The organism is Staphylococcus sp. HMSC057A08, assembly GCF_001812925.1.
GTDB lineage: Bacteria > Bacillota > Bacilli > Staphylococcales > Staphylococcaceae > Staphylococcus > Staphylococcus hominis.
This window is the reverse complement of the sequence record NZ_KV810857.1, coordinates 288,139-345,809: the sequence shown is the minus strand read 5'-3', so window position 1 is coordinate 345,809 and position 57,671 is coordinate 288,139. Positions and strand designations below refer to the sequence as shown.

Genomic DNA, 57,671 nt, shown 5'->3' with positions numbered 1-57,671 from the left:
AATTCAGTAAGCAATTTGAAAAATAGAATACTAATCATAAACAACTGTAAATAGTAAAATTTGCCTCTTAAAAAATGAGTAAATGTCGTAGCAATGTAAATGATAATAATAAAGAGTAATATTAACAATGTAATCCATTCAATCACGTATTGAGTTTGTGATAATTCCCATTCTCCAGATACAAATAGAGCATTTCTGTTATTAAATTCTATAAATGTAAATAAGAATAAGATAAACCCACAGAAAATTTCCACATATGCTGGTTTAATCCATTTAGGACGTCTCATCCACTTAGGAATATCATCTTCTTCTATATCTACAATATTTTTAAATTTACTTTTAAATTTATCGCGTTTAGATCTAATTTTATCTAAATCTACACTTCTTCTTGTCTTATGTGCATATTCTGATGTTTTATCTTGAAGTTGTTTAAAATGAACTTTTGATTGAGTCGAAACGTTTCCTTTTTGAGTTCTTGATAATTCAGGCTCTTCTTCCCCTAATTCTTCTTTTGTTAAAGGTAACGCACGGCGTAAGAATAAGAAATTCCAAATTGCCGCTTGAGCTAATAACCACATAATGATGAAGAATGTATTTACACTTAAAATATCAATAGGCTCAATCTCATTTGCATCGATTTTGCCATACAATGACATTTGAGTAATCAAGTAACTTATTCCATATGAAATAATAATCCATAAATAATGAACTTTTCTATTTTCTTGATACAATTCATCTTTATAAACGATATATCCTGTATGAATCACAAATGGAATAACGAATATAATTGCCCAAAAACCATATACTTGAGTCATCAATGTAATTGTAATGAGGAAGTATAAAATACCAATGACTAAAAAGAAAATTGAGATGTCGTAATCGTATTTGGTTGTTCTAAATAACGTATATCCAATCAATATGACTAGAATACCAAATAGAATAATTATGACTGCACTTACAACTGGAAAGTTGCCTATGAATCTACTCATCACTCTAATTATTTCACTAAAAAATGCATTAAGAAAGTCCCATATATTATGTATTTTTAAGTCAATTTTATCTTTATTTTTTAGTTTATGAATTAAAGGCAAATTGATCAAGATAATGAGACCTGTGAAGAGTGAAACGATACCGATCAAGTAACTATAGATAATCTCGGCGTGTTTCTTAAGAAAAGACATACAGTTCACCTCAAAATTAATTATATATGAACTTTCTATTCTTGTCTTTAATAAAAAATAAAATACTTCTCTAGACTGAGATTAAGTTTATCCTTTTATTAATTGGGTATATTAATTTTGTAAAGTAATTTATGAAAAAGGAGAGTTGTCCTATGACACATGAAGATGCAAAAAAAGCAAAAGAATATGAAGAAAAATTAAAAGAACAAAAAGAAGAAAAAACTGATGATATTGAACAAACTAAACAAGACGTTCAAAATACATTAGACTAATTTTCTTATTTATGTCATCATTAATAGTAATTAATGAATAAGCCTGAGACATACAAGTTGTCTCAGGTATTTTTAATATATTGGCTATCGATGACTGAGTTGGAAATAAATTGTCCTACTTTTATTCAATTATTTTTAGAACTAATTACATTTCACTTATTAAATATGTAAACTGTTTAATTATAATTTATTTTTAATTAAATATAGATTAAAAGCATCTTGACATCTACTATTAAAAGTCATACATTTAAAATAAATAAAATATAAATGCACTAGGGGTGTATAGCACTGAGATGAGGCTTAACCTCAAACCCTTTGAACCTGATCTAGTTAAATACTAGCGTAGGAAAGTGTTAACTTAAATAAATCATGTTTTTAATAATCAATAGCATTTTTATTTAAATTTACGCACAACTTTTCTACGAAGGGTTGTGCGTTTTTTTAGGAGGAACTATTTTATGTCTAAAGGTTTAAAGCTTTCAGAAATTCTAGTTACTGTGCTGATTGCTGTTATTTTTGCAATCATTTATAACTTATGGTGGTTGCCATATAATTTAGCTCAAGTAGCTGGTATACATCTAGAACAACTTACATACGGTATTTGGTTTATGGCTGCTATTGTAGCTTACTTAATTATTCCTAAACCAGGTATTGCATTAATTGCTGAATTTGCTGCTGGTGCAGGTGAAACTATTGTTATGGGGAAATTTGATATTCCTACTATAGTATATGCAATTTTACAAGGTCTAGCATGTGAAGTTGTGTTTGCTATCTTTAAATACAAATCACGTTCTTTAATGGTAGCAATGTTAGCTGGTTTAGTAACAGCATTAGTATCTTTCCCTGTAGATTATTTTTATGGCTATCTAAACGAAGTTGCGGGTTGGAACTTACTACTTTTCATCATTTTCCGTGCTATTAGTGGTATTGTACTGTCTGGTATACTCTCTTATTTAATTGTAAAAGCCTTAGATCAAACTGGAGTAACTAAATTATTCCGTCCTGCCTCTCAAAAAGATTACGACAACTTATAAGGGGAAATGATTGTGTTAAAAGTCAAAAATTTACGTCTAAAATATCCAAATGGTGATCGAAAAATTTTCGATAATCTAAATATAGAAATTAAAGATAAAGAAAAAGTGCTTTTACTAGGTCCTTCAGGATCTGGTAAAAGCACATTACTTAATGTACTGAGTGGTATTGTTCCTAATCTTATAGAATTACCGATGAAATATGATGAACTAGACATTGACCCTAATTCAGGGGTTATTTTTCAAGACCCAGATACACAATTTTGTATGCCAAAAGTTTACGAAGAATTAGCTTTCGTCTTAGAAAATCAACAAGTGCCAAGAGAAGACATGGATGAACAAATTAAAAAAGCACTTGCGTCAGTAGATTTAGATGTAGATAATTCAACTTTCGTAAATAATTTAAGTGGTGGCATGAAACAAAAACTTGCTATCGTCGAAACCATTTTACAGAAAGCTGATACACTCTTTTTAGATGAACCTACAGCTATGTTAGATGTACAAGCAACTGCTGACTTATGGCAACGACTCATTCAATTATGGACTGATCAAACGGTATTAATTGTAGAACATAAAGTGGAACATATTTGGCATCATGTAGATCGAGTCATATTAATGAACTATGATGGAGAAATTATAGCTGATAATACACCTGAATACATACTCAAACATTGTGAATCGTTACTTACTGAATTTGGCGTATGGCACCCTCATGCATGGGATTATGCACCTATACGAACAGATTTAACACCACAGACTTCTAAAACACTTTTTAAATTTCAAAACGGACAAATAATTCGCAGTAAAAATACACTATTTGAAGTTCCAGAACTAAATATTCATCCTGGAGAATGGATTACAATTACTGGAAAAAATGGAGCTGGCAAAACTACTTTACTTGAATCTATGATGCAATTAGTGAAATACAACGGTACAATGTTTTATGAGAACCGATTACTGAAGAAAATTAAAGATGCTGCTCAAAATATGTATCTTGTATACCAAAATCCTGAACTTCAGTTTATTACTAATTCAGTTTATGACGAAATTAATATTCATTATAATCATCTTGATAAAGCAAAATCGAAAGAAGAAACTGAACATCTTTTGAAACTTTTACATTTAGAAAAAGTTAAACATCATCATCCTTTTGAAATATCTACAGGTCAGAAACGCCGATTGAGCGTAGCAACTGCTTTAAGTTCAAAAGCTGAAATTGTTTTATTAGATGAGCCAACATTTGGACTTGATAGTCATAATACATTTCAATTGATTAAGCTGTTTGAAGAACGTGTAAAACAAGGACAAACTATCGTAATGGTGACGCATGACCCTGAAATTATTCATCGTTATCCAACACGTCGACTTGTCGTAGAAAATCATAAGCTTTTAGAAATGGCAGGTGAATCAAATGTTTGAACGTTGGAAAAAGCGTCATACACTTGTAGATGATGTAAACATTATTACGAAATTAATTCTTGGAGTTTTATTATTTATTTTTATCATTTTTGTGCATAATTTTGATTATATGATTTATATTACTTTATTGATGTTTATATTTTTATTATCTTTTAATGGTACAGCTTTTAAAGTCATTGCTGCATTTTTATCAGCAACCATTCTCTTTGCCTTGCTATCATCATTATTCATGATTTTATATGGTGATGGTACACATATGTTATTTGAATGGGGAATTATTCATATTAGTACTGAGAGCATTGTAAGAGGTCTTCACTTATCTTTAAGAACAATTACAGTTTCAATGTTTGGTGTGTTAATTGCATTAACATCACAAATTGTAATGATTTTCTATAGTTTAATGCAACATTTAAAAGTAAAACCTAAAATCGCTTATGCATTTATGGCTGCTATTCGTATGGTACCACTTATTTTCACATCATTTATCCAATTAAGACGTTCTTTAAAAATGCGTTACCAAATGATTGATGCTTCCAATTATCGTGGATTTAAACGTATAAAACACTTACTTATTCCAGTCTTAAGCCAAAACATACGTCGTGCACATCAATTATCAGTAGCTATGGAATCAAAAGGATTTAAAGATGGCCCACGTACCTATTATTATAAAGCACCTTTCTCATACAAAGATATTCTTTTTATTGGTATGACAATTGCTTTACTTATTATTGCTTTTTATTTATCTCAATATTTTCCAATCACTGGTATTAAAGATGCTCGTGTTTCAGAAATGTTAGAGTAATATATAACATGAGACAAACTAAAGTAAAGATTGAGTTCAAAGATAAAAGCAGTTTCAAAAACACAGTAAATTCATCTTGCTAGTATATTAAGCCCTAGCATTATAAAATACCCATAGATGAATGTCATCTATGGGCTATTATTTTTAGTTTATTTGAGCGCTTTATTTCCAATATCTTTACGATAAAATAGTTGATCACTCTTAATTTTTTCTACATTTCCATAAGCATCTTTTTGTGCTTGTTGAATAGTTTTTCCTTTTCCAATGGCTAATACAACTCGTCCGCCAGATGTAAGAAATGTATCATTTTCTTTTTTCAAACCACTAACGAAATAATGGTTATTTACTTCAAAGCCTGAAACCTCTGCACCTTTCTCATATGACCCAGGATAGCCTTTCGAAGCAAGCATTACCCCTACCACATAATCGTCAATCCATTGAAAACGAATAGGTTCTTTACGGTCTAGAGCTACGATTTGTGCCATCAAGTCACTTTCTAGACGACTTAACAATACTTGCGCTTCTGGATCACCAAATCGTGCATTAAATTCAATAACTTTAGGACCTTCTTTAGTTAAAATTGCACCTATATAAAGTAAACCAAAATAGTTATAACCCTCTTCTTTTAACGCTCTAGCAATTGGTTGAGCAATATCTTTGTTTGTACGCTCTAAAACGTCATTTGAAATATGGGGAACAGGACAATAAGCGCCCATCCCACCAGTATTAGGACCTTCATCATTATCATAGGCACGTTTATGATCTTGAGCAATACAGTCAAAAGGAACTGCATAATCCCCATTTATGAATGTCATTAATGAAAATTCTTCTCCTTCAAGAAATTGTTCAAAGACAACTTTTCCATCTTCTTGTGGATATAGCACTTCTACCGCTTCAATTGCTTCATCTCGTGTATTAGCAATAATTACGCCTTTACCAGCAGCTAACCCATCCTTTTTAACTACAATAGGTAATTCACATTCATTTACATAATTAAGTGCCTCAGTTTTATTGTCTATTTCTTTATAATCAGCAGTTGGAATATCATATTTTTCCATTAACCTTTTAGCAAAAGATTTAGAACCTTCAATTTGGGCTGCTTCTTTGTTAGGACCAAAAACTTTAACATCATTGTCTCTCAATTTATTAGATAAACCATCTATCAATGGTTGTTCTGGACCAATAATCACCCATTCTATGTGATGTTGTTGGACAAATTGTAAAATAGCCTCATGATCAGTTTCAGCAATTTCAGTGTGTACTTCGGCTAAATGAGTCATTGCATCATTTCCAGGAATAGCATAAAGTTTTTCAATAAGTGGCGACTGATGTAATTTTGATACTAATGCATGTTCACGACCGCCTGCACCTATAACTAAAACATTCATTTCTTTTCTCCCTCTATTCTCTCAATTATTTTAAATTAGTGTTTAAAATGACGCATACCAGTAGTAACCATAGCAATACCATGTTTGTTAGCCATATCAATCGAATCTTGGTCTTTAATTGAACCGCCTGGTTGAATAATAGCTTTAATACCATGTTTTGCAGCAAGTTCAACAGTATCATCCATTGGGAAGAATCCATCAGAAATCATTACTACATTGTCATTTATTTCAATTGCGCGCTCTAAAGCAATCTTAGCTGCACCTACTCTATTCATTTGTCCTGCACCAATTCCAACTGTCTGTTTATTATTACTTAAAATGATCGCATTACTTTTCACTGATGGAATAACTTTCCATCCTAGAAGCATTGCCTCCCACTGAGCATCGGTAGGTTCAACGTCTGTAACAACTTTCATTTCCTCTTTAGACACTTCATAATTATCTTTATCTTGAACCAAATATCCACCTGAGACTGAAACAAATTCTTCTTCACGATTATCAATTGTCATATCAATTTCTAATAAGCGAATATTTTTCTTTTGAGTTAAAATATCTAAAGCTTCTTTATCAAATTTTGGTGCAATGACAACTTCTAAGAAAATAGAGTGTAACGTTTCGGCTAAATCTTTGGTAACAGTTCTATTTAGTGCAATAATCCCCCCAAAGATAGACTGATTATCTGCATCATACGCATTTTTAAATGCGATTTCAATATCAGTGCCAATACCTACACCACATGGATTCATATGTTTAACTGCAACGGCAGCTGGTTCTTTAAATTTTTTCACTAATGCTAATGCTGAATCTGCATCTTTAATATTATTAAAACTCAATGCCTTACCATGCAGTTGTTTAGCACCAGCAATAGTATGTTTACTATTAGAAGTACGAACAAAACGTGCTGATTGTTGAGGATTCTCACCATATCTTAATTCTTCACTATCTCCTTTGAAGAAACTTACAATTGCATGATCATATTCATTTGTATGTTCAAATACTTTAATCATTAATGACTTACGGTATGATTCATCTAGTCGATGTTCCTTAATTCGTTGAATGACTTCATTATAATCAGATGGATGGACAATAGTTGTTACATGTTTAAAATTTTTGGCTGCAGCACGTAACATGGTTGGACCACCAATATCGATATTTTCAATTGCATCATCTTCAGTTACATCTGGATTAGCTACAGTTTGTTGGAAAGGATATAAGTTGACCACAACCATATCAATTAAATCAATGTGTTGTTCTGATAATTGTTCTAAATGTTCAGGTTTATTACGATCTGCTAAAATACCACCGTGTACTGCTGGATGTAACGTTTTTACGCGACCATCCATAATTTCAGGGAATTGCGTCAACTCTGATACAGATTTAACAGTTACATTTGCTTCTTCTAAAGCACGTTTTGTACCGCCTGTTGAATACAATTCATAATCTAATTGCGTTAATGATTTAGCAAATTCCACAATTCCACTTTTATTTGAAACACTAATAATTGCTTTTTTCATGATTAACTATGCTCCTTATTTAATAACTTTAGCTATTACACTTGGATAAAGTTCATATTCTAATTGTTTCACACGTTCTTCTAACGTTTCTTTTGTATCGTCCGGGTTTATATCACATTTTCGTTGTTCAATTATTTCTCCCGTATCCATTCCACTATCTACATAGTGAACTGTTGAACCTGTTTCCTTATCGCCACTATTAAATGCTTGACCAATTGCATCTTTCCCCTTGTACTTTGGTAATAATGAAGGATGAATATTCAATATTTTACCTTCATAAGCATTTAATAAGTCTGGTCCCACTAATCTCATATAACCTGCTAAGATAATCCACTCCACTTCTTCACTATGAAGAAGTTGAATTAATTTTTGTTCATATTCTCCTTTGTTTTCAAAGTCTTTAGGTTCATTAATATGAACCATCACTTTCAACTGTTTTGCACGCTCAATGCAATAAGCATCGTGATGATCTGTATACAAAGAAGTAATTTCTATATTATTAAGCTGCCCCTTATCAACTTTAGATACAATATTTTCGAAGTTACTTCCTGATCCAGAGGCAAATATAGCCACCTTAGTCATATCTATACCCCCTCAAGATAAATCGGTGCATCATTACTTTTAACAATTTCCCCTATTTGATATGCAGCAATATCTTGTTCTTTTAAGACATCAAGTGTTTTATATACATCTTCTTTATTTACAATGACAGTATAGCCTATGCCCATATTAAAAACGTTATACATTTCACTCGTTTCAATGTCAGCTTGTTGTTGTAACCATTCAAATACTTTTGGTGTTGGGAAGGATTGTGTATCAATTTTAGCTGCTAAGCCTTTAGGTAAGCCTCTAGGTATATTTTCATAAAATCCACCACCAGTAATATGATTCATGCCTTTGATTTTAACTTTTTCTTTTAAAGTTAAAATAGGTTTCACATACAATTGAGTCGGAGCTAAAAATATATCAAGATAAGTACTTCCATCAAATGAATCATTCAAATTAATTCCAGATTCTTCAATTAACTTTCTCACTAAACTATATCCATTAGAATGAATACCATTAGAAGCTAAACCAATGATAATTTGTCCTTCTTCTACTTCAGATCCATCAATATATTCATCTTTTTCGACTGCTCCTACAGCAAAACCTGCTAAGTCATATTCTCCTTCGTGATACATTTCACCCATTTCGGCTGTTTCCCCACCAATAAGAGCAGTATGAGTAGCTTCACAACCATCACTAACACCTTTTACAATTTGCTCTATCACTTCCGGAACAACTTTATTTGTTGCTATATAATCTAAAAAATATAGTGGTTCTGCGCCCGTTGTAAGAATATCATTTACACACATGGCAACTGCATCAATACCAATCGTGTCATGCTTATTATGATCAATGGCAAGCTTTAATTTTGTTCCTACGCCATCTGTACCAGAGACTAATACTGGTGTTTTCATATTAAGCTGGGATAAATCAAAAGTCGCACCAAATCCACCTAATCCACCAAGTACTTCTTTACGCATTGTACGTTGAACATGACTAGACATTCTTTCTACCGCTTCATAACCTGCATGAATATCAACACCTGATTGTTCATAAGCTTTAGACATGTATATTTCCCTCTCTATCAAAATAATGTTTATGATTATCAATATATTCTTTTTGACGTGTACTTAAATTATTTAAATAGTTTTCTTCATAGTCAAATAGACCTGCTGGATAATCTCCTGTAAAACTTTCTACACATAACCCACTATAGGGTGCATCAAAATCTAATCCAATTGATTCTATAAGACCCTCAACACTTAAATATGCAAGAGAATCTGCGCCAATATACTCACAAATTTCTTCTGGAGATTTATTAGCAGAAATCAATTCAGCAGTCGTAGACACATCAATTCCATAAAAGCTAGGGAACATAAATTCTGGAGAAGCTATACGTACATGTATTTTATTTGCTCCAGCATCTTTAAGCATTCTGACAATACGTTTACTTGTTGTTCCTCTTACAATAGAATCATCAACTAAAATAATGTCTTTACCTTCTACAATATCTTTCACTGCCGATAGCTTAACGCGCACCCCTTGTTCACGTAATTCTTGTGTAGGTTGAATAAAAGTTCGTGCGACATATTGGTTTTTTACAAGCCCCATTTCATAAGGTAATTGAATCTCTTCAGCATAGCCACTAGCTGCAGATAATGATGAATTTGGAACACCGATAACCATATCTGCTTGAGCCGGACTTTCTTGAGCTAATTTTTTACCAGAAACTTTACGAACTGCATGCACATTTTTTCCAGCAATGGTTGAATCTGGACGCGCAAAGTAAATATATTCCATTGCTGAAATCGCTGTGTTAGTATGACTTGTATATGATTTTACTTCAATACCATTATGATTAATGACAACATACTCTCCAGCATGAATATCTTGAACATATTCTGCTCCTAGCACATCTATGGCACATGTTTCACTAGCCAAAATGTATGTTCCATCTTGCATCTTACCAACTACTAGAGGACGAATCGCATTTGGATCAACAGCACCATACAAAGCGTCTTTAGTCAATATTGCAAAAGTAAATCCGCCTTTAATTTGTCGTAAGCTTTCTTTTAGCGCCTCTTCAAATGTAGGAGCTTTACTACGACGAATTAAATGCATAATCACTTCAGTATCAGAAGATGAGTGAAAAATGGCGCCATGTTTTTCAAGGTATTGTCTTAAAGTTTGTGCATTAATTAAATTACCATTATGACAAATTGCGACACTCATATCGTAGAAATGATATAAAAATGGTTGAATGTTTTCGATACCTTTATTTCCTGATGTCGCATAACGAACATGTCCAATAGCATGGTTGCCATCTTTTAGTTTATTAAGTTGTGGTTCTTTAATGGCTTCAGTAAGTAAGCCTAAACCACGTTCACCCTTTAGAGTATCTTCATCAGAAACTACAATCCCTGCACCTTCTTGCCCTCTATGTTGTAAACTATGCAATCCCATATAAGTTAACTGAGCTGCTTCTGAATGATTCCAAATGCCAAAGACACCGCATTCTTCGTTTAATCCACTGTAGTTAAACATTCTGAAATAGCTCCTTCCCAAATTGCTTTAATATCTGAGACTTTTTCTGTAATTGTAGATGTAGTATTAGATACTTTAAATTCATCAACATCTGTTAATTCACCAATTTTAATAGCTCCATCGACATCAAGTGTTTGTCCTTCTTTGACTGCAACGACATAACGTCCTTGTGTTTCACTAAATAATTGTGCATCAGAGAGTTCTACTTTTGCTTCTAATCCTAAATTATAATAAGCACTTATTTTAGCAAGCGTAATAAGTAAACCGCCTTTACCTACAGTTTGTACATGAGAAGCAATTCCATTTCTAATAGATGTTTTTATTGCTTCGCCTTTTGCCACTTCATCACCTAAATCAATTTCTTCATACTCATGATTGACTTTACTATATAAAAGTTTTTCAATTTGACTTCCACCAAAGTCATTTCTTGTTTCCCCTACAAGATATAATGTATGTCCTGTTTCTGGATGAAAATCATTTAAATATTGAATATCTTCAATGAGTCCTACCATTCCTACTACTGGTGTAGGGAAAATAGAAGTTCCTCTAGTTTCGTTATATAAAGAAACGTTTCCTGATACTACTGGGGTTTTTAATACTTCACAAGCTTCTGCCATCCCTTTTGTAGAATCAATCAATTGTTGATAAATGTCTTTCTTTTCTGGAGAACCATAATTTAAACAGTCTGTCATAGCTAATGGTGTTGCGCCTACAGCAATTAAATTTCTATAAGCTTCTGCCACAACCATTTTTCCACCTTCGTAAGGTTGATTAAATACATATCGAGCTTCACCATCAATGGTTGAAGCAATAGCTTTATTTGTTCCTTCAACTCTTACTACAGATGATTGTAGTCCAGGTTTAATAATGGTATTAGCACCTACTTGTTGATCGTATTGCTCATATAAATAATGTTTTGAAGCAATTGTTGGATGCTTTAATAATTTCTTAAATACATCTTGTACATTGATCTCACTATAATCATTTTTTGAGGTATTATATTCTTTTTCTTCACCTTCTAAAATATAGACAGGTGCTTCATCAGCTAGTGCATCAACAGGAATATCTGCATATACTTCATCTTCGTATTTAAGAACGAAGCGGTCAGTATTCGTTACTTCACCAATTACTGCACTATCAAGTTCATGTTTATCAAATAAGTCCAAGAATTTTTGTTCTGTTCCCTTTTCAACAACAAGTAACATTCTTTCTTGGGTTTCAGATAACATCATTTCATATGGTGAGATTCCTGGTTCACGTGTTGGGACTTGATCTAAGTGCAGTACTAATCCACTACCGCCTTTAGCAGCCATTTCTGATGAAGAAGAGGTAAGACCTGCTGCTCCCATATCTTGGATACCTACAAGTTCATCAAAAGTGATTGCTTCAAGTGTGGCTTCCATTAATTTTTTACCTACAAAAGGGTCACCAATTTGTACTGAAGGTCGTTTACTTTCACTTTCTTCAGTTAATTCTTCAGATGCAAATGTGGCACCATGAATACCATCGCGTCCAGTTTTAAGGCCTACATAAATGACTGAATTTCCTTCACCTTTAGCAGTACCTTTTTGTACCATATCATGATCGATAACACCTACACACATTGCATTGACAAGTGGATTTCCATCGTAACGTTCATCGAATTCGATTTCTCCTGCTGTAGTTGGTATACCAATACAATTACCGTAACCACCAATACCACGGACAACGCCTTTTAATAAACGTTGATTTTGTTTTACTGATAATTCACCGAATCGCAAACTATTTAGTAGGTTAATGGGTCTTGCTCCAATCGATACAATATCTCTGATGATACCTCCTACACCAGTAGCTGCACCTTGATAAGGTTCGATTGCTGAAGGATGATTGTGAGATTCTACTTTGAAAACCACCGCTTGATTATCACCAATATCTACAACTCCAGCACCTTCGCCTGGTCCCATAAGAACATGCTCACCAGTTGTCGGGAATTGCTTTAAGAAAGGTTTAGAATGTTTATAAGAGCAATGTTCACTCCACATGACTGAGAAAATACCTACTTCTGTAAAGTTAGGCTCTCTTCCTAAAATTTCACGTACCTTATTATATTCTTCATCACTTAAACCCATGTCTTGATATAGTTTTTCAAGTTTAATTTCTTCAATACTAGGTTCGATAAACTTAGACATTTTGTTCCCTCCAACTATTTACCATTGCTTCGAATAATTTAACACCACTGTCTGTACCAAGAAGTGTTTCAAGTGCTCTTTCAGGATGAGGCATCATTCCACATACATTGCCTGCTTTATTTACAATACCTGCAATATGTTCATGAGACCCATTCGGGTTATCTTCATATGTTAAAATAATTTGATTATTTTCAACTAATTCATTGTACATATCATCTGTACAATAATAATGTCCTTCTCCATGTGCTACAGGATAAACAACAATTTCATTTTCTCCATATAAATTAGTAAAAGGAGTTTGATTATTAACAACTTTCAGTTTTTCATTTCTACTAATAAATAGATGTGAATCATTATGTAATAAGGCGCCGGGTAATAGTCCTATCTCAGTTAAAATCTGGAATCCATTACATACACCTAAAACGGGCTTACCTTCACTGGCAAAACGTTTCACTTCGCTAATAATTGGAGCGACACTTGCCATAGCCCCCGAACGTAAATAGTCACCAAATGAAAAACCACCTGGAATTAATACCCCGTCAAAACCATTTAAAGATGTTTCACGATAATCTACATATTCAGCTTCTGCACCTGTTTTAATAGCTGCATTATACATATCTCTATCACAGTTAGATCCTGGAAAAACGAGAACTGCAAATTTCATACTATGCATTCTCCTTTTCATCAACAATTTTATAACTATATTCTTCAATAACCGTATTAGCAAATAACTTTTCGCTTAATGTCGTAATAATATTATTTACTGCTTCATCTGTAGCTTCATCAACAGTCATGTATAATACTTTACCTACTCTAATGTCATTAACTTGTTTATAACCTAAGTCATGCACAGCGCGATTTAATGCTTGACCTTGTGTATCTAATACCTGTGGTTGTAATGTAATGTGAAGTTCAATTGTTTTCATTATTTTAGTTCCTCCAATTTATCCAAAAATGTTTGATACGTATCTATTAAAGAACCAGTATCGTTTCTATATACATCTTTATCGAAATTCGTATCTGAGTATTTATCCCAAATACGACAAGTATCTGGTGAAATTTCATCCGCTAATAAAATATCACCATTTTCTGTTTTTCCAAATTCAACTTTAAAATCTACTAATCTTAAATCCATTTCATTCATTAATTGAATTAATACTTTATTAATATTTTTAGCCATATCTTTTAATGTTTTAATTTCCTCATCATTAGCAATATGAAGTAATTTGACATGATCATCAGTAATCAAAGGATCATTTAAATCGTCATTTTTATAAAAGAACTCTACAAGTGGTTCATCAAATACGTGGCCTTTTTCAAAACCTAAACGTTTCGTAATAGAACCTGTTGCGATATTTCTTACAACTACTTCTAATGGTATAATCTTTACTTCTTTAACTAATTGCTCAGTTTCAGAAAGCTGTTTAATAAAATGACTTTCAATACCATGTTTATTTAAATATTCAAAAATAATTGAAGTAATTCGATTATTTAAACGTCCCTTCCCTTGCATCTTATCCTTTTTAGCGCCGTTACCTGCTGTGACTTCATCTTTGTATTCAACTCTCAACTGATGTACTGTTTCTGTTGAAAATACTCTTTTCGCTTTACCTTCATAACGTAATGACATTGATTATTCTCTCCCTTTAAATTGTTTCAACATTTCATTTTCAGTTTCATTAACATTATTTGTAAGAATGGTCATATGTCCCATTTTTCTATCTGGTTTTCGTTCTGTTTTTCCATAGATGTGGACATGCCATTCAGGATGATCTCCAAATTTATCTTCTAATAAGTCTAAATCGCGTCCTAATAAATTCATCATCACTGCTGGTTTTAAAATTTCTATCTCTTGAGGTAAATCTTGACCAGTTACTGCTAAAATGTGTGTATCAAATTGAGAATAATCACATGCTTCAATCGTATAATGTCCAGAGTTATGTGGTCTCGGTGCAATCTCATTTACATATAAGTGATTTGATTTATCAATAAAGAATTCCACGGTAAAAGTACCAACAAAGTGAACTTTTTCAATTATTTTATTTACTTCTTTTCTCGCTTCTTGTTCTTTATCGCATCTAGCTGGAATAATAGTTTTAAATAGTATTTGATTACGATGCTCATTTTCTTGTAGTGGGAAATAAGCAATTTGATTTTGATTACCAATCGTTACAGTTAAAGATACTTCTCGATCGAGATCTAAAAATTTTTCTGCCACACATTCATGTTTTGAAACAAGCGCTTTAGCTTCTTCAATATTGGAATCATTTTTCACTAAAATTTGCCCTTTACCATCATATCCACCAAAACGTGTTTTTACGATAAATGGATAACTTAATGTTTCAATTGCTTGATTCAAATCTTTTTCATCTTTTAAAGATACATAAGGAACAATTTTTGTACCTGCAGATTCTAATGTTTGTTTTTCAGTTAAACGATCTTGTAATAATTCAATTGCTTGATAACTTTGGGGAATGTTAAATTGTTGAGTTAGTTGCTTAAGCTGTTGAGCAGATATATTTTCAAATTCATAAGTAATCACATCTGATTGTTGACCCAATTTATTTAAGGCTTCTTCATCATCATACTCTGCTGTGATAAAAACATCTGCTACTGATTTACATGGACTATCTGGATTAGGATCTAAACACGCTACATTAAAACCCATTTTTTGGGCAGATTGTGCCATCATCTTACCTAATTGTCCTCCACCAATAATACCAATCGTTGCTCCGAACTTTAATCTATTGAAGTTCATCTTGCATTTCGCCTACCTTATCTACTAAAGATTGTTCATATTGTTCAAGATGTTTACGAACTGAGTCATTTCCAATACTTAAAATTCTCGCTGCTAAAATACCAGCATTTTTAGCTCCAGATTTACCGATTGCCGTTGTAGCAACAGGAATTCCACCGGGCATTTGAACAATAGATAATAGTGAATCTAGTCCTTTTAAACTTTTAGATTCAATAGGTACACCGATAACAGGTAACGTTGTCATTGAAGCAACCATTCCAGGTAAATGTGCTGCACCACCAGCGCCAGCAATAATAACGTCATAACCATTTGTACGTGCTTCACTTGCAAAATCAAACATTAATTTTGGCGTACGATGTGCTGACACTACTTTCTTTTCATATGGTATTTCAAATTGTTCTAACATTGCACAACTTTCTTGCATAATCTTCCAGTCTGAGGAACTACCCATAATGACTGCTACTTTCACTTTGTACACCCTTTCAAAGTTTAAAATATAAATCTTATTAGTTGTATATTACACGTATAGCATACCAAGTATAAAATTTAATTTCAATCAAAAATCGAACTTTATTCGTGTTTTTTAACTTAATTTACGTTTTCTAGTTAAAATTTGACGTTTTTATACCTTTAAAGTTAATCTATAGACAGATATTTAATAAACAAGGAGGAATTTTTTGTGGTTGCAAAAATTTTAGATGGGAAACATATTGCAAAAGATTATAGACAAGGGTTGCAAGACCAAGTTCAAACTTTAAAAGCAAAGGGATATACACCAAAATTATCCGTTATTTTAGTTGGGAATGATGGCGCAAGTCAAAGCTATGTTAATTCTAAAAAGAAAGCTGCTGAAAAAATAGGGATGATATCTGAAATTATCCATTTAGCTGAAGACACTTCTGAAGAAGATGTATTAAAAGAACTAGATCGTTTAAATAATGATGATTCGGTAAGTGGCATTTTAGTCCAAGTACCTCTACCTAAACAGGTTAGCGAACAAAAAATTTTAGAGGCAATTAATCCAGAAAAAGACGTTGATGGTTTCCATCCATCAAACATTGGTAAATTATACATTGATGAACAGACGTTTGTCCCTTGTACGCCATTAGGAATTATGGAAATTTTAAAACATGCAGATATTGATCTAGAAGGTAAAAATGCTGTCGTAATTGGCCGAAGTCATATTGTAGGTCAACCCGTATCTAAGTTATTATTACAAGCAAATGCGACAGTAACGATCTTACATTCACGTACTAAAGATATGCATAGTCATTTAAAAAATGCAGATGTAATCGTCAGTGCAGTAGGTAAACCTGGATTAGTTACTAAAGACGATGTAAAAGAAGGCGCAGTAATTGTAGATGTAGGTAATACTCCTGATGAAAATGGTAAACTAAAAGGTGATGTGGAATTTGAAGAAGTAAAAGAAATTGCGGGTGCTATTACTCCAGTACCAGGCGGTGTAGGTCCTTTAACCATTACTATGGTTTTAAATAATACATTATTAGCTGAAAAAATGCGTAGAGGCATTGAATAATTTAAATTCAAGCGTTTATTATAAAAAAAGAGAGCGACATAATTTCACATTAATTATGCCGCTCTCTTTTTTCAATAATATATTACATTTATACTGACACACTTAATTTTGGAACAAATGTTTCATAATGAATATGTTCTTGGCTTATGCCTATTTCTTTTAATACTTCAATCACTGATTGAATAAATTTAGCACTTCCACAAACATATACTTCACTATCATTATTCACATAATTTTCAAGCGTTTCTTTAGTTAAATAACCTTTAGCTTGTCTATCATATAACTCATATTTCGCTTTGTCGTAGCGTTTTGAAATATCTCTTAAATGAGAAGTGAATGGTGTATCATTAACGTCTCCAGTTACTTGAATAAACTGTGCATGACTTCCATTTTCAGCTACTTCATCAAACATTGAAACAAGTGGTGTGACACCAATACCCGCACCAATAAACAATTGTGGTTGTTCTTGATTAACCACACCAAATGGACCTACTGGAGCTGATAAGTTAATATCATTTCCTTCTTTTAATTCATCATGTAAAATAGTTGAAACTTCACCTTCATGGTCTGTAGATACATCACGTTTGACAGCAAAAGTTAAATGATTGTTATCACCACTAACAATTGAATAGTGACGTTTTGCACGATAAGGCATTTTTTCACTGCTTACATCAACTGTAATATATTCTCCTGGTGTAAATTGACTTAAATCATATTGATCTGATACTACCGTAAAGGCTTTAATATCAGATGAAAGTTGTTCAATTTTTTCAATTTTAAATGGTTGGAAACCTTCCCATAACATTTTACTATAAATATCTTTTTCAACTTGAATAAATACATCAGCAATTTCTTGATATGCTTTTTTCCAAGTTTGAATAATAGGATGACTATCTTCTAATCCTAAAACGGCTTTAATTGCTTCAATTAAGTTTTCACCTACGATATCGTATCCAGCTGGTGGTACTTGTAACGCACAATGTTTATATGCAATTTCTTTAACAACTGGCAAAATATTTTCTAAATGCTCAATATTAACTGCAGCTGCTAATACACTTTGAGCTAAAGCAGTAGATTGGAATCCTTTTTGTTGGTTAGTTTGGTTAAACATATTTTTTAACTCTGGATGTTGTTGGAACATTCTATTGTAAAAATAAGAAGTAATCTCTGTTCCTCTTTCTTGTAATACTGGAACAGTTTCTTTTACAATTCCTTTTTCTTGTTCTGTTAACATGCAAATCCACTCCTACTTAAAATAATATGTGTAAAATATAGTTATTTCCCACAAATATATTTTAGTACGATACTTATTATAATGTAATATAGTTTTTTTAAATTCACAGAACTTTCATTTTACATAAATTTAATATTTATTTATCTTAAGTTCATTTAAATTTAATCTTGAATAAGCTATATTAAGACTATAGTATGATGTTAAAAATCAGAAATTAAAGTATAGTTAAGTTATTCAAATGACTTATTACATTCGGAGGTTAACGTAATGAATAAACTCATACAATCTCTTTCAGCTCTCGGTGTCTCTGCTACTCTTGTGACCCCAAATTTAAGTGCAGAAGCTACTACAAATCATACTCCACAGCTTAAAGGAGTAAATGATATTGTTATTGAAAAAGGTCAAGATTATAATGTATTAAATGGAATTAGCGCCTACGATAAAGAAGATGGCGATTTAACACATAAAATTACAGTTGATGGTCACTTAGATACTTCAAAAGTAGGTACATATAAAGTAAGATATAATGTCATCGATTCAGAGGGAGCCGAAGAATCATCAACACGTTACATAAAAGTTAAATAAATGTGTCAATTTTCTGAAAAAGACGAGATAAATATCTTGTCTTTTTTATTTAATTTCTATTGTAAACGCTAGAATTGATAATGTTTCTCAAATGTAACGACTGATTTTCTATTTTTGACATTTTTCACAGAATAGACACATAATTTTAACAAACCTTACATTCCCCGTCATTCCTATTGTTACTAGTTTTTTCCTATTTATTATTGTAATTTTTTTCTAATAAGGTCTTGTAAATATCGCGTAATAAACTAAAATTAATGGTAAGCCCTACATTTGTAGTATTAGGAGGTCAAAAAAGTGTCAAAATTTAAGTCGTTGCTTCTTATGTTTGGCACACTAATTTTACTTAGTGGTTGTTCAAACTTAGAAGTGTTTAATGCAAAAGGGCCAGTAGCAAGTAGTCAGAAGTTCTTGATTATTTACTCAATCATCTTCATGCTTGTTATTGTTGCTGTTGTACTTACTATGTTCGCTGTTTTTATTTTCAAGTATAGTTACAATAAAAATGACGAATCTGGTAAGATGCACCACAATTCTTTAATTGAAACAATTTGGTTTGTGGTACCAATCTTAATCGTAATTGCTTTAGCTATTCCAACAGTTAAAACATTATACGATTACGAGAAACCACCTGAAAGTAAAGAAGACCCACTAGTTGTCTATGCAGTTAGTGCCGGATATAAATGGTTCTTTGCTTATCCAGAACAAAAGGTTGAAACAGTGAATACATTAACTATTCCTAAAAACCGTCCAGTTGTATTTAAATTACAATCTATGGATACAATGACTAGTTTCTGGATTCCTCAATTAGGTGGTCAAAAATATGCCATGACTGGCATGACAATGAATTGGACTTTAAAAGCCGATCAAACTGGTACATTCAGAGGACGTAACTCTAACTTTAATGGTGAAGGTTTCTCTCGCCAAACATTTAAAGTTCACTCTGTAGACCAAAAAGATTTCGATGCTTGGGTTAAAGATGCTAAAAGTAAAAAAACTATTAGCCAAGATGAGTTTGATAAACAACTCTTACCAAGTACTCCAAATAAAGAATTAACATTTAATGGTACTCACATGGCATTCGTCGATCCTGCAGCTGATCCAGAGTATATCTTCTATGCATATAAACGTTACAACTATACTCAAAAAGATCCTAACTTCGTTGCTGAAAAAGATCTTTATAAAGATGTAACAGATAAACCTCAAAAACCAGCTCGTAAGGTAACAGTTACTAATGTCAACTATCCTCGTCATGGTATGAAGCCAATGATTTTAGGCAACAATGACCCTTACGATAGTGAGTTTAAAGATGAAGAAACTCACAACGCTAAGGAAATGGAAAAAATCAATAAAGGAGCTAAAGACGAGAATGCGTCTAAAGCAGATAATGATCATGGAGGTGAACATTAATGAATTTTCCATGGGATCAATTACTCGTTAAAGGTAACTGGATGATTACAATGGCACAAATCGGCGCGCCATTCCTAATTATTGGTTTAATTGCGGTAATTACTTATTTCAAGTTATGGAAATATCTATACAAAGAATGGTTCACATCCGTAGACCATAAAAAAATCGGTTTAATGTACTTAATTAGTGCAGTATTAATGTTCGTTCGTGGTGGTATTGATGCGTTATTACTTCGTACTCAATTAGCTATTCCTGATAATACTTTCTTGGAATCAAATCACTATAATGAAATTTTTAGTACGCACGGCGTTATTATGATTATCTTTATGGCTATGCCATTCATTTTTGGATTATGGAATGTTGTTGTTCCATTACAAATTGGGGCTCGTGATGTGGCATTCCCTGTAATGAACAACATCAGTTTCTGGTTATTCTTTGTTGGTATGATTTTATTTAACCTATCATTTATCGTAGGTGGATCACCAGCAGCTGGTTGGACAAACTATGCTCCACTAGCAGGAGAATTTAGTCCTGGTCCAGGAGTTAACTACTACTTAGTAGCAATTCAAATTTCAGGTATCGGTACTTTAATGACAGGTATTAACTTCTTTGTAACAATACTTAGATGTAAAACGCCTACTATGAAATTTATGCAAATGCCTATGTTTACTGTAACTACTTTTATTACGACATTAATCATAATTTTAGCATTCCCAGTATTCACAGTTGTTCTTGCTTTAATGACAGCTGATAGAGTATTCGGAACTCATTTCTTTACAGTAGCAGATGGCGGTATGCCAATGTTATGGGCAAACTTCTTCTGGGTATGGGGGCACCCTGAAGTTTATATTGTTATCTTGCCTGCATTTGGTATTTATTCAGAAATTATTCCAACATTTGCTCGTAAACGTTTATTCGGTCACCAAAGTATGGTGTGGGCAACTGCTGGTATCGCGTTCTTAAGTTTCTTAGTTTGGGTTCACCATTTCTTCACAATGGGTAATGGTGCTTTAATTAACTCATTCTTCTCAATCTCAACGATGTTAATCGGTGTACCTACCGGAGTTAAATTATTTAACTGGTTATTAACATTATATAAAGGACGTATTACTTTTGAATCACCAATGTTATTCTCATTAGCCTTTATCCCTAACTTCTTATTAGGTGGGGTTACTGGTGTAATGTTAGCAATGGCATCAGCTGACTATCAATATCACAACACTTATTTCTTAATAGCTCATTTCCACTATACATTGGTTACCGGTGTAGTATTTGCCTGCCTAGCTGGTTTAATCTTCTGGTATCCTAAGATGATGGGTTATAAATTAAATGAAAAATTAAATAAATGGGCATTCTGGTTATTCATGATTGGATTTAATGTATGTTTCTTACCACAATTCATTCTTGGATTAGACGGTATGCCACGTCGTTTATACACTTATATGCCATCTGATGGTTGGTGGTTATTAAACTTCATTTCAACTATCGGTGCATTAATGATGGCAGTCGGCTTCCTATTCTTAGTAGTAAGCATTATCTACAGCCACATTAAATCTCCACGTGAAGCAACTGGAGATAACTGGGATGGTTTAGGTCGTACTTTAGAGTGGTCAACAGCTTCAGCTATTCCACCTAAATACAACTTCGCAATCACTCCAGATTGGAATGACTATGATACATTTGTTGATATGAAAGAACATGGTCGTCATTTCTTAGACAACCATAACTACAAAGACATTCATATGCCTAATAACACGCATACTGGTGTATTTATGGGTATATTCATGTTAGTTGGTGGTTTCTTCTTAATCTTCCAATCTATCATTCCATTCCTAATTTGTGTAGCTGGTATCTTCGGAACTATGATTTATCAAAGTTTTGTACAAGATCACGGTTATCATATTCCAGCTTCTGAAGTTGCTGAAAACGAAGCACGTTTAAGAGAAGCACGTATTAAAGAAAGGGAGGCTGTAGGTCATGAGTCATGATACAAACACTATTGATTCACGTACGCATGAAGGTCAATTGAATAAGCTTGGCTTCTGGATTTTCCTTACAGCCGAATTTGCATTATTCGGTACCCTATTTGCAACGTTATTAACGTTGCAACATGGGGGCAGTTACGGTGGTAAAATGACAACTGAATTGTTTGAATTACCACTTGTCCTAATTATGACATTTGCCTTATTAATCAGTTCTTATACTTGTGGTATTGCAATTTACTACTTACGTAAAGAAGAAAAAGGCAAAATGATGTTTTGGATGATTTTAACAGTAATCCTTGGCTTAATATTTGTCGGATTCGAAATTTATGAATTTGCACATTATGCTTCTGAAGGTGTAACACCTAAAGTTGGCTCTTATTGGTCAAGTTTCTTCATCTTATTAGGTACACATGGTGCCCATGTTTCGTTAGGTATCGTTTGGATTATTTGTTTATTAATCCAAGTTGCAACACGTGGATTAAATAAATTTAATGCTCCAAAATTATTTATAGTAAGTTTATACTGGCACTTCTTAGATGTTGTATGGATCTTCATCTTTACTGCCGTATATATGATAGGGATGGTGTATAGCGGATGAATACAATCGTAAAACATACAGTTGGCTTTATTGCTTCAATCGTTTTAACGTTATTAGCAGTTTTTGTAACTCTATACACAAACATGACATTCCATGCTAAAACAACAATTATCTTTGGTTTTGCTTTCATTCAAGCTGCATTACAATTATTAATGTTCATGCACTTAACTGAAGGTAAAGATGGACGTTTACAATCTGCCAAAGTTATCTTTGCGATTATTATTACTTTAATCACAGTTATTGGTACTTATTGGGTTATGCAAGGTGGCCATTCTAGTCACTTATAATTCAATTTCTACCTTACTTAAACAAAAAGCCTGTACGAGTTTTTTAACTTGTACAGGCTTTTTGTTTTGTTTATATTAATGACTTCTTTGTGTATGATAGATATAAGAAAAAGTAAAAATCTTTGGAGGGGTATTCATGTCATTACCTATTATTATTGATACTGATCCAGGTATAGATGATGCAGCAGCAATCGCTCTTGCATTATCTCATACAAAGTTTGATGTCAAAATGATTTCTACTGTAAATGGAAATGTAGGTGTTGAGAAAACCACAGCGAATGCTTTAAAATTAAAGTCCTTTTTCAATAGTGAGGTCCCTATACATAGAGGAGCTTCTCAACCATTAATAAGTGAAATACAAGATGCTAGTCATATTCATGGAGAAAGTGGTATGGATGGCTATCAATTCCCTACAATTTCTACTTCAGATTTAGCATCTTCTCATGCTGTAGAAGCTATGAATGAGATATTAAGTCATTCTAATGAACCTATTACTCTTGTAACTTTAGGCCCTTTAACAAATATAGCTCTACTTTTTAATACGTATCCTGAATGCAAAAACTATGTTAAAGAAATTATTATAATGGGGGGTAGTACTGGAAGAGGTAATGTTACTCCCCTAGCTGAATTTAATATTTATTGTGATCCTGAAGCAGCCCATATCGTTTTTAATGCTGGTTTACCTTTAACGATGATTGGATTAGATTTAGCGCGCCAATCATTATTTACTCATTCTTATTTAGACACTCTTAAAGATGAAAACAAAACGACACAAATGTTGTATCATATTTTCCAACACTATCGTGGTGAAGATTTTAAAGAAGGAATAAAATTATATGATGCATTTACGATTCTTTATTTACTTGATCCTAAGAGTTACGAAATTAAAGAAGCAGATGTGCAAATTGAATTACAAGGGGCACTGACTCGTGGTGCTACTGTAGTTGATTTTGAATCTTCCTATCCTAATTGTTCCGTAGTCGTATCAAGCATAAATGAACATTATAAAACAATATTTTTAAATACTTTAAAAAATTAAAGGTCGAAACAATTAATGTTCCGACCTTTAATTTTACTCTTATTGATAATAAGAGTGTTGATTTAGTATTTTATGATAAATATATGAGATTCGCTTTTCATTTGTTACTTTAGAATTATCACCTATATTTGAAGCAAGTACGATGACATAATGTTGATTGAAATAGACAGTAAATATTTGTCCATAGAACACACCATTAATTCTGTTATATTGCGGTGTAACATAAAATCCATATCGATAAGATTCAGGATATGCTGTTGTTCCTAATTGCTGAGTCAGTGGTATTGACACTGATTCACTAAAAATATTATTATTTTTAAAATTATTTACTAAATGAGCCATATCATATGTTGTCATATATAAGTTACCCGCTCCATAATATTGATCTAATATATTTGGTTTCATAGCAGTTAATTTACCGTCAATCATTTTATATCCAGTAGCCATATGTTTTTTATATGGTTTTTCATTAAAGAAAGCACTATGTTGTAAACTAAATGGTTGTGCTAAATCATCATAATAATTTGCAGCATAGGATTTATGTGTAACTACTTCTATTACTTGAGCAAGCACTAAGTAATTAGCATCATTATATAAGTGTTTATGATAAAATTTTTCATCAATTCCCCTTGCTTGTATTGCATGTACTGCACCATCAAGACTTTTAGTTTTAGGAGAAGCTTCAAATTTATATAGTCCACTTCTATGTAACATTAGATCTTTTAAAGTTATATTTTTTGTCGTTTTAAACCAAGGTAAATATTTAGTGAGAGGATCATTTATATTCACTTTATTTTCATTTTCTAATTTTTTTAGAATTAATCCAGTTGTAAATTTCTGTGCGGAACCAATTAAATACATTGTATTTGGTGAGTTTTTAGTTTTATGCTGAAAATTTTGATAACCGTATCCTTTATTCAACTTTAATTTACCATTTTCAAGAACTGTAACTGCCCCATTAAAATGAATTGCTTTTAAATATTCATCAATATTTTTGATATGTGGTTCTTCGACTTCAATTGTCTTTAAATGTGGCACTTTCGATACATGATAATCTCTTTTTTGTAAATACGTTTTATTATCATTTACTTTGTTATATTCTGTATCTTTATGATTTGTTTTATATACTTTCATTAAGAATATGATGAATAATGTTACTAAGATGATTAAAACTATGGTTAATGTTATTATTTCTATTCTTTTTTTCATTTGCTGCCTCATTACAATTTAATAAAAATAATTAACTCTACGCTATTTTATTAAATTATTATTCTTTCAATAAATTATATTATATATTATTTTCACTAAAATATCATCTTTAATATATCTTACTCCGACTATTTTTTCCATCATTCTTTAGCCCGATAAAGTAAGTTTTCAAGCCTGCTTCATTGTAAATAAAAGTTTTTAAACATTATCTTTTTATATTAAAATTAAGTTGTAATTTTAGCCAATTAGTAATACAATTTATGGCTATGGGAGTAATAATTATTATTCTTTTATATTAAAATGGTATGATTAAATTATTAACTTATTTTTTTAATAAATACGTATAGGAGCACATAATTATGAATCGTTTTTTAAAATATTTTATGATGCTATTAACATTATTACTTATTGTTGTTCCTGTCATTTTTATTGTCAATTTATATCATCATTCTGAGAATGCTTTGCAATCTTCATATAATAAATCTGATGCAAAACGTCATTCTACTTTAAGAAATAGCAAAATGAATCCTTCTAAAAACGCTATCTCAATATTATTTCTTGGGATAGACGATAATGAAGGTAGACGTAAAAATGGTCAAACAACTGAACATTCAAGAACTGATTCAATGATTTTAGCAACACTTAATCCCAATAAACAGCAAATCCGTTTATTAAGTATTCCTCGTGATACAATCAGTTATATTCCTAAAGTAGGTTATTACGATAAAATCACACACGCACATGCCTATGGAGGTCCTATTGCTGCTATGGATACTGTTGAAGCCACACTTAATATCCCTGTCGACTATTATGTTCGAATTAATATGGATGCCTTTGTTCAAGCGGTAGATAAATTAGGTGGTATTTATTACGATGTACCTTATGATTTAGATGAACCTAACACAGATGATACTGGAAGAATCAAGGTTAAAAAAGGGTATCACAAATTAAATGGTGATGAAGCTTTGGCTGTAGCACGCACGCGTCATCACGATTCAGATTTAAAACGTGGCGAGAGACAAATGGATTTAATCAAAATTTTATTTCAGAAAGCAAAAAATTTAGATTCATATGACAGACTAGATGAACTCGTTCAAATAGTAGGTAAAAATGCTAAACATAACCTAACAACAGAAGAAATTAAATCTATAGCTTCAATTTATTTATCTGATAATATAGACTTTAAAAAGTCTCAACTTAAAGGTGACAATGATTATTTAAATGGTATCTACTATTATAACCCTAGCATTAAGAGTATATTAAAATATTCAAATTTATTGCGTTCTGATTTAGGACTATCTAAAATAACAGATAAGAATGATTTATTGGATGAAAGAGTCATTAATTATTATGGCAATCTAGTACCGTTAACACCTATTGATTCGTTTCTTTTAGAAAATAATCAAAAAGATACCACAACAGATGAAAACTCTATTCAGAGTAATGGTACTAACCCTTCTACGCAATCACAATCAGAACAAAATCCATCTGATAGTACTATGGATCAACAAAATCAAATGAGTAATCAAGTCAATAGCAACAATTCAGACAACTCAAACGACTTCAACAATCAAAATGAAATAAATCAATTATATTAATTTGAGAGGAGTACGTAGAATGTCACGCAAAACATATGAAAAAATTGCTAATATTAACGGCATGTTTAACGTATTAGAACAACAAATTATTCATAGTCAAGACATGGCTTTATTCAGAAGTGAATTCTTTTATGTTAATCATGAACATCGTGAAAACTATGAGGCACTATTAGTATACTATGGTGAGAATTCAGTGAATCCAATTGTAAATGGCGCTTGTTACATTGTTGCTTTACCTGAAATTTTTAATAAAGTAGATGTATTTGAATCTGATTTACCCTTTTCTTGGGTATATGATGAAAATGGAATTACGGAAACAATGCAAAGCATTAGTATTCCTTTGCAATATTTAATTGCAGCCGCTTTAGAGGTTACAGACGTTAATCTTTTTAGGCCTTCAGGTTTCACTATGGGGATGAATAACTGGAACATCGCACAATTAAGGATCTTTTGGCAATATTGCGCAATTGTTCGCCAAGAAGCATTATAATTTATTACTCCTTTTTACTTTTTAGTAAAAGGAGTTTTTCTTTTTCTATATCTAAATAATATAAAATGATTGAATTTATTTAATTTAAGAAAGTAGGTAAATGCCACATGTTTAAAGAAGTAATTAATCAATCTATGCTTTCTGATTGTTTTGAAATTAGAAAGTCAGTTTTTGTAGAAGAGCAAGGGGTTCCATTAGAAAGCGAATTAGATATATTTGAAAATACTTCTACTCATATTATTGGATATTACAACAATCATCCATTTGCTTGTGCACGATTTCGTCCATATGAAGATGGTATAAAAGTAGAACGTGTAGCAATTTTAAAACCTTATCGCAATAAAGGGTTCGGTAAAACATTAATGAACACGATTGAAAGTATTGGAAAACAAAAACATCATCATAAACTTATTTTAAACGCACAACTACAAGCTAAACCATTCTATGAAAAACTAGGTTATATTAGTATTGGTCTTCCTTTTCAAGAAGAAAATATTGCTCATATTAAAATGTATAAAATAATTTAAATGATATTTTTCGATACTTGAATTTCAATGACAACAGCTAGATATTTATAAGAACAAAATTAAATTTAGTTTACAAATGAGTAAAAAATAATTACTCTTACTTTTCTTGACGTTATAATAAAAAAGTAAATTAAAAAAGGAGCAACTATTATGTCGAAAAAATTTAGCTTTAAATTCCCATCAATGATCGCCCTTACTTTATTTGGTGCAGCATTTACTACACATCATGCTGAAGCCTCTGAAAACAAACAAAACGCTGCTAATAATGTAATCGATGATCAACAAAATATTGAAAATGCCAATGTAGCTAAACATCAAGTCAGTAATGCAGCACAAAATATTTCTGGAGTGCAAACTTACCAAGACCCTACATTAGTAAAATCAAATACTACTAATAATACATATAATACATACACATATGATGCAAAATTAGATAACTTAAATCAATCAGCGTCATCTCAAAATAACTCAACGCGTTCTAATACTAATGATACAGTTAAAAACAGTGATACAATATCAAATTATCAATCTGATAATACAAAACATAATAATAATGAAGTAGCTACTACCTCTACTACTTCAACTGATTCAACTAAATTAGTTACATCAGAAGATTCTAATCATAAATTAAATTCAAATCGTATAACTACTGAAACACCATCAACTCATAATGAAAGCGCTCAAGTTTCAAATACACATAAGTTAAATACAGATGAGCCTAAAACAACATTAAATAACGTAGAAAATCAAAACAATAGCATATCAAAAGCGCAATTAAGCACTACTGTCGTTAATAATAAACAACAAAAAGTAGAAGATAATGCTACAACGACAAATAATGACAATAATAAAGCATCATTATCTTCTACTACAGAAAGTGACAGTACGTCTAAAAATTTATCAAATACATCAGATAACACTACAGTTAACAATGAAGATACTACGCTTAAAAAGAATAATACTCAAACTTCACCAATGCATAATACTTTAAAAGTACGTGCATACAGTACAGCTTTAAATAACACTCATGTTAATAATAAAGCTACAACTTCAACTCAATCAAATGATGCATCTGTCTCTGACTCTACATCATCAGTTCATAAAGGTATTGGTGGAAAAGGTGGTCCAGCTACAGTAAGTACATATTCAACTACGTCTTCACTACCAAAATATGTACCGCAAGTTAAATCTTCAATTAATAATTATATTCGCACAAATAATTTGAAAGCTCCTTCGATTGAAGAACATTATACATCTTACTTCCCTAAATATGGATATCGAAATGGAGTAGGAAAACCTGAAGGCATCGTCGTGCATGATACTGCAAATGACAATTCAACGATTGAAGGCGAAATTAATTATATGAGAAATAATTATACAAATGCGTTTGTACATGCATTTGTAGATGGAAACCGTATTATTGAAACTGCTCCTACTGATTATTTATCTTGGGGAGCTGGACCATATGGGAATAATCGTTTTATTAATGTTGAAATAGTTCATACACATGATTATGCTTCATTTGCACGTTCAATGAATAACTATGCAGATTACGCTGCTACACAATTACAATATTATGGATTAAAACCAGATAGTGCTGAATATGATGCTAAAGGAACAGTATGGACTCATTATGCTATTAGTCGTTATCTTGGAGGTACAGATCACGCTGATCCACATGCCTACTTGAGTAATCATAATTATAGTTATGATGAATTATATGATTTAATTAACGAAAAATATTTAATTAAAATGGGCAAAGTTGCACCATGGGGTACAACATCTACAAATAATTCAACTCCTACTACTAAACCAAGTATAAATAATAAAAAATTAACAGTAACATCTAATAATGGCTTAGCTCAAATTAAATCAGATAATAGCGGTCTTTATACTACTGTATATGATTCTAAGGGGAAAACGACGAATCAGGTTCATAATACTTTAGCAGTTACAAAATCTGCACAGCTTGATAAAGACAAATATTACCTAGTATCCGATTATAATAGTGGAAAATTATATGGATGGGTTAAACAAAATGAAACGATTTATAATACTATTACTCCTAAAGCGAAAGTAAATAAATCTTATACTATTAAACCTGGAACGACACTATACACTGTTCCATGGGGTAATTATAATCAAATTGCTGGAACAGTATCTAAATCAAATCAATCTCCATTTAAAGCGAGTGCATCACAACAAGTAGGTAAATCAACATATGTATATGGTTCAGTAAATGGTTTAACTGGTTGGGTAAGTAAATATTATTTAAATGATGTTCAAAACAAAGCGGATACAACTAATATACTTAATGTTTCTCAATTAAATAACACTTTAGGACAAGTAGCTAAAAAAAATAATGGTGCTTACACAACAGTATATGACTCATCTGGAAAAATAAATCCTTCTATTAACGGTAATACTTATCGTGTAACTAAAAAAGCGACATTAAATAACAAAAACTTTTATTTGATTTCTGACTTTAATGGTAATCAATCACACGGTTGGATTCCTTCATCAGAAATTAATATTCAAACTACAACACCTATAAATGATGGTATTAAAAAATACAATATCAAAGGGAATAGTAATATATATGAAACACCTTGGGGCAGTTCGTCTCAAATTAAAGCAACAGTTCCTTCAAAGGGAGATGTTCTAAAATCGATAGACGCTTTAAAAGTAGGCTCAAATACGTATCTTCACGGTGTTATTAATAATGTTTGGGGCTGGATTTTATCAGACGATGTTCAAACTGTAAAAACGAGTCAAAAAACAAGTAGTATTCAAACTGTTTCAAAAATTGCTCAAGTAAATTCAACCAATGATGGTATACGTTCAAGTATTTACGATGCAAGTGGTAAGCATGCAAAACAATATGCTAACAAAACATATGTTGTAACTAAAGAAAAAAAATTAGATGATCATACATATGTTTTATTATCTAGTACTTCTGGAAATACTCCATTAGGTTGGTATAATGTTAAAGACTTAAATATTAAAAATTTAGATGAAGAACAAAAAGTGAAAGGTACTTATACTGTCAACCAAAATAATAATGGCTTATATACGATTGCTTGGGGCACTAATCAACAACGATTAGATAAAAACAACATTGCTAATCAAACTTTCAAGGCTTCTAAATCGACAATTGTTGATGGTAAAACGTATTTATACGGTACAGTTAATAATCAAACAGGTTGGATTGCATTAAAAGATTTAACAAACGCTTCATCTTTCGATACAGCAGAAGACTATAACGATGATTTAGTTATAACTAATGGTAATAGTTTTTACTATGACGACCCTACTTCAGCTAAAGCGTACTCACTCAAGCCATTTAATGAACAAATTTTTCAAATTACAAAACGAAAAGTAGTAAATGGTATCACTTGGTATTATGGTAAATTAAGTAATGGTAAATCAGTATGGATTAAGAAAAGCGATTTACAACAACAATTAGTTAAACTATCTAAAAACTATAGAACACTTGATGAGGTCACTAAAATTCAACACAATGTTTACGGTGCACCACCACAAGTTCAACGTAATAATAGCGGTTGGTCAAATGCAACGTATAGTGAAATTAAAAATGCGATGAACGCGAAAACACTTGCAAAAAATCCAGCTTTAAAATATCAATTTTTACGTTTAGATCGTCCACAATTATTATCTGTAGATCGTTTAAATCGACTACTTAAAGGTAAGGGAATGTTAGAAAACCAAGGTCAAGCATTTGCTAATGCTGCAAAATTGACAGGTGTTAATGAAATTTACTTAATTGCTCATGCCTTACTTGAAACGGGTAATGGCCAATCTAAACTTGCTAAAGGTGCAAATTTGGTTAATAATCAAGTCGTTTCTAATTCCCCTATTAAATATTATAATGTATATGGTATTGGAGCTTATGATTATGCACCACTTGTAAATGGAATTAATTACGCAAAACAATCTGGCTGGAATAGTATTTCTAAAGCTATTATTGATGGAGCTAAATTTATTGCTCAAGATTATATTAAATCTGGTCAAAATACACTTTATAAAATGCGTTGGAACCCTGATCAACCTGGTACACATCAATATGCTACTGATATTAATTGGGCAAATTTGAATGCTAAAAGTTTAAAATACTTATATGATCAAATTAATTCAGTTGGTAAATATTTTGAAATACCAGTATTTAATCAATAATAATACTTGGGAGTTAGACTGAATTCAGTTTCAATTCAGTTATCGCCTGCCCATATGTAAAAGAATCTGAGACACTTATTTCTGTCTCAGATTCTTTTTTGCTCTAAATTTTATATTTAATACAAACACCCATCTTATTGTGCTATGTTATAAAGAACAATAAGATGGGTGCTATGTTAGATATAAAGATGACGACTATTAAGTTTATTTAAAAGATGATTCAAATTATTGATTTCCTCTTCTGTTAAACATTGACATCTCGCTTCGATTAATTCACATCTTGCTATATTGATTTGTTTAATTAAATCTCTAGCTTCAGTTGTTAAACATAAATCCTTACAACGTAAATCTTCATGTGACTGTTGACTTGTAATATAACCTTTATGAACTAATTTCTTTATCCAACGAGATACAATGGATTGCTCTCTACTAATTTTCATTGTTAAATCATATTGTGATAATCGATCATAGTTATAAAGAATTCTTAATAATTCCAGTTGGTCATTTGTTATATCAGTCCGTTGGCCAAAGCGTCTATTTACTAAATTAAGATCATTATTTGTTAGGGTAATAAGTTTTTCTAGTTGATTATACATAGCTGTTCTACTCCACTCTAGTAATTGTTTATATTATAAAGTTAATTTTATAATTAGACAATACTATTCAATAAATTGACTAAATTCATTTTAATAATATGGTATTATCTATTCATTATACACGATTTCTAATTTTTCTATTTAAATTAAGAGAAAGTGAGATTTTATTAATTAAATATTATAAATAAAAATATGATATGATAATTATATTCTATTTCAAAGTAATGAAGTCATAATACTTTGAATGATTATATTTAGAGGTGTAAATATGAAATTAACTTTAAATTCAAATTCTAAGTTTTTAAGAGCGCCAAGTATCCGACAGTTTTCAAGTCGAATAAAAAATATTGACGACTGCGTTAATTTAACTATTGGCCAACCTGATTTTCCAATGCCTGATGTGGTTAAGCAAGTATATATTAATGCAATAAGCGAAGATAAAACAAGTTATTCACATAACAAAGGCCTTACTGAAACGCGTCAAGCGATTAGTCAATATTTTAAACGTAGATATGGATTTCTTTATAGCGAAGAAGAAATTATTGTTACAAACGGTGCAAGTGAAGCGTTAGATACATCGCTAAGAAGTATAATCGAACCTGGAGATGAAATTTTAATCCCTGGTCCTATTTATGCTGGATATATCCCATTAGTTGAAACTTTAGGTGGTAAACCTATTTATATTGATACCACACATTCTGACTTTAAGGTAACACCTGAGCTAATTGAAGCTTACTTTACTGATCAAACTAAAGCAATTTTATTAAATTATCCTACTAATCCAACTGGTGTTATATTAGAGCGCTCAGAAGTTGAAGCCCTTGTACATTATTTAAAAACTAAAGAAATATTTATTATCAGTGATGAAATCTACGCTGAAAATACGTTTACAGGAACACATACTTCTTTTGCAGAATATGAAGAGATACGTGATCAACTATTACTCATTGGTGGCTTAAGTAAATCGCATTCAGCTACAGGCATCCGTATCGGTTTTTTAATCGGTCCTGAATATTTAATTGAAAAATTAACTTTCATGCATGCATATAACTGTATTTGTGCTAATGTTCCTGCTCAAATTGCTTGTATCACTGCATTAAATGAGGGCTTAGAAGCACCAAAATATATGAACGAAGCTTATATTGAACGACGTGATTATTTAAAAGCTAAATTGTTATCGCTAGGATTCGAACTTGAAGCTCAACCTGAAGGTGCATTTTATATTTTCCCAAGTATTAAACGATTTACTAATAATGATTTTGACTTTTGTGTCAATGTACTGGAAGAGGCACATGTTGCGATGGTACCAGGATCTTCTTTTACAGATATAGGAAAAGGCTATATTCGTATTTCTTATGCTTATGAAATGAACGTCTTAAAAGAAGGTATGCGCCGTTTAGAATTATATTTAAAAGAACACTATCCTAATGTGTTAGATAATTAAAAAAACGCAAGATTGACTAAGTCAATTTTGCGTTTTTTTATTACTATTGTTTATGGGAATTTAGGGAATTGATCAAAATCAGGATCGCGTTTTTCTTTAAATGCGTCACGACCTTCTTTTGCTTCATCAGTAGTGTAATACAGTAATGTAGCATCTCCAGCCATTTGTTGTAAACCAGCTAAACCATCTGTATCTGCATTCATTGCAGCTTTTAAGAAACGTAATGCTGTTGGTGAATGTTTCATAATATCTTTACACCAAGCAACTGTTTCATCTTCTACTTTATCTAAAGGTACTACAGTATTAACTAAGCCCATTTCTAATGCCTCTTGAGCATTGTATTGACGACATAAGTACCAAATTTCACGTGCTTTTTTGTGGCCTACGATACGAGCTAAGTATCCTGAACCATAACCAGCATCAAATGACCCTACTTTAGGTCCAGTTTGACCAAAGATTGCATTATCTGCAGCAATTGTTAAGTCACATACTACATTTAATACGTTACCTCCACCAATTGCATAACCTCTAACCATTGCAATAACTGGTTTAGGAATAACACGAATTAAACGTTGTAAATCCAATACATTTAAACGAGGAATTTGGTCTTCACCAACATAACCACCATGTCCACGTTTCTTTTGATCTCCGCCTGAACAAAACGCTTTATCGCCTTCACCTGTTAAGATAATAACAGAAACATTTTGATCATCACGTGCTCTAGTAAATGCATCAATCATTTCAGCTACTGTTTTAGGTGTAAATGCATTACGTACTTCTGGACGGTTAATTGTTACTTTTGCAATTCCTTCGAAGAATTCATATTTAATTTCATCATATTCTTTTAGTGTTTCCCACTGTCTAGTCATTTTGCTCCTCCTTTAAAAAACCTAATACTATTGTATCAAATTCTGCTTCATCTTCCACATGAATTGTGTGACCTACATTTTTAAAAATATGGATTTGATAGTTTTTAATTTCTTGTGCCATTTTTTTAGCAGTATTAACGAATTTTTCATCTAATTCTCCTGCTAAAATAAGACAATCACTTTTTATACGCTTAATATCTCCCCATAAATTAGGCATATGTCCAGTCCCATAATCTCTTAAAGCTTTCGCTAACTTATTAGGATTCTGCGCAAGTCGCATACGACGCATTGCCTGTTTTTTATTATCATCTAATAGATATTGTGTTTGAAATAAAGGAAGTTTTTCCCAATCATTTACAAATACTTCAATTCCAGCTATTTCTAATACACGTCCACGTGCTTGATCGATAGCCTGTCTTTCTTTACGTAAGGCTTCGTCAGCAATGCCTGGTGATGTACTTTCTAATATTAATTGTTTGATTTCATATTGACCATGTATTGCATAGTAGAGTGCTACGCGTCCACCCATTGAATAGCCTAATAAACTGAATTTATATTTCTCAAATTGAGTTAAAACTCGATTTATTTGTTCCGTTATATACGGAAAGTCCCATATTTGATCTGTAGGTGAGTCATCTTTGCCATGTCCAGGTAAATCAATAGTTAAAACATTACATTGAGTAAGAAACGCCTCTATATGATTCATATAAGTTTGACTGTCACTAATAAAACCATGAAGTAAAATTAATAATTGATTGCTTGGATGCTCAGATTTATAAAAATTATAATGTAACATTTAAGATCTCACTCAATTTCTTATATAAAAGTTGATGTTGTTCTAAGTTATCTTCACGATTTGTAAGAATTTCGTATATATATGAATTCATATTTGAAAAGGATACTTGAGAAAAATCGGTAATATTATTTAAACGTTTAAATGAAAAGTCATATAACATGGCAGTGTACTCAAAATTTAGTCCAGTTGGTGTACCAAATAGACGTTCAAAGTATTGCTCTGCTGCTGTTTTTTGAGGCAAATAAGAAAATATCCCTCCACCATCGTTGTTAAGTATAACAACATTAATATGAATATCGTTTAATTTAGCCATTAATAATCCATTCATATCATGATAAAAAGCTAAATCTCCAATCAGTAATGTCACTTTTTTATGTACTGCCATACCTAAAGCAGTAGAAATAACGCCATCAATACCATTTGCACCTCGATTAGCATACACTTCTACTTCACTATCAAATAATAAATTATCTACATCACGAATAGGCATACTATTACTTACAAATAATGCATCATCTTTAGTGAGTTTTTGAATCAGTGTACTTACAAATGCTGATTCATCTGTCGCTTGAGACATATGTTGAGTGATTGCTTTACGAGATTGTGCTTCTATTGACTGCCAACGTTCAATCCAATCCTTACGGTTTACTGTTGGTTCATTCACTAAACTTCTGAAGAAATCATTTGCTGATATTTCATATGAGATGTGTGGTGGTGTTGGAAATACATCAATTTTATCATTATTTTGAACTAATATTTGAAATGCATTTGTGCGTGTAAGCCATTGATTTAATTTTTTAGAAATAACTGGTTTACCTACACGTATAATAAAATCAGCATCAATATTTAAATGAGAACGGTATAATAAATCATATGTTGTAATGACATTAGGATGATTATACTTACGTAATTGACTAAGTGGATCTGCAAGAATTGGTAAGTCATGAATTGTAGCGTAAGTTAAAATTTGATCGACTGCTTGGTGCTGCATGTCCCCTACAATAATCAGGCCTTTCTTATCTTTTAATATATTTTTTATATCTTGTATATCTATATTTTTTTGATAATGAGGCAATATTTTATGTTCAGATTTTAAATTCTCAGTCATTTCAAGATCTGGTGTTAACGGTTCTCTAAATGGCAAATTAAAATGTATTGGACCACGGTGTGGGCCATATAAATATTGACTTGCAATTTGCATTTGATAATTAATAGTATTCAGCATTTCTTGACTGCCATCAGCTACAGGCATATCAAATTGGAAGTTAATATAATTTGCAAACATATTGACTTGGTTAATCGCTTGTGGTGCACCTACACTTCTAAGTTCATGTGGACGATCGCTAGTCAATACTATAAGCGGTATACGGCTGATTTGACTTTCAGCTATAGCTGGCGTGTAATTAGCAGCCGCTGTTCCAGAAGTACATAAAATCGCAACTGGGCGTTCGCTCCCTTTAATTAATCCTAAGGCAAAAAAAGCTGCGCTACGTTCATCAGGATGTATCCAAGTTTTAATATTTGGATGCGCTTCAAATGCAATCGCTAAAGGAGTCGAACGTGAGCCCGGACTAATAACGACTTCTCGCACACCATAGGCATATAACTCTGATGCAAATGTATAAACTTGTTTAGTTAAAGCTTCTTTATGATTCATTCTTATTCACTACTCCTAAAGCATTCATCATTGGTGAAAATTTCACCGACGTTTCTTCAACTTCACTTTCAGCATTAGAATCTTTTACAATACCACAACCTGCAAACAAAGTAGTTTGATTTTGTTTAATTAACATAGAACGAATAGCCACAATAAATTCACAATCATCATCTACGTCAATATATCCAACTGGAGACCCATATAATCCTCGTGTACCAAATTCATTTTTTTCAATATAGTCAACTGCTTCTTTCTTAGGATAACCCCCTAAGGCAGGTGTAGGATGCAACTCATCAATTAAACTAATATACGAATGATTCAATAATGTTCCTTTTATTTCAGTATACAAATGATACATATGATCATTTTTTAAAATATTAGGTTTTTGATTGTACTCTACATTTTCTACATAAGGCTTAATATCATTTAATATGCTTCTAACGACAAATTGATGTTCACCTAGATTTTTACTGTCTTGTAGAAATGCTTGAACATTTTTTTCATCTTTTTCAGCATCTTGTGTTCGAGGAATTGTTCCTGCTACAGCCTTCGTAGATAATACACCGTCCTCAACTTTTAATAATTGTTCTGGTGTTTGAGAAAAGAATACAGATTGGTTAGCCTCTAGGATAAATAAGTAACTATTTTTCTCATTGTTTAACGCACGATTAAGTACATAAGGAATACTAATTGGCTTATCAAACTTAATTAAGCGACGTCTCGCAAGTACTACTTTTTTATCTTTATCAAGTTGTTCAATCGTTTGACTTACAAGATCTTTCCATTCATCAACATAAATGTCTTCCATGCGTGTTACATTGCCTAAAGCTGTCTCTCGTTCTGTCGTATCGACTTGAGCATTTTCGAAATAATTAATCATTTGATTTAATTTTTCCATTTCAAATTGAGCTTTTTCAACTGTATATGTCAAAATGGTTTGATTGTTAACTGAAGAAATAAGTACTTCAGGTACCACAAAATGATTAATCCCAAATTCACGCCACTCATCATCAGATTTATGATTTGAAAATTGGAATCCCCCTACTATTTTAAGGTGATGCTTTTGCGTATTAACATGAATTAGTTCTACATCATTTTTAAATTTTTCCCATTCCCGAAAGATAGATTGTTTATTTTCAAAGTTATTCTTAAATCTTTGAATTGCATGATAGCCGAAAAATGAAGACATATTATCGTTTAATCGCAAATAAAATCGATCTCCAGCTTGTTTTTCAGTTAAATTAAATAATTCACTTGGTGTTAAAGATTTATTTAACACGACTTCAACAGAAACCCAGTTTTTATTGCTTTCATATATAGATTCCAAAATTTTGTCTTCCATTAGGTTAGCAGCCATTCATTTCACTTCTTTCATTATCTTTTTTTTACTCATTAAAATATTGTAACATTTTTCGTTATTCATCGTATTATAATTGCTTAATCAATTTAGAGAAATATTTCACGTTGATTGACCTTTCTTACCTATTCCTTTAAAATACATATGTTAAAACTTTATATTATAAGAGGTAGATTATATTATGGCAGATCAATATCAACAATATTCAACTGTTAGAAAATATTGGCATTTAATGAGACCTCATACTTTAACCGCGTCTATTGTCCCTGTATTAGTAGGAACAGCGACAGCTAAACTTTTCTTACTGGGCAGTCAAGATCATATTAAATTCAGCCTATTTTTAGCAATGTTAATCGCATGTCTTTTAATTCAAGCAGCGACTAATATGTTTAATGAATATTATGATTTTAAAAAAGGATTAGACGATCATACATCTGTAGGTATCGGTGGCGCGATTGTTCGAAATGGTATGAGTCCAAAACTTGTCATGAATCTAGCAATTGCTTTTTATATTATTGCCGCTTTACTTGGTATATATCTAGCTGCTAATAGTTCATTTTGGATTATTCCAGTTGGTATTGTATGTATGGCAATTGGTTATTTATATACTGGTGGACCTATTCCTATTTCATGGACGCCATTTGGTGAATTATTCTCCGGATTATTTATGGGTATGATTATCATTTTACTTGCATTCTTTATTCAAACAGGTAATGTCAATGGTTTTGTTGTTTGGATTAGCTTACCTATTGTTATTACAATCGGGTTAATTAATATGGCTAATAACATTCGTGACCGTGTTAAAGATAAAGCAAGTGGTCGTAAAACCTTACCTATTTTATTAGGTAAAAAAGCTTCTATTACGTTTATGGCAGCAATGTATATCTTAGCTTACTTAATCGTAATATTTACTGCTTTATTCAAATCAGGCGGCTCATTATTCTACTTGTTAGTATTATTCTCATTCCCAATGCCTATCAAAGCAATTCGTCGTTTTAATAAAAATGATACACCAGCAAGCATGATGCCAGCGATGGCAGCGACTGGCAAAACGAATACATTCTTTGGTATTTTGTACGCTTTAGGTATTTATATCAGCGCACTTTTAGGTGGAATCTAATTTGTTTTAACTAGCATTGTTTTTTAACAATGCTAGTTTTTTTATTATTATATATATATCATATGTAGATAATCATGGCCATATAAATTAATATCTTCAACCCATTTGAAACCTAGTTGTTTATAAAGTTTAAGTGCTTTCTCATTATTATAATCACAATTTAAACTCCATTTTTTATTAGAACTTGTGGTGATCAAATGTTCCAACAATTGTGTCGCAATACCTTGTCCTCTATAATCAGGCGATGTGACCACTGCTTCAATATACCACTCATCATTTTTAGCTTCTTTTATAGGTAAAGGTGTTCCAACTAATCTGATATCTTCTTCAAGAGGCAGTTGGTTCCATTGTTCTTCAAACTCCATTTCTTTCGATCCATCATAAGCGATAATACAACCGGCTACTTCATTATTTTTTTCATATACCCATATATTTTTATAATAGGTACGATAATGTACATTGACTATACTAAGTTCGAGCAAATTGATTATACGCTTTTCAGAAATTTCTTTTACAATGTCAAGTTCCATATCTTTCCATATTAAATAATAAAGTTTTGCGATTTGCTTATTATCACTCGGTGTCGCTTTTCTAATCATATTATCACCCCCATCTACATCATACTCATATTCTTACAAGAAATTAAATATTATAGTAAGTATAAACTAATTCTTTTATAAGTGACATTCTTGATTTTAATCATAAATTACTTACAATATGAAAATAAGGAGGCATCCATAATATGAGAGTAAACAAAGCATTATATGTATTATGTGCATTGTTCTTAGGTGGCGTTGGGATTCACAAGTTCTATGCGGATAAAGTTGGCCAAGGCGTATTACATTTGGTCTTTTTTTGGACACTTATTCCAACAATTATTTCGATCATTCATGGCATTATCATTATCTTTACTACTACAGCTGATAATAATGGATATATTTTTATACCCAGATAAAAAACAATCGAGAGTATTTAAACTTTCTTCTTTAAATTAAAGAAAATGGGGTATAAATTAATAATAGTTTTAAAAAGGAGAATGTGACTATGAAAAACTTTATTAAACGTATTGTGAGAACAATTATTACAGGATATGTATTAAAATGGATTAAAAATAAAATAGAAGGAAATTCAAAAAGAAAATAATTTAAAAAGGTCTATTCACTTTATTTTAGAGAATAGACCTTTTTATAATGACTCATTGGAACCGGATTTACTCATTGAGAAATGCCTCCAAATGTTTTAATTCAGTAGTATATTGATTAAAATCATCTTCATTTCTATTAACCAAGGCTTCATCAATTAATGTTACAAGTTGTTTCTTTCTTTCTAAACGTAAAGCTTCGTCAATCACAAGTTCTACACCTAAATCATTCACCGTCGTTACAAATTCTTCTAGTGTGGTATGTTTAACATTTGTATTGTAATACATAAAATTCACTACCTTTCTATTAATTTAAAAATAGTATACAAGCTTTTTATTTTGAAATCAATGAATATTCAGACTTTTCTAAATAAAATAGTGTAATTTTATTTTTAAATAATAACTTGACAACATATACTTTTTTTATATAATAATTTTATATTATTAATCACTCTTCGTTTTTAATAATAAATAATTAAATAAGGAGCTGATCTTATGACTCAGTTCAATAAACCACCTAATACGATTTATGTCATACGTAAAGGTGATATGGTGATTAGACCTACATTTGACAATCATCAACAACCGAACGGCTCAGAAATCCTCAAATTCGATACCTCACGAGAAATAAGCCCTTTTAAAACTCAAAAAATTATTGAACGATCATGTAGATTTTATGGCAATAACTACTTAAGCAAGAAAGCTGAAACTCAACGCATCGCTGGAATAACTAGTAAACCTCCCATCCTTCTCACACCATTGTTTCCAACTTACTTTTTCCCAACACATTCAGACCGTTTAGAAGAAAATATATGGATTAATATGCATTATATTTCTGATATTAAGCCATTAAAGAACAGAAAGAGTAAAATTATCTTTGCAAACCAAGAAGCACTAACATTAAATGTATCTTTTCATAGTTTATGGCATCAATATTCTAATTCTATTTTCTATTACTATATGATTGATAAACAAGCAAGAATGAAGTCTAATAATCCAGATATGCCAATCGATTATGAAAAAACATCTTTAAATATTTTTGAGGCCCTTTCACACTATTCTTTATTAGAAGATAAATAGCTGTATGTTTATTTTTAAAATATACGGAACGATTATATTAATTTAGTGTAAATGTTCCGTATATTTTTTAAAGATTATCTCTTGCAAATTTTTATATTATTGATATAATTGTATTTGTGTTGATTAAAGAACACGTTATATTATTCCGCAGTAGCTCAGTGGTAGAGCTATCGGCTGTTAACCGATCGGTCGTAGGTTCGAATCCTACCTGCGGAGCCATATGGAAACGTACTCAAGTTGGCTGAAGAGGCGCCCCTGCTAAGGGTGTAGGTCGCGAGAGCGGCGCGAGGGTTCGAATCCCTCCGTTTCCGTCATTTAACTCTTTACTTTTTAAGTAAAGAGTTTTTTTATATAAAAAAAGAGCCATTGTTTCTACAATTTGACTCCTCTTTTATATTGAAACTAATACGCCATTAATTTCAATATACTGTCTTTATCAATATCACCAAAGTAATGATAAAAGTCATAGTCTTCCATTACTTCTTTTATATGAGTATAATCGTGTAATGTTCCTACTAAAGCATCTTCTAATTCATTGACATTTCCTTCTCCAAAGAAATCGCCAAAGATTTTAGCATGTTCAATTTTTCCTTTTTTGACATCAAATTTAACTTGAATGAATCCTTTTTCAAACTTCTCGTCCCGTTCAAAATTATATTTAGGATTTTTACCATAATTCCAATCCCAAGTACGATATTTTTCATTGCTTAATTGCTTAATATTGTTCCAATCTTCTTCCGTTAAATGATATTCCTCTACTTCATGCTCACCAAAGATGGTTTTTAAAATAATTTGCTTAAATTGATCAATTGTAATAGAGTCATCTAAAAATTCTTCAATATTTGCTACGCGTTTACGTACAGACTTCACACCTTTAGATTGAATTTTTTTAGGGTTCACTTTTAAAGCGTTTTGTACTTCTTCTAAATCGCTATTTAGCATTAATGTACCATGACTAAACATACGATTTTTAACCTTAACCATAGCATTTCCGGAAATTTTAGCTGCGCCTACTTGAATGTCATTACGGCCTGTCATTTCTGCATCTACACCCATAGATTGTAAAGCTTGAACAATAGGCTCAGTGAATTTCTTAAAGTTATGAAAACTGTTACCATCATCACTCGTTACAAAGCTAAAATTCAAATTTCCTTTATCATGATACACAGCTCCTCCTCCAGAAATTCGTCGTACAACATGAATATGATGATCATCTATATACTGTTTATTAACTTCTTCAATTGTATTTTGATTTTTACCTACAATGATTGAGGGTTCATTAACATAAAATAAAAAGTAACTATCATCTGCAGGTAAATGTTTAAGTACATATTCTTCCATAGCTAGGTTAATTGTAGGGTCAGTAATATTATTATTACTTACAAATTTCATAGTACTCACCTTTCTCTTTCTTTTAAAATTTAATAATGCAATACATCATCCATTATCGATTGTTTAACTTAATTATGGCATTATTTTCAAAAATAATATAATATTTTCTAATTTTAGTATATATTTGTTTATTTGTAGTGTAAATTTTAGTACAATATAGTCTAGCTATGATTTGAGGAGGACTCGAAATGACTGTTGCAGAAGTTGGAAATATTGTAGAATTTTATGACGGTTTAAGAGGCCGTGTTGAAAAAATTAATGATAATTCAGTTATTGTTGATTTGACAATTATGGAAAATTTTAATGAACTAGATTTACCTGAAAAAACAGTTATTAATCACAAACGATATAAAATCGTTGAATAAGAAGGTTAATATTAAATGAAAAATACATCTAAACCCTTAATTTGGTTTGTTGCAAGTTTTATTGTATTTCATCTCATCTTATTTATAATGTGGGGAGAACATCAAGAATATTGGTATTTATATACTGGTATAATGTTAATTGCTGGCATTAGTTATGTATTTTATCAACGGGATATCACATCAAAACGTCTATTAACCTCTATTGGTGTGGGAGTAATCACAGGTGTTGTATTAGTGATAATACAACTTATATTTTCACTTATATCGTCACAAATTACTTATACCGAATTAATTAAAGAATTATCAAGAACGGGTGTATATTTTAAATGGCAAATGTTAATTACTATCTTATTTGTCATTCCTTGTCATGAGTTATACATGCGTGCTGTCTTACAAAAAGAGTTAAATAAATTCAGACTACCTCGCTGGATAACAATTTTAATACCTGCATTATGTTCTAGTTCTTTATTTATCTATCTTGATAAATGGTGGATTGTTATTTTTATCTTTATAGCTCAAGTCATATTATCATTGAGTTATCAGTATACAAGACGTATTGTTACATCGTCTTTAGGTCAAATTGTTGCCATCATTTTATTACTTATTTTTCATGGATAAAAACCTTTTCTTAGTTGCTAAAACTAAGAAAAGGTTTTTTGATTGGTATCACGATTCATTTCAATAACGATATTACTTTTTCATTTAAAACATAACTATCTATATACAAAAAAGAGTGGGATAACGAATTCAAAATGAATGTATCCCACTTTCCTTTCTCTGTTTATCCAATTTGAATTCTTTCTTTTGGATAACTAAATTTATCAGGTTCTTTACGCCCAGATATCATAATAATAAATGATATTAAACCGACACGTCCTATAAACATAAGAAGCATTAAGACTACCTTAGTAATACTGCTAATATTATCTGTCACCCCAAGTGATAGGCCACATGTTCCAAATGCAGACATGACTTCAAAAAATACCTGTAAGAATGATAAATTATTGGCTTCTGCTGCTAATATAATAATGATACTTACAAAAGTAAGTACTGTCGCCATTATAAACACAGCAAAAGAACGCTGTATATCGATGGTATGAATTTCTCTATTAAATACTTTAATCGATGATTTTTCTGTATTGTTATTAAAATTAATCACAAATAAAATAAGTATCGCAAATGTCGTTGTTCGAATACCTCCTCCTACTGAACTCGGAGAAGATCCAATAAACATGAGAATACTCATAATGACATTTGTTGCATCACTAAAGTGTGTCACATCAATGGTTTGTAATCCAGCACTACGTGTAGTTGCAGATTGAAATAATGCATAGAATAAAGATTGATGCCAATTATATCCTTTGAATGCATGATTGTACTCAAGTGCTAAAATAGATAAAAATCCAGATATAAATAAGAAAAAGTAAGTAGTTGTTGTAATTTTAGTAAATAAAGAAAATCTAAAATGACTTACTCTATTTCGTATATAAGCTCTGATTTCAAGTAATACTGGAAAACCAATTGATCCAAGAATAATTAAAAACATTACAATAGTTTGTACAAAGTAATCCTTGGCATATGGAACTAGCGATTGACCAGTAATATCTAACCCACCATTTGTAGTAGCTGAAATAGATACAAACAAACCTTGCATTAAAGCATTTTTCAAATCAGGATTGTCTCTGTAAAAATAAAATGCAAGCAAGAGTGCACCTACAATTTCGATAGTCATGATTGTTTTAACAATTTCAATAATAAGCTTAACTGTCCCACTCATTGTGTCTTTATTATTATCAAGCATAATAAGTTGACGTTCGCGCATACCAATGTGTTTACCAAGTACTACCCACAACACTGTACCTATCGCCATTACGCCTATGCCACCGATGTTTAAGATAATTAAAATGATAAGTTGGCCAAATGATGAATAGGTATCAATAATACTGACTGGCGTTAAACCGGTCACACTAATTCCAGATACAGCTACAAACAACGTATCTATAGGACTTACCTTCACGCCAGGTTTATGTACAAAAGGTAAATTGAGTAATAAAAATGCCACGACAATTGCAATTAAATAATATAAAACAATACCTTGTTGAGGCGTTGATTTTTTGAATAATTTACTGAAAATAGACATTAGTTTGTCACCTCAATGTCATTTCAAATTAATTTCTATATCTTGAATATTTCCATCTCTGTAAATTTTAGCCGATAACGTTTTTAAATCTTGTCGATGGTTAAACAGGATGTGTCTATACTGCAAATTATCTTTTAATGTTTTACCTTCTAATTTTACAATGACATCACCAATTTTTAAACCTGATTTTTTACCTAAACCGCCATCTTTTAATTTTTTCACTAAAATCCCATCATTTATATCATTAGGTAATTTTAAAAGTGAGCGTTCATAATGATTTAAATCATTCACATTTTCTAAAGCTATTCCAGTATTGGGATAATTTACTTTCCCATTTTTTTCAAGCTCTTTAGCAATTGATTTAGCTTCATTAATGGGAATAGCAAAACCCATTCCTTCTATACTTGGCATATTAATTTTTAATGAGACGATACCAATAAGCTCCCCATCTTTATTAACTACAGCTCCACCTGAATGTCCTGGATTAACGGAAGCATCAATTTGAAACGTTTGCATCAATTCATCATTTTTATTATCTTTATCAAAATCAACAGGAACCAATCGATTTAACCCTGAAATAATCCCTTTAGATACCGTATTTCTAAACTCTTCTCCTAGAGGATTACCTACAATTAATATCGATTCCCCTAAAACTAATTTATTTGAATTTCCAATATGGATAGGTTTAATATTTTTATTATTGATTTTTGCTTTTACTACTGCAATATCTGACCATTTATCTTTTCCGACAACGTCACCTTTTATACTTTTATTCTCTCCATATGTAATCTTAACTTTATCCGCTTCACCAACAATATGCGTATTTGTTAATACAAAAAAAGTATCGCCTACAGTTTTGTAGACGACACCTGAGCCAAGTTCATTATCTGATTTTGAATTTGTTGTTTGAACTGAAGTATTCTTAGGTGCGTCACTTTCTACTGTTACCACTGATCTGACAGTATTATTAGCGTTTTTCATAGTTGTTGTGTACTTCTTATCTTGTGTATGTGTTTGATTTGAATGTTGCTCTTGAAAAGGTTCAGTAAAAATAGCTTTTACTAAAACTAAGATTAATATTAAAGCAATTGCGATTAAAATTTTAATCCAATGTTCTTTTAAAAAGTCAACGATCTTATTTTGTGTATCATTTGCTGATTGTTCATGTGATTCATGAGGTTGTTGATCCGATATATTTTCTGTCGTATTCTTATCAGAATTAGATATGTGCTTTGATTGTTCACTCTTAGTATGTTCTACTTGAGTTGAATGTTGCTGAGTTGACATTTGTTCTTTCTCAGTATCGATTGATTCTTTATCCTTAGTTGAAGTGTATGATTCTTCAGTTATTGTTGGATGTTTAGATTGTGTTTTAATTGTATCATTATGCTGATTGTCTTTTTCTTTTTTAGACTTTTGACGAGATTCATTATTTTTATTCAATCTACTATAAGTTGGTTCTATAGATTTATTCGTTTCATTTTCACTTTTTGAGCCATTACTCGAAATTGGTTTTTGCTGTTTCAATTTCTCATTATGTATGTCTTCTTGTTTAAGATGTTGTTCTTCAGGCAAAGTTAAATGATGCCTATTATTTTTCTTAGCTGTTTTTGATGCATCTCTTTTTGATCTTAACTTAGCTAAATGTTGTTGTTGTTGAATTTCTTCTTGTGTTAATTTCTCAATTCTAGCTTTTCTTAAATTATCTTTGACACGTTCTTCATTTACTTTTGCTTGATGCTGTTCTTTTTCCGCTAAATGTTCACGCTTTTGTCTTTCACGTTCAATACGTTCCTCGCGTTCTTCATTATGAAAGTATTCGTGACGTTTACGCCCATATTTACTACGCGGTATCACTTGTTTTTTATCATTATCCAAAGATGCCCACTCCTAACCTTGAAATCACAATATATATCACTAAAAAAATGATTTACTTTTATGTGGTTATATATCTATCTGAATTAATTTATATATTACTTAAATTTTAATATCATTAGTGTTAATAAGCAAACGATTGTCAAATATTTTCTAAAAATATTATACAAATAGTTATTAATTGAAAAAACCTTTTGAAGTCTCTTATAAAAAACTTCAAAAGGTATCGATTATATCTAATGCTTAGCATTCTTTTTATTTTTTCGTACTGATGTTAACCATCCAATCACAACTAATAAAATCATTACAGTCCAGAAGATTGCTTGCCATAACGTACTATGTGGGAAATCTTCTGATAATACGCCAATATCTGGATGAGCTAATACGATAACTACTAATTTAATACCTACCCAGCCAACAATTGCGAAAGCGGCACCTTCTAAACCTGGATATTTATTTAATAAATCAACAAACCATGTTGCTGCAAAACGCATTAAAATAACACCAATCATACCCCCGATGAACATGACTCCAAATTGACCTAAATCCATTCCGCCAAAATGAATACCCATCTTAGGAAGTGTCACTGCAATAGCCATTGCTGCTAACATAGAATCAATTGCAAAGGCAATGTCAGCAAACTCTACTTTAAATACGGTAGCCCAAAATTTTCCAGCACTTACTTTCTTTTCAGCGCCAGTTTCATCATAATGATGTTCATCCCCAACTTGTTCCTCTTCATCTTTCTTATGGAAGAAATTCCAAAGATTTCTAATAGACATGAAAATTAAGTATGCAGCACCAATCGCTTGAATAAACCAGAAATTCACAATAATACTAATTAAAAATAAAGCAATAAAACGGAAAATAAATGCTCCTAGTAAACCATAGAATAATGCTTTTTTACGCTGTGCTGGTGGTAAATGCTTAACCATTACTGCCATTACAACCGCGTTATCTGCTGCTAGTAATCCTTCTAAAAATACTAACACTAATATTACCCACAAATAAGGTAAAATTAAGCTTGGATCCATGAAAAGACAGCTCCTTTATTTATTTTTTACAAATAAAAAGACCTATGCTAATTCATAGCAAAGGTCTCACTTAGCAAATTTGCTCATTTTACCGGAAGTATCAACTTCGTAATGACGATAAAATGCTGAATTTAAGATGTTAGTAATATAGCCCCTCAAATTCTCAAGTTACTCCCCTCTGACATTAAGTCATAGGTATTTATTTGTTAAGAGTATTATAACCAGATTTGGTATATATAAACAATGTTAAAGCTAAAAATATTGTATCTCTTTATTATTATTTTAAATTAAACCTTATATTGTCATTTTTTATAATAAACTATATAGTTTAATATCTGGGAATTTTTCTTCAAACCAACGTGTAGCAAATTCATTTTCAAATAAGAAAACAAACTTATCATATCTGTCTTTCACTAAAATAGAACGTGACGTGTTCATCTTATCTTGAATATCCTCTTCATTTTCAATCCAACGTGCAATTTTTCTACCTACAGGTTCCATGACGACATCTACATTGTATTCATTTTTCATTCTGTGCTCGAATACTTCAAATTGTAATTGACCCACTGCACCGAGAATAATTTGATTCGTATGAAGTGTTTTATAATATTGAATCGCACCTTCTTGCACAAGCTGTTCAATTCCCTTATGGAAATGTTTTTGTTTCATAACATTTTTAGCAGAGACTTTCATGAAAATTTCAGGTGTAAATTGTGGTAAATCTTGGAAGTTAAATTTTTGTTTACCTCCAACTAATGTATCACCAATTTGGTAGTTACCTGTATCGTATAATCCAATAATATCTCCAGCTACAGCGTGATTGACGGTTTCTTTATCATCTGCCATAAAAGAGGTAGAGCGTGTGATTTTTTGTTTTTTATTGGTACGTTGCAAGGTCACATCCATACCTCTTTCAAACGCGCCACTGACTACTCTCATAAAAGCAATTCTATCTCTATGTTTTGGATCCATATTCGCTTGAATTTTAAATATAAAACCCGAGAACTCGTCATCAAACGGGCTAACTTCAACTTCTTCATTCGTCTGACGAGCATTAGGCATAGGCGCATAATCTACATATGCATTCAAGAAATTCTGAACCCCGAAATTAGCCAATGCTGAGCCAAAAAATACAGGAGTTAAATCGCCATTTAATAATGCTCCATTGTCAAATTTTTCGCCAGCTTCTTCAACTAACATAAATTCTTCAATCGCTTGTTCGAAAGCACTATCATTGCCAATGGTGTGTTCTTCTTCAAGTTCATACTCATCATTTAAATGTAATATGTTCTCTTCATCTCTAAAAGGTTCAATAGTTTTAGTCTCACGATCAATAATACCAAAAAAGTTTTGTCCCATTCCTATTGGCCAATTCATTGGGTATGTGTCAATATTTAACGTTTCTTCTATTTCTTCTAATAGTTCAAATGGCTCTTTACCTACACGGTCTAATTTGTTGATAAAAGTAAAGATAGGAATGCCTCTCATTTTACATACTTTAAATAATTTTAATGTTTGGGGTTCGATCCCTTTTGCACAATCGATAACCATTACTGCACTGTCAACCGCCATTAATGTTCGGTATGTATCTTCAGAAAAATCTTCGTGTCCTGGTGTATCTAGAATATTAATTTTATAATCATCATAATCAAACTGCATGACTGAACTGGTTACAGAAATACCACGTTCTTGTTCTACTTTCATCCAGTCACTGGTTGCAAATTTCCCTGTTTTTTTTCCTTTTACAGTACCCGCTTCACGAATAGCACCACTAAAATATAATAATTTTTCAGTTAGCGTCGTTTTACCAGCATCCGGGTGTGAAATAATAGCAAACGTTTTTCTTGATTCTATTTCTTCTTTTAAACTCATTCATTATTCTCCTTTAAATCCTTTATTATCCACTTAGATAACTGAGAAGCTATACGCAATGCTTCACTTTCTTCTTTAAATGTAAATAATTGCATTATTAACTCTTCATTTATTTCCTGTTCATTGAGTTGTGCATTTAATTCTACAGACCAAAACATATCTGGAATAGCTATCATATAATAAGAATGATGCACGTGTTCATATAGATAGACATTGATTATTTCATTTTGTTCAGAAAGTTGCTTAATGATCATAGTTGGATTTTCCAAACTTTTTATACGCAGCTTCTAAACCAATTAAATCGTCACGATGTGGCACTTTCACGTGTCCTGGCATAATTTGATAAGGTTCTCTACCTTTAGAAGCAAGTACAACTGTATCACCTGGATTCGCGACTTCGATAGCATGTTTAATACCTTCAGCTCGATCTTCAAATTCTATATAGTTATTATGTGTTGCACCTTTAGCAAGTTCTGCAGTCAACATTTTAGGATCGTCATCTGCTGGATTGTCAGGTGTAAAAATCACATAGTCTGCTCGACATGCAACAGCCCCCATTTCAGGCGTTTTTGTTAAATCACGTTCGCCAGCCATGCCTACTAAAAAGATGAGCTTTTGTTTAACAAAAGGTTGCACTGCATCAATCAGTTTATTCATACCATCAGCAGTATGTGCATAATCAATAATTAAATCGATTGGAAGTGATGGATCTAAAACCTCTAGACGCCCTTCAACAGGTTCTAAAGATTTCACCACTTCTACGATATCTTTGAAATCGATTCCTTTACTCCACACTGCTATCATAGCTGCCATAAGATTTGAGATATTAAATTTACCTACATATGGTGATGAAACATGGTACGTGCCAAATGGAGTAGCAAAATCAAATTGTGCACCTTGTAAAGATTCTTTGATATTTTGAGCCATAAACTGTGCTTCATTATCTATACCATATGTCAATATTTCATAAGGTGTTACTGTTTCTAAATATTTAGAGAAATCATCATCATTATTTAACACCACATACTTTTCTTTTGATAAATCTTCACCTAATTGACTAAATAGTAATGATTTAGCATGTCCATAAGCTTCCATTGTGCCATGAAAGTCTAAATGATCTTGTGTTAAATTTGAAAAAACAGCTACATCAAATTCTACACCTCTTAATCGTCCTAGAGCTAATCCATGACTTGAGACTTCCATAGTCATTGCTTCAGCTTTACTGTCTACAGCTTGCTTAATTTTCTTAGTAAGCAATACAGTTTCAGGAGTAGTATTTGCCCCCTTTGTTTTTTCTTCATTAATTTGAAATCCATTCGTACCTAAATATGCACTATTTTTGTCTAATCCCCTGTAAATTAAGTGAATCATCGTCGCGATTGAAGTTTTACCATTTGTACCAGTGACCCCAAAGGTAGTGAGTTGTTGACTTGGATAATCAAATAATGTATGCGCTAATATACTGGCTACTCTTAAAGTATCAGGTACAATAACTTGTGTTACTTCTCCTTTAACTTCTTGCTTACGGTTTACAACTATAATTTTAGTTCCTTGGTCAATGACATTTTGACAAAATCTATGACTATCTACGGTATATCCTTTGGAAGCTACAAAGATACTTTCTCCACTAGCAGTTCGTGAATCTGTAGTAATATCAGTGATATCTATATCTAAAGTTCCTATAACTTGTTTAACTCTTATTTTATTGAACAACTCATTCGCATTCAAAATGTATCGCTCCTTTTTTTCAATATCTCTATTATACACATTTTAAAGTTGTTGATAAATTTATTCTCACCTAAAAAAGTAAATTCTGAACTACTTAAAATCAAATAACTTTTGTATGTTCTGTATTATTAATATTAATTCTAAGTTAATTATTTATAAATTTTTTCTTATCTTAGTGTAAGCCTCCTACATTTCACTTTATTAGTGCTAGGATAAGGGTATAAAGTTAAAGTAATCATTGTTCGAATATGCTATAATTCACTATAAATGAATTTTATGACTTCCTTGAATGAAATACATATTCTTTATACTAGTATGTATTTTTTACTGTAATACATCATTCGATGGATTAAACTTAAATTATTGGAGGGTGACTATTAATGGTTACTCAAAATAAAAAGATATTGATTATCACTGGATCATTTGGAAACGGTCATTTACAAGTGACACAAAGTATTGTCAATCAATTGAATGACATGAATCTACCTCATATTTCTGTTATTGAGCATGATTTATTTATGGAAGCACATCCCATCCTTACGTCTATTTGTAAAAAATGGTATATCAATAGCTTTAAATATTTTAGAAATATGTATAAAAACTTTTATTATAGTCGACCAGATGAAGTAGATAAATGTTTTTATAAATACTATGGTTTAAATAAACTGATTAACCTACTTTTAAAAGAAAAGCCTGACTTGATTTTAATGACTTTTCCAACGCCCGTGATGTCAGTATTAACTGAACAATTTAACATGCGTATCCCTATTGCAACAGTCATGACGGATTATCGTCTACAAAAAAACTGGATTACTCCAAATTCTCATAGATATTATGTAGCTACTAAAGATACAAAAGAAGACTTCGTAAACGTTGGTGTACCGGCATCTTTAATTAAAGTCACGGGTATCCCTATTTCTGATAAATTTGAAGCGGATATTGATCAACAGGCTTGGCTAAAAAAATATCATTTAGATCCTAAAAAAAATACTATCCTTATGTCTGCAGGTGCTTTTGGAGTATCAAAAGGTTTTGAACATATGATAGAACGTATCTTAGAAAAAAGTCCTCATTCTCAAGTCGTTATGATTTGTGGTAGAAGTAAAGGACTTAAACGTAATTTGGAAGCCAGATTTAAATCTTACGACAACGTTCTCATTTTAGGATATACAAAACATATGAATGAATGGATGGCTTCAAGTCAATTAATGATTACTAAACCAGGTGGGATTACGATATCCGAAGGTTTGACAAGAAGTATCCCAATGATTTTCTTAAATCCTGCTCCAGGACAAGAACTAGAAAATGCGTATTATTTCCAAGAAAAAGGGTATGGTAGAATTGCTAATACTCCTGAAGATGCAATTGATATTGTCTCTGAATTAACACATGATTCGAACAAATTAACTCTAATGATAAATACAATGCGTCAGGATAGAGTAGATTATTCAACTCATCGACTTTGTATCGATTTATTGAATATGCTCAATCATTCATCTCAACAGCAAGAAATTTATGGAAAGGTGCCATTATATGCTAAGTTCTTTGTCAAACAATAAAAGCATAAGTAAAAACTTTAAAATAATGCTCGTTATTTTATTTTTAATGGAATTTGCTAGAGGAATGTATGTATTAAGTTATGTTAACTATTTACCTACTGTAACCTCTATCGCTGTAGCTGTGACTTCAGCAGCGTTATCTATTCATTTTATTTCAGATGCAGCTACAAACTTTGTGATTGGTTTTTTATTAAAGAAATTTGGGACTAAAATTGTCCTTAATTTAGGTTTTTTATTAGCTTTTTTAAGCTTGTTTCTAATTATTTTCTTTCCAGCTCATCCTATCATTATCATTATTAGTGCAATTATGCTAGGAATTGCAGTCAGTCCAATATGGGTAATCATGTTATCTAGTGTGGAAGAAAGTCAACGTGGCAAACAAATGGGTTATGTATATTTTGCATGGTTATTAGGTTTGCTTGTAGGCTGGGCGTTTATGAATGTTTTAGTCAAAATACATCCAACGCGTTTTGCATTCGCGATGTCTCTTGTCGTCATTATTGCATGGATACTTTATTATTTTGTAGATGTAAAACTCACAAATTACAATACTAAACCTGTAAAAGAACAATTAGGTCAAATCGTAGAGGTAATGAAGCGTCATATGATTTTATTCCCAGGCGTTTTGTTGCAAGGTGCTTCAATATCAGCTTTGCTTCCAATATTGCCGACGTATGCTACAAAAGTTGTGGGGGTAACAACTATTGAATATACTGCTGCTATCGCTATTGGTGGTATTGGTTGTGCAATATCAATGTTATTTTTATCTAAAATAATCGATAAAAATAGCACTGGCTTTATGTATGCCGTTATTTTTGTAGGATTCATATTGTTTACGCTATTTATTTTTGGTCTCTCACTAGTTAACAATATTATTGTTGTATGGATAGTTGCCGCCTTTATAGGTTTAATGTATGGCATTTTATTACCTGCTTGGAATACTTTTATGGCTGGACATATCGATCCGTCTGAACAAGAAGAAACTTGGGGTGTATTTAATAGTGTCCAAGGCTTTGGTTCAATGATTGGTCCTCTTTTCGGAGGCCTTATCGCTCAATTCTCAAATGGATTAAATAATACATTCTATGTCTCAGCTTTCATTTTTCTATTACTCGCTATTTTTTATGGCATTTATTTTATCAAAAGTAAAAAGCATCAAAAATATTCTTAAAAAAAGAAGTCAAAACATTTTAGTTTTGACTTCTTTTTTATATACATATCATGCTAGTTTAAAACTATCAACAATGTTCCATCTATCTTCATCTTCATTGTAATGTAACAATGAAAGTTCATCGATGGTTTCTCTATGGTCTACTCCTGCAAGCTTCACTTGACCAAATATATCTTCAAATTCTTGACTCATTAAACCTTGAGCAATCGTAAAATGAGGAACGAATGGATGTTCAGCTTTACCATAAAATGATTCAGTATTAAATGTATTAAATAAATTTTCTAATTCTTCTGTTTTTTCAACTTTAAAATAAATAACATTATTTGTCGGTTTAAAGCTTGAAGCTTTTGTCACGTGGACCTCTACAGGTTTAAATCCATCTAATTTTTGTTTAACTTCGTCTTTAAATGAATCTAATTCTGTTTCTTTAAGTTCAAAGTGAGGTTTAATCGTAATATGTGGCATAATACGTGCATACTCCGTATCATAACGCTTACGATAGCCATCTACTTCATTTTGAAATGATTGTGACGGAATAAGTGCTAATCCTATCTTCATTGAAATTCCTCCTTTGTTTAACATACTTCTATTATATCAAAATTCTATTTAATACGTTATTAGATACAACATTTTTTGAAAAGGCTTTCGAAAAAGATTTGTAGACTATTCATATGTACTATGATTATTATTTAAAAAATAATAGAGAATATCTCCGATCATAGGTTTCCATGATTTCCAATTATGACTACCATTAAATTCATTGTATACGTAAGTGACACGCTCATCTTGTTCAATAAGGTTTGATAGCTTTCTATTTGGAGTTAAAAAATCAGCTTGCTCACCAGTCGTTGGTAATTTAAAATCGACTTCATCTTTACCGATCGCATGCCAAATCGTTAATCGATTACGTTGCTTACATGTCTCAAATTTTTCAAGAACAGTATGATCTGAGTGCGGACTAAACATAGCTATTTGACTAAATATTGAAGGATAAGTCAATGAAGTAAGAAAGGCAATACTTCCAGCTAAACTATCTCCTATTAATAATCTAGAATTTCCCACCTTATATGTAGGAAACGTTTGATCAATGAAAGGTAAAAGTTCTTTAACTACTGACTTAATCGTCTTTTGACTACGACTACCTTGAGGATGAAACTCTTCTCTACGTTTCTCAACATCTTCATAATGAAATCCAACAATAATGGCACGTTCAATATGTTCTTCTTTTCTTAGACGTTCATATTCACGCTGAATCCTTCCAAATCGGAAAAAGTCCAATCCATCAAAACAAATAATCACCTGAGACTTAAATAATTCAGTAAAATCTTCTGGAAGATAAATCGACAATGTGATATCTCTTTCTAGAATTTTACTATTTAAAATATATTTATTAATTTTTCCAGCTTTAAATTCTTCCATATTATCCTCTCTCCTTCATATATATTCATATTGTATCAATTTTATTTATTAGTGACAGTGATATAAACGCTTATAATAAGCTTTTTTATTTTAGATTCTATATACTTTTTTAAGAGAATTAGGCATTGTTTAATTAAGCTCATATATTTTTATACAATTAAATATTATAATATAATTATTTTTTAGTTAATCAACTTTTCCTTTTTAACATCTCTTATTTAAGATATACTTATTACTAATGAATTGATTACTTTAGGAGGAAGTAAGTCTATGCTTAATAAAGTATGGTTTCGAACTGGAATTTTCTTAATCATCCTGTTCGTACTTATAAAGTTATTTATGGAAGTGCATAGTGTATTTACACCTATAGCAACTATTATAGGTTCAGTGTTTCTTCCATTCTTATTAAGTGGATTTTTATTTTATATCTGCTTACCTTTTCAAACACTTTTGGAAAAATGGGGTTTCCCACGTTGGGCAAGTATTTTAACTATCTTTATCGTATTAATCGCTATTATCGCTATCGTAGTAGCTTTCATTGCTCCTATTATTATTTCTAATGTTAATAATTTAATCAAAGCAACACCAACTTTACAACGTGATGCAGAACAAGTGGTTAATTTCTCATTAAATCAAATGGATAAATTACCAAGTGATGTAACAGCGAAAATTAATTCAGCAATGAAATCAATCAGTGATAGTTTAACTGGTATATTAGCAAATTCAATCACTTATATCAC

55 protein-coding genes, 2 tRNA genes and 2 riboswitches (1 of these 59 running past the window's edge) are annotated in these 57,671 nt (G+C 31.4%); of the genes, 27 read left to right on the top strand and 30 right to left on the bottom strand.

From position 1 onward, the window contains the following. A protein-coding gene (gene auxA / locus HMPREF2881_RS08905; protein ID WP_002455501.1) for a lipoteichoic acid stability factor AuxA crosses the window boundary here: on the bottom strand, positions 1-1,181 show its 5' portion. Its footprint begins 115 nt before the window's first position; the window shows 1,181 of its 1,296 coding nt (coding positions 1-1,181); it begins with the start codon at positions 1,179-1,181; its stop codon lies beyond the left edge, outside the window. 152 nt (positions 1,182-1,333) lie between these two features. Here auxA and graF point away from each other — a divergent pair, with 152 nt between their 5' ends. From graF to HMPREF2881_RS08890, 4 genes are all read left to right on the top strand, one after another. Next, positions 1,334-1,453, top strand: a complete 120-nt coding sequence (gene graF, locus HMPREF2881_RS11945; protein ID WP_002448238.1) for a glycopeptide resistance-associated protein GraF — start codon at positions 1,334-1,336, stop codon at positions 1,451-1,453. Between the two features lie 264 nt (positions 1,454-1,717). Next, positions 1,718-1,819: riboswitch (TPP riboswitch) on the top strand. A gap of 92 nt (positions 1,820-1,911) precedes the next feature. Continuing rightward, a complete protein-coding gene (locus tag HMPREF2881_RS08900) occupies positions 1,912-2,487 on the top strand; it encodes an ECF transporter S component (protein WP_002448226.1) in 576 nt (191 codons plus the stop codon). A gap of 12 nt (positions 2,488-2,499) precedes the next feature. After that, entirely contained in the window at positions 2,500-3,903 is a 1,404-nt protein-coding gene (locus HMPREF2881_RS08895) for an ABC transporter ATP-binding protein (RefSeq protein WP_002488357.1), read from the top strand. Next, positions 3,896-4,705: an energy-coupling factor transporter transmembrane component T family protein gene (locus tag HMPREF2881_RS08890; protein ID WP_002448247.1), complete on the top strand. Its 810-nt coding sequence runs from the start codon at positions 3,896-3,898 to the stop codon at positions 4,703-4,705. Before HMPREF2881_RS08895 ends, HMPREF2881_RS08890 begins: the two co-directional genes overlap by 8 nt. A 149-nt stretch (positions 4,706-4,854) precedes the next feature. Here HMPREF2881_RS08890 and purD read toward each other — a convergent pair whose 3' ends face one another. From purD to purE, 11 genes are read right to left on the bottom strand one after another with little or no spacing between them, the layout of a single operon-like run. Beyond that, positions 4,855-6,093, bottom strand: coding sequence for a phosphoribosylamine--glycine ligase (gene purD / locus HMPREF2881_RS08885; protein WP_002488380.1), 1,239 nt, complete (start codon positions 6,091-6,093; stop codon positions 4,855-4,857). A 35-nt stretch (positions 6,094-6,128) separates the two neighbouring features. Beyond that, positions 6,129-7,607 carry a bifunctional phosphoribosylaminoimidazolecarboxamide formyltransferase/IMP cyclohydrolase gene (gene purH, locus HMPREF2881_RS08880; protein ID WP_002448055.1) on the bottom strand — a complete coding sequence of 493 codons (1,479 nt, stop codon included), beginning with the start codon at positions 7,605-7,607 and terminating at the stop codon, positions 6,129-6,131. A gap of 15 nt (positions 7,608-7,622) precedes the next feature. Continuing rightward, positions 7,623-8,189: a phosphoribosylglycinamide formyltransferase gene (purN, locus tag HMPREF2881_RS08875; protein WP_002448123.1), complete on the bottom strand. Its 567-nt coding sequence runs from the start codon at positions 8,187-8,189 to the stop codon at positions 7,623-7,625. A 2-nt stretch (positions 8,190-8,191) separates the two neighbouring features. After that, positions 8,192-9,220 (bottom strand): phosphoribosylformylglycinamidine cyclo-ligase, encoded by a 1,029-nt coding sequence (gene purM / locus HMPREF2881_RS08870; protein WP_002455504.1) that lies wholly within the window; start codon positions 9,218-9,220, stop codon positions 8,192-8,194. Then, on the bottom strand, positions 9,213-10,697 hold the full coding sequence (gene purF / locus HMPREF2881_RS08865) for an amidophosphoribosyltransferase (protein WP_002455505.1): 1,485 nt from the start codon (positions 10,695-10,697) through the stop codon (positions 9,213-9,215). The genes purM and purF overlap by 8 nt, the downstream gene beginning before the upstream one ends. After that, positions 10,676-12,865, bottom strand: a complete 2,190-nt coding sequence (purL, locus tag HMPREF2881_RS08860) for a phosphoribosylformylglycinamidine synthase subunit PurL (protein WP_002448158.1) — start codon at positions 12,863-12,865, stop codon at positions 10,676-10,678. Before purL ends, purF begins: the two co-directional genes overlap by 22 nt. Then, positions 12,858-13,529, bottom strand: a complete 672-nt coding sequence (gene purQ / locus HMPREF2881_RS08855; protein ID WP_002455506.1) for a phosphoribosylformylglycinamidine synthase subunit PurQ — start codon at positions 13,527-13,529, stop codon at positions 12,858-12,860. Before purQ ends, purL begins: the two co-directional genes overlap by 8 nt. A 1-nt stretch (position 13,530) precedes the next feature. After that, positions 13,531-13,791 (bottom strand): phosphoribosylformylglycinamidine synthase subunit PurS, encoded by a 261-nt coding sequence (gene purS, locus HMPREF2881_RS08850; RefSeq protein ID WP_002448160.1) that lies wholly within the window; start codon positions 13,789-13,791, stop codon positions 13,531-13,533. Further along, the gene (gene purC / locus HMPREF2881_RS08845) at positions 13,791-14,495 is read right to left on the bottom strand and encodes a phosphoribosylaminoimidazolesuccinocarboxamide synthase (protein ID WP_002448194.1); all 705 of its coding nucleotides are present in this window, start codon (positions 14,493-14,495) and stop codon (positions 13,791-13,793) included. Before purC ends, purS begins: the two co-directional genes overlap by 1 nt. 3 nt (positions 14,496-14,498) lie before the next feature. After that, on the bottom strand, positions 14,499-15,623 hold the full coding sequence (purK, locus tag HMPREF2881_RS08840) for a 5-(carboxyamino)imidazole ribonucleotide synthase (RefSeq protein ID WP_002455507.1): 1,125 nt from the start codon (positions 15,621-15,623) through the stop codon (positions 14,499-14,501). Beyond that, the gene (gene purE / locus HMPREF2881_RS08835; protein ID WP_002448044.1) at positions 15,610-16,092 is read right to left on the bottom strand and encodes a 5-(carboxyamino)imidazole ribonucleotide mutase; all 483 of its coding nucleotides are present in this window, start codon (positions 16,090-16,092) and stop codon (positions 15,610-15,612) included. The genes purK and purE overlap by 14 nt, the downstream gene beginning before the upstream one ends. A gap of 210 nt (positions 16,093-16,302) precedes the next feature. Here purE and folD point away from each other — a divergent pair, with 210 nt between their 5' ends. Next, the gene (gene folD, locus HMPREF2881_RS08830) at positions 16,303-17,160 is read left to right on the top strand and encodes a bifunctional methylenetetrahydrofolate dehydrogenase/methenyltetrahydrofolate cyclohydrolase FolD (RefSeq protein WP_002448150.1); all 858 of its coding nucleotides are present in this window, start codon (positions 16,303-16,305) and stop codon (positions 17,158-17,160) included. A gap of 88 nt (positions 17,161-17,248) precedes the next feature. Here folD and HMPREF2881_RS08825 read toward each other — a convergent pair whose 3' ends face one another. Further along, entirely contained in the window at positions 17,249-18,394 is a 1,146-nt protein-coding gene (locus HMPREF2881_RS08825) for a globin domain-containing protein (RefSeq protein WP_002448258.1), read from the bottom strand. 267 nt (positions 18,395-18,661) lie between these two features. Here HMPREF2881_RS08825 and HMPREF2881_RS08820 point away from each other — a divergent pair, with 267 nt between their 5' ends. The 6 genes from HMPREF2881_RS08820 to rihC all read left to right on the top strand — a co-directional run bounded on the left by HMPREF2881_RS08820 (position 18,662) and on the right by rihC (position 24,298). Continuing rightward, positions 18,662-18,979 (top strand): DUF5011 domain-containing protein, encoded by a 318-nt coding sequence (locus HMPREF2881_RS08820; protein ID WP_002488383.1) that lies wholly within the window; start codon positions 18,662-18,664, stop codon positions 18,977-18,979. Positions 18,980-19,276: 297 nt separating this feature from the next. Continuing rightward, on the top strand, positions 19,277-20,389 hold the full coding sequence (qoxA, locus tag HMPREF2881_RS08815) for a cytochrome aa3 quinol oxidase subunit II (protein WP_002455508.1): 1,113 nt from the start codon (positions 19,277-19,279) through the stop codon (positions 20,387-20,389). Next, the gene (gene qoxB / locus HMPREF2881_RS08810; RefSeq protein WP_002488372.1) at positions 20,389-22,377 is read left to right on the top strand and encodes a cytochrome aa3 quinol oxidase subunit I; all 1,989 of its coding nucleotides are present in this window, start codon (positions 20,389-20,391) and stop codon (positions 22,375-22,377) included. The genes qoxA and qoxB overlap by 1 nt, the downstream gene beginning before the upstream one ends. Further along, positions 22,367-22,972, top strand: coding sequence for a cytochrome aa3 quinol oxidase subunit III (qoxC, locus tag HMPREF2881_RS08805; RefSeq protein WP_002448120.1), 606 nt, complete (start codon positions 22,367-22,369; stop codon positions 22,970-22,972). Before qoxB ends, qoxC begins: the two co-directional genes overlap by 11 nt. Then, positions 22,969-23,259 (top strand): cytochrome aa3 quinol oxidase subunit IV, encoded by a 291-nt coding sequence (qoxD, locus tag HMPREF2881_RS08800; RefSeq protein WP_002448242.1) that lies wholly within the window; start codon positions 22,969-22,971, stop codon positions 23,257-23,259. The genes qoxC and qoxD overlap by 4 nt, the downstream gene beginning before the upstream one ends. Positions 23,260-23,395: 136 nt before the next feature. Next, entirely contained in the window at positions 23,396-24,298 is a 903-nt protein-coding gene (gene rihC, locus HMPREF2881_RS08795) for a ribonucleoside hydrolase RihC (RefSeq protein WP_002455510.1), read from the top strand. Positions 24,299-24,337: 39 nt separating this feature from the next. Here the strand turns inward: rihC and HMPREF2881_RS08790 are convergent, their stop codons facing one another. Beyond that, positions 24,338-25,507 (bottom strand): serine hydrolase domain-containing protein, encoded by a 1,170-nt coding sequence (locus HMPREF2881_RS08790; RefSeq protein WP_002448056.1) that lies wholly within the window; start codon positions 25,505-25,507, stop codon positions 24,338-24,340. Positions 25,508-25,866: 359 nt separating this feature from the next. Between HMPREF2881_RS08790 and HMPREF2881_RS08785 the strand changes: the two genes are divergently transcribed. From HMPREF2881_RS08785 to HMPREF2881_RS08770, 4 genes are all read left to right on the top strand, one after another. After that, a complete protein-coding gene (locus HMPREF2881_RS08785; protein ID WP_002448084.1) occupies positions 25,867-27,105 on the top strand; it encodes an LCP family protein in 1,239 nt (412 codons plus the stop codon). A 19-nt stretch (positions 27,106-27,124) separates the two neighbouring features. Continuing rightward, a complete protein-coding gene (locus HMPREF2881_RS08780) occupies positions 27,125-27,595 on the top strand; it encodes a DUF2538 family protein (protein ID WP_002448219.1) in 471 nt (156 codons plus the stop codon). Positions 27,596-27,702: 107 nt separating this feature from the next. Further along, complete coding sequence (locus HMPREF2881_RS08775) at positions 27,703-28,122, top strand: GNAT family N-acetyltransferase (protein ID WP_002488376.1); 420 nt, start codon at positions 27,703-27,705, stop codon at positions 28,120-28,122. A 150-nt stretch (positions 28,123-28,272) separates the two neighbouring features. Then, complete coding sequence (locus tag HMPREF2881_RS08770) at positions 28,273-32,316, top strand: glucosaminidase domain-containing protein (RefSeq protein WP_002488347.1); 4,044 nt, start codon at positions 28,273-28,275, stop codon at positions 32,314-32,316. A 176-nt stretch (positions 32,317-32,492) separates the two neighbouring features. On the opposite strand, the gene HMPREF2881_RS08765 is transcribed toward HMPREF2881_RS08770, so the two are convergent. Beyond that, positions 32,493-32,912: a MarR family transcriptional regulator gene (locus tag HMPREF2881_RS08765; protein WP_002448073.1), complete on the bottom strand. Its 420-nt coding sequence runs from the start codon at positions 32,910-32,912 to the stop codon at positions 32,493-32,495. 268 nt (positions 32,913-33,180) lie between these two features. Here HMPREF2881_RS08765 and HMPREF2881_RS08760 point away from each other — a divergent pair, with 268 nt between their 5' ends. Beyond that, complete coding sequence (locus tag HMPREF2881_RS08760) at positions 33,181-34,356, top strand: aminotransferase class I/II-fold pyridoxal phosphate-dependent enzyme (RefSeq protein ID WP_002488364.1); 1,176 nt, start codon at positions 33,181-33,183, stop codon at positions 34,354-34,356. Positions 34,357-34,406: 50 nt separating this feature from the next. On the opposite strand, the gene menB is transcribed toward HMPREF2881_RS08760, so the two are convergent. The 4 genes from menB to HMPREF2881_RS08740 are packed head-to-tail and all read right to left on the bottom strand — an operon-like array spanning position 34,407 to position 39,035. After that, positions 34,407-35,225 carry a 1,4-dihydroxy-2-naphthoyl-CoA synthase gene (gene menB, locus HMPREF2881_RS08755; RefSeq protein WP_002448062.1) on the bottom strand — a complete coding sequence of 273 codons (819 nt, stop codon included), beginning with the start codon at positions 35,223-35,225 and terminating at the stop codon, positions 34,407-34,409. Then, the gene (menH, locus tag HMPREF2881_RS08750) at positions 35,218-36,021 is read right to left on the bottom strand and encodes a 2-succinyl-6-hydroxy-2,4-cyclohexadiene-1-carboxylate synthase (protein WP_002488348.1); all 804 of its coding nucleotides are present in this window, start codon (positions 36,019-36,021) and stop codon (positions 35,218-35,220) included. The genes menB and menH overlap by 8 nt, the downstream gene beginning before the upstream one ends. Continuing rightward, complete coding sequence (gene menD / locus HMPREF2881_RS08745) at positions 36,008-37,678, bottom strand: 2-succinyl-5-enolpyruvyl-6-hydroxy-3-cyclohexene-1-carboxylic-acid synthase (protein ID WP_002488330.1); 1,671 nt, start codon at positions 37,676-37,678, stop codon at positions 36,008-36,010. The genes menH and menD overlap by 14 nt, the downstream gene beginning before the upstream one ends. After that, entirely contained in the window at positions 37,668-39,035 is a 1,368-nt protein-coding gene (locus HMPREF2881_RS08740; protein WP_002488323.1) for an isochorismate synthase, read from the bottom strand. Before HMPREF2881_RS08740 ends, menD begins: the two co-directional genes overlap by 11 nt. A 181-nt stretch (positions 39,036-39,216) precedes the next feature. On the opposite strand from HMPREF2881_RS08740, the gene HMPREF2881_RS08735 reads away from it, so the two are divergent. Next, a complete protein-coding gene (locus tag HMPREF2881_RS08735; RefSeq protein ID WP_002488345.1) occupies positions 39,217-40,155 on the top strand; it encodes a 1,4-dihydroxy-2-naphthoate polyprenyltransferase in 939 nt (312 codons plus the stop codon). Positions 40,156-40,202: 47 nt separating this feature from the next. Here the strand turns inward: HMPREF2881_RS08735 and HMPREF2881_RS08730 are convergent, their stop codons facing one another. Continuing rightward, positions 40,203-40,754, bottom strand: a complete 552-nt coding sequence (locus HMPREF2881_RS08730) for a GNAT family N-acetyltransferase (RefSeq protein WP_002488377.1) — start codon at positions 40,752-40,754, stop codon at positions 40,203-40,205. Between the two features lie 143 nt (positions 40,755-40,897). On the opposite strand from HMPREF2881_RS08730, the gene HMPREF2881_RS08725 reads away from it, so the two are divergent. Together HMPREF2881_RS08725 and HMPREF2881_RS12080 are read left to right on the top strand one after the other, a co-directional pair. Then, complete coding sequence (locus HMPREF2881_RS08725; protein WP_002488370.1) at positions 40,898-41,110, top strand: TM2 domain-containing protein; 213 nt, start codon at positions 40,898-40,900, stop codon at positions 41,108-41,110. An 89-nt stretch (positions 41,111-41,199) separates the two neighbouring features. Continuing rightward, positions 41,200-41,298: an SAR1012 family small protein gene (locus HMPREF2881_RS12080; protein WP_017175792.1), complete on the top strand. Its 99-nt coding sequence runs from the start codon at positions 41,200-41,202 to the stop codon at positions 41,296-41,298. A 67-nt stretch (positions 41,299-41,365) separates the two neighbouring features. Here the strand turns inward: HMPREF2881_RS12080 and HMPREF2881_RS08720 are convergent, their stop codons facing one another. Beyond that, positions 41,366-41,584, bottom strand: a complete 219-nt coding sequence (locus tag HMPREF2881_RS08720) for an IDEAL domain-containing protein (RefSeq protein WP_002488353.1) — start codon at positions 41,582-41,584, stop codon at positions 41,366-41,368. A gap of 207 nt (positions 41,585-41,791) precedes the next feature. Here HMPREF2881_RS08720 and HMPREF2881_RS08715 point away from each other — a divergent pair, with 207 nt between their 5' ends. From HMPREF2881_RS08715 to HMPREF2881_RS08705, 3 genes are all read left to right on the top strand, one after another. After that, positions 41,792-42,376 (top strand): competence protein ComK, encoded by a 585-nt coding sequence (locus HMPREF2881_RS08715; protein WP_002448199.1) that lies wholly within the window; start codon positions 41,792-41,794, stop codon positions 42,374-42,376. Between the two features lie 144 nt (positions 42,377-42,520). After that, positions 42,521-42,595, top strand: a tRNA-Asn gene (locus HMPREF2881_RS08710). A gap of 3 nt (positions 42,596-42,598) precedes the next feature. Then, positions 42,599-42,687 (top strand) — tRNA-Ser (locus HMPREF2881_RS08705). Between the two features lie 91 nt (positions 42,688-42,778). On the opposite strand, the gene HMPREF2881_RS08700 is transcribed toward HMPREF2881_RS08705, so the two are convergent. Then, positions 42,779-43,768, bottom strand: coding sequence for a lipoate--protein ligase (locus HMPREF2881_RS08700; protein WP_002488358.1), 990 nt, complete (start codon positions 43,766-43,768; stop codon positions 42,779-42,781). 188 nt (positions 43,769-43,956) lie between these two features. On the opposite strand from HMPREF2881_RS08700, the gene HMPREF2881_RS08695 reads away from it, so the two are divergent. Both HMPREF2881_RS08695 and HMPREF2881_RS08690 read left to right on the top strand, forming a co-directional pair. Beyond that, the gene (locus tag HMPREF2881_RS08695) at positions 43,957-44,133 is read left to right on the top strand and encodes a YkvS family protein (protein ID WP_002448045.1); all 177 of its coding nucleotides are present in this window, start codon (positions 43,957-43,959) and stop codon (positions 44,131-44,133) included. 15 nt (positions 44,134-44,148) lie between these two features. Then, a complete protein-coding gene (locus HMPREF2881_RS08690) occupies positions 44,149-44,751 on the top strand; it encodes a CPBP family glutamic-type intramembrane protease (protein WP_002448227.1) in 603 nt (200 codons plus the stop codon). A gap of 163 nt (positions 44,752-44,914) precedes the next feature. Here the strand turns inward: HMPREF2881_RS08690 and HMPREF2881_RS08685 are convergent, their stop codons facing one another. The 6 genes from HMPREF2881_RS08685 to HMPREF2881_RS08660 all read right to left on the bottom strand — a co-directional run bounded on the left by HMPREF2881_RS08685 (position 44,915) and on the right by HMPREF2881_RS08660 (position 52,782). Next, positions 44,915-46,273: a TrkH family potassium uptake protein gene (locus tag HMPREF2881_RS08685; RefSeq protein WP_002488327.1), complete on the bottom strand. Its 1,359-nt coding sequence runs from the start codon at positions 46,271-46,273 to the stop codon at positions 44,915-44,917. 18 nt (positions 46,274-46,291) lie between these two features. After that, positions 46,292-48,151 carry a trypsin-like peptidase domain-containing protein gene (locus HMPREF2881_RS08680; protein WP_002488332.1) on the bottom strand — a complete coding sequence of 620 codons (1,860 nt, stop codon included), beginning with the start codon at positions 48,149-48,151 and terminating at the stop codon, positions 46,292-46,294. A 233-nt stretch (positions 48,152-48,384) separates the two neighbouring features. Then, positions 48,385-49,182: a TerC family protein gene (locus HMPREF2881_RS08675; protein ID WP_002455522.1), complete on the bottom strand. Its 798-nt coding sequence runs from the start codon at positions 49,180-49,182 to the stop codon at positions 48,385-48,387. A 56-nt stretch (positions 49,183-49,238) separates the two neighbouring features. Then, positions 49,239-49,371, bottom strand: a riboswitch (yybP-ykoY riboswitch). Between the two features lie 120 nt (positions 49,372-49,491). Beyond that, the gene (locus tag HMPREF2881_RS08670; RefSeq protein WP_002455523.1) at positions 49,492-51,054 is read right to left on the bottom strand and encodes a peptide chain release factor 3; all 1,563 of its coding nucleotides are present in this window, start codon (positions 51,052-51,054) and stop codon (positions 49,492-49,494) included. Further along, on the bottom strand, positions 51,051-51,308 hold the full coding sequence (locus HMPREF2881_RS08665) for a YueH family protein (protein WP_002448049.1): 258 nt from the start codon (positions 51,306-51,308) through the stop codon (positions 51,051-51,053). Before HMPREF2881_RS08665 ends, HMPREF2881_RS08670 begins: the two co-directional genes overlap by 4 nt. Then, complete coding sequence (locus HMPREF2881_RS08660) at positions 51,298-52,782, bottom strand: UDP-N-acetylmuramoyl-L-alanyl-D-glutamate--L-lysine ligase (RefSeq protein WP_002448144.1); 1,485 nt, start codon at positions 52,780-52,782, stop codon at positions 51,298-51,300. Before HMPREF2881_RS08660 ends, HMPREF2881_RS08665 begins: the two co-directional genes overlap by 11 nt. A 380-nt stretch (positions 52,783-53,162) precedes the next feature. On the opposite strand from HMPREF2881_RS08660, the gene HMPREF2881_RS08655 reads away from it, so the two are divergent. Both HMPREF2881_RS08655 and ltaA read left to right on the top strand, forming a co-directional pair. Beyond that, positions 53,163-54,341, top strand: coding sequence for a diglucosyl diacylglycerol synthase (locus tag HMPREF2881_RS08655; RefSeq protein ID WP_002488349.1), 1,179 nt, complete (start codon positions 53,163-53,165; stop codon positions 54,339-54,341). Next, positions 54,316-55,512: a lipoteichoic acid biosynthesis MFS flippase LtaA gene (gene ltaA / locus HMPREF2881_RS08650; protein WP_070653688.1), complete on the top strand. Its 1,197-nt coding sequence runs from the start codon at positions 54,316-54,318 to the stop codon at positions 55,510-55,512. Before HMPREF2881_RS08655 ends, ltaA begins: the two co-directional genes overlap by 26 nt. A gap of 48 nt (positions 55,513-55,560) precedes the next feature. Here the strand turns inward: ltaA and HMPREF2881_RS08645 are convergent, their stop codons facing one another. Beyond that, positions 55,561-56,070 carry a 2'-5' RNA ligase family protein gene (locus HMPREF2881_RS08645; RefSeq protein WP_070653687.1) on the bottom strand — a complete coding sequence of 170 codons (510 nt, stop codon included), beginning with the start codon at positions 56,068-56,070 and terminating at the stop codon, positions 55,561-55,563. A gap of 105 nt (positions 56,071-56,175) precedes the next feature. Then, the gene (locus tag HMPREF2881_RS08640) at positions 56,176-56,931 is read right to left on the bottom strand and encodes an esterase family protein (protein WP_002488338.1); all 756 of its coding nucleotides are present in this window, start codon (positions 56,929-56,931) and stop codon (positions 56,176-56,178) included. Between the two features lie 270 nt (positions 56,932-57,201). Here HMPREF2881_RS08640 and HMPREF2881_RS08635 point away from each other — a divergent pair. Beyond that, positions 57,202-57,671 (top strand): AI-2E family transporter (locus HMPREF2881_RS08635; protein ID WP_141752627.1); only part of this gene is annotated, 470 nt, incomplete at its 3' end.

What these genes read in the sequence shown, in the direction of transcription:
- graF (WP_002448238.1), top strand. Translation starts at nt 1,334, where the DNA reads ATGACACATGAAGATGCAAAAAAAGCAAAAGAATATGAAGAAAAATTA.
- HMPREF2881_RS08900 (WP_002448226.1), top strand. Translation starts at nt 1,912, where the DNA reads ATGTCTAAAGGTTTAAAGCTTTCAGAAATTCTAGTTACTGTGCTGATT.
- HMPREF2881_RS08890 (WP_002448247.1), top strand. Translation starts at nt 3,896, where the DNA reads ATGTTTGAACGTTGGAAAAAGCGTCATACACTTGTAGATGATGTAAAC.
- purD (WP_002488380.1), bottom strand. Translation starts at nt 6,093, where the DNA reads ATGAATGTTTTAGTTATAGGTGCAGGCGGTCGTGAACATGCATTAGTA.
- purH (WP_002448055.1), bottom strand. Translation starts at nt 7,607, where the DNA reads ATGAAAAAAGCAATTATTAGTGTTTCAAATAAAAGTGGAATTGTGGAA.
- purN (WP_002448123.1), bottom strand. Translation starts at nt 8,189, where the DNA reads ATGACTAAGGTGGCTATATTTGCCTCTGGATCAGGAAGTAACTTCGAA.
- purM (WP_002455504.1), bottom strand. Translation starts at nt 9,220, where the DNA reads ATGTCTAAAGCTTATGAACAATCAGGTGTTGATATTCATGCAGGTTAT.
- purF (WP_002455505.1), bottom strand. Translation starts at nt 10,697, where the DNA reads ATGTTTAACTACAGTGGATTAAACGAAGAATGCGGTGTCTTTGGCATT.
- purL (WP_002448158.1), bottom strand. Translation starts at nt 12,865, where the DNA reads ATGTCTAAGTTTATCGAACCTAGTATTGAAGAAATTAAACTTGAAAAA.
- purQ (WP_002455506.1), bottom strand. Translation starts at nt 13,529, where the DNA reads ATGAAATTTGCAGTTCTCGTTTTTCCAGGATCTAACTGTGATAGAGAT.
- purS (WP_002448160.1), bottom strand. Translation starts at nt 13,791, where the DNA reads ATGAAAACAATTGAACTTCACATTACATTACAACCACAGGTATTAGAT.
- purC (WP_002448194.1), bottom strand. Translation starts at nt 14,495, where the DNA reads ATGTCATTACGTTATGAAGGTAAAGCGAAAAGAGTATTTTCAACAGAA.
- purK (WP_002455507.1), bottom strand. Translation starts at nt 15,623, where the DNA reads ATGAACTTCAATAGATTAAAGTTCGGAGCAACGATTGGTATTATTGGT.
- HMPREF2881_RS08825 (WP_002448258.1), bottom strand. Translation starts at nt 18,394, where the DNA reads ATGTTAACAGAACAAGAAAAAGGAATTGTAAAAGAAACTGTTCCAGTA.
- HMPREF2881_RS08820 (WP_002488383.1), top strand. Translation starts at nt 18,662, where the DNA reads ATGAATAAACTCATACAATCTCTTTCAGCTCTCGGTGTCTCTGCTACT.
- qoxB (WP_002488372.1), top strand. Translation starts at nt 20,389, where the DNA reads ATGAATTTTCCATGGGATCAATTACTCGTTAAAGGTAACTGGATGATT.
- qoxC (WP_002448120.1), top strand. Translation starts at nt 22,367, where the DNA reads ATGAGTCATGATACAAACACTATTGATTCACGTACGCATGAAGGTCAA.
- qoxD (WP_002448242.1), top strand. Translation starts at nt 22,969, where the DNA reads ATGAATACAATCGTAAAACATACAGTTGGCTTTATTGCTTCAATCGTT.
- rihC (WP_002455510.1), top strand. Translation starts at nt 23,396, where the DNA reads ATGTCATTACCTATTATTATTGATACTGATCCAGGTATAGATGATGCA.
- HMPREF2881_RS08790 (WP_002448056.1), bottom strand. Translation starts at nt 25,507, where the DNA reads ATGAAAAAAAGAATAGAAATAATAACATTAACCATAGTTTTAATCATC.
- HMPREF2881_RS08785 (WP_002448084.1), top strand. Translation starts at nt 25,867, where the DNA reads ATGAATCGTTTTTTAAAATATTTTATGATGCTATTAACATTATTACTT.
- HMPREF2881_RS08780 (WP_002448219.1), top strand. Translation starts at nt 27,125, where the DNA reads ATGTCACGCAAAACATATGAAAAAATTGCTAATATTAACGGCATGTTT.
- HMPREF2881_RS08775 (WP_002488376.1), top strand. Translation starts at nt 27,703, where the DNA reads ATGTTTAAAGAAGTAATTAATCAATCTATGCTTTCTGATTGTTTTGAA.
- HMPREF2881_RS08770 (WP_002488347.1), top strand. Translation starts at nt 28,273, where the DNA reads ATGTCGAAAAAATTTAGCTTTAAATTCCCATCAATGATCGCCCTTACT.
- HMPREF2881_RS08765 (WP_002448073.1), bottom strand. Translation starts at nt 32,912, where the DNA reads ATGTATAATCAACTAGAAAAACTTATTACCCTAACAAATAATGATCTT.
- HMPREF2881_RS08760 (WP_002488364.1), top strand. Translation starts at nt 33,181, where the DNA reads ATGAAATTAACTTTAAATTCAAATTCTAAGTTTTTAAGAGCGCCAAGT.
- menB (WP_002448062.1), bottom strand. Translation starts at nt 35,225, where the DNA reads ATGACTAGACAGTGGGAAACACTAAAAGAATATGATGAAATTAAATAT.
- menH (WP_002488348.1), bottom strand. Translation starts at nt 36,021, where the DNA reads ATGTTACATTATAATTTTTATAAATCTGAGCATCCAAGCAATCAATTA.
- menD (WP_002488330.1), bottom strand. Translation starts at nt 37,678, where the DNA reads ATGAATCATAAAGAAGCTTTAACTAAACAAGTTTATACATTTGCATCA.
- HMPREF2881_RS08740 (WP_002488323.1), bottom strand. Translation starts at nt 39,035, where the DNA reads ATGGCTGCTAACCTAATGGAAGACAAAATTTTGGAATCTATATATGAA.
- HMPREF2881_RS08735 (WP_002488345.1), top strand. Translation starts at nt 39,217, where the DNA reads ATGGCAGATCAATATCAACAATATTCAACTGTTAGAAAATATTGGCAT.
- HMPREF2881_RS08730 (WP_002488377.1), bottom strand. Translation starts at nt 40,754, where the DNA reads ATGATTAGAAAAGCGACACCGAGTGATAATAAGCAAATCGCAAAACTT.
- HMPREF2881_RS08725 (WP_002488370.1), top strand. Translation starts at nt 40,898, where the DNA reads ATGAGAGTAAACAAAGCATTATATGTATTATGTGCATTGTTCTTAGGT.
- HMPREF2881_RS12080 (WP_017175792.1), top strand. Translation starts at nt 41,200, where the DNA reads ATGAAAAACTTTATTAAACGTATTGTGAGAACAATTATTACAGGATAT.
- HMPREF2881_RS08720 (WP_002488353.1), bottom strand. Translation starts at nt 41,584, where the DNA reads ATGTATTACAATACAAATGTTAAACATACCACACTAGAAGAATTTGTA.
- HMPREF2881_RS08715 (WP_002448199.1), top strand. Translation starts at nt 41,792, where the DNA reads ATGACTCAGTTCAATAAACCACCTAATACGATTTATGTCATACGTAAA.
- HMPREF2881_RS08700 (WP_002488358.1), bottom strand. Translation starts at nt 43,768, where the DNA reads ATGAAATTTGTAAGTAATAATAATATTACTGACCCTACAATTAACCTA.
- HMPREF2881_RS08695 (WP_002448045.1), top strand. Translation starts at nt 43,957, where the DNA reads ATGACTGTTGCAGAAGTTGGAAATATTGTAGAATTTTATGACGGTTTA.
- HMPREF2881_RS08690 (WP_002448227.1), top strand. Translation starts at nt 44,149, where the DNA reads ATGAAAAATACATCTAAACCCTTAATTTGGTTTGTTGCAAGTTTTATT.
- HMPREF2881_RS08685 (WP_002488327.1), bottom strand. Translation starts at nt 46,273, where the DNA reads ATGTCTATTTTCAGTAAATTATTCAAAAAATCAACGCCTCAACAAGGT.
- HMPREF2881_RS08675 (WP_002455522.1), bottom strand. Translation starts at nt 49,182, where the DNA reads ATGGATCCAAGCTTAATTTTACCTTATTTGTGGGTAATATTAGTGTTA.
- HMPREF2881_RS08670 (WP_002455523.1), bottom strand. Translation starts at nt 51,054, where the DNA reads ATGAGTTTAAAAGAAGAAATAGAATCAAGAAAAACGTTTGCTATTATT.
- HMPREF2881_RS08665 (WP_002448049.1), bottom strand. Translation starts at nt 51,308, where the DNA reads ATGATCATTAAGCAACTTTCTGAACAAAATGAAATAATCAATGTCTAT.
- HMPREF2881_RS08655 (WP_002488349.1), top strand. Translation starts at nt 53,163, where the DNA reads ATGGTTACTCAAAATAAAAAGATATTGATTATCACTGGATCATTTGGA.
- ltaA (WP_070653688.1), top strand. Translation starts at nt 54,316, where the DNA reads ATGCTAAGTTCTTTGTCAAACAATAAAAGCATAAGTAAAAACTTTAAA.
- HMPREF2881_RS08645 (WP_070653687.1), bottom strand. Translation starts at nt 56,070, where the DNA reads ATGAAGATAGGATTAGCACTTATTCCGTCACAATCATTTCAAAATGAA.
- HMPREF2881_RS08640 (WP_002488338.1), bottom strand. Translation starts at nt 56,931, where the DNA reads ATGGAAGAATTTAAAGCTGGAAAAATTAATAAATATATTTTAAATAGT.